Origin of the sequence: Bacillus sp. CECT 9360 (genome assembly GCF_918741275.1) — a bacterium.
Taxonomy (GTDB): domain Bacteria; phylum Bacillota; class Bacilli; order Bacillales; family DSM-1321; genus Peribacillus.
This window is the reverse complement of the sequence record NZ_CAKKNA010000021.1, coordinates 1-56,207: the sequence shown is the minus strand read 5'-3', so window position 1 is coordinate 56,207 and position 56,207 is coordinate 1. Positions and strand designations below refer to the sequence as shown.

General features: G+C 41.8%; 57 protein-coding genes and 3 tRNA genes. 2 read left to right on the top strand and 58 right to left on the bottom strand.

What is annotated here, in order from left to right; all coding sequences use genetic code 11:
- Nucleotides 1-36: 36 nt before the first annotated feature.
- From LQ216_RS19275 to metG, 47 genes are all read right to left on the bottom strand, one after another.
- A tRNA-Leu gene (locus tag LQ216_RS19275) sits at nucleotides 37-118 on the bottom strand.
- Between the two features lie 13 nt (nucleotides 119-131).
- Nucleotides 132-207, bottom strand: a tRNA-Lys gene (locus tag LQ216_RS19270).
- Between the two features lie 172 nt (nucleotides 208-379).
- Nucleotides 380-455 (bottom strand) — tRNA-Val (locus LQ216_RS19265).
- A 367-nt stretch (nucleotides 456-822) separates the two neighbouring features.
- The gene (gene lysS, locus LQ216_RS19260) at nucleotides 823-2,307 is read right to left on the bottom strand and encodes a lysine--tRNA ligase (protein ID WP_230131194.1); all 1,485 of its coding nucleotides are present in this window, start codon (nucleotides 2,305-2,307) and stop codon (nucleotides 823-825) included.
- Between the two features lie 203 nt (nucleotides 2,308-2,510).
- Complete coding sequence (gene dusB / locus LQ216_RS19255; RefSeq protein ID WP_230131192.1) at nucleotides 2,511-3,509, bottom strand: tRNA dihydrouridine synthase DusB; 999 nt, start codon at nucleotides 3,507-3,509, stop codon at nucleotides 2,511-2,513.
- Nucleotides 3,510-3,533: 24 nt separating this feature from the next.
- Nucleotides 3,534-3,746: a helix-turn-helix transcriptional regulator gene (locus LQ216_RS19250; protein WP_230131190.1), complete on the bottom strand. Its 213-nt coding sequence runs from the start codon at nucleotides 3,744-3,746 to the stop codon at nucleotides 3,534-3,536.
- On the bottom strand, nucleotides 3,698-4,225 hold the full coding sequence (gene folK, locus LQ216_RS19245) for a 2-amino-4-hydroxy-6-hydroxymethyldihydropteridine diphosphokinase (protein ID WP_230131188.1): 528 nt from the start codon (nucleotides 4,223-4,225) through the stop codon (nucleotides 3,698-3,700). The genes LQ216_RS19250 and folK overlap by 49 nt, the downstream gene beginning before the upstream one ends.
- A gap of 2 nt (nucleotides 4,226-4,227) precedes the next feature.
- The gene (gene folB / locus LQ216_RS19240; protein ID WP_230131187.1) at nucleotides 4,228-4,587 is read right to left on the bottom strand and encodes a dihydroneopterin aldolase; all 360 of its coding nucleotides are present in this window, start codon (nucleotides 4,585-4,587) and stop codon (nucleotides 4,228-4,230) included.
- Nucleotides 4,580-5,416, bottom strand: a complete 837-nt coding sequence (gene folP / locus LQ216_RS19235) for a dihydropteroate synthase (RefSeq protein ID WP_230131185.1) — start codon at nucleotides 5,414-5,416, stop codon at nucleotides 4,580-4,582. Before folP ends, folB begins: the two co-directional genes overlap by 8 nt.
- 15 nt (nucleotides 5,417-5,431) lie before the next feature.
- Nucleotides 5,432-6,292 (bottom strand): aminodeoxychorismate lyase, encoded by an 861-nt coding sequence (gene pabC, locus LQ216_RS19230; RefSeq protein ID WP_230131183.1) that lies wholly within the window; start codon nucleotides 6,290-6,292, stop codon nucleotides 5,432-5,434.
- Between the two features lie 40 nt (nucleotides 6,293-6,332).
- Complete coding sequence (gene pabA / locus LQ216_RS19225) at nucleotides 6,333-6,917, bottom strand: aminodeoxychorismate/anthranilate synthase component II (protein WP_230131181.1); 585 nt, start codon at nucleotides 6,915-6,917, stop codon at nucleotides 6,333-6,335.
- Nucleotides 6,914-8,305 (bottom strand): anthranilate synthase component I family protein, encoded by a 1,392-nt coding sequence (locus tag LQ216_RS19220; RefSeq protein ID WP_290369293.1) that lies wholly within the window; start codon nucleotides 8,303-8,305, stop codon nucleotides 6,914-6,916. The genes pabA and LQ216_RS19220 overlap by 4 nt, the downstream gene beginning before the upstream one ends.
- Before the next feature lie 162 nt (nucleotides 8,306-8,467).
- Entirely contained in the window at nucleotides 8,468-9,391 is a 924-nt protein-coding gene (gene cysK / locus LQ216_RS19215) for a cysteine synthase A (RefSeq protein ID WP_230131177.1), read from the bottom strand.
- A gap of 92 nt (nucleotides 9,392-9,483) precedes the next feature.
- On the bottom strand, nucleotides 9,484-10,362 hold the full coding sequence (gene hslO / locus LQ216_RS19210) for an Hsp33 family molecular chaperone HslO (RefSeq protein ID WP_230131175.1): 879 nt from the start codon (nucleotides 10,360-10,362) through the stop codon (nucleotides 9,484-9,486).
- Between the two features lie 25 nt (nucleotides 10,363-10,387).
- A complete protein-coding gene (locus tag LQ216_RS19205) occupies nucleotides 10,388-11,170 on the bottom strand; it encodes a type III pantothenate kinase (RefSeq protein WP_230131174.1) in 783 nt (260 codons plus the stop codon).
- Between the two features lie 158 nt (nucleotides 11,171-11,328).
- Nucleotides 11,329-13,401, bottom strand: coding sequence for an ATP-dependent zinc metalloprotease FtsH (gene ftsH, locus LQ216_RS19200; protein ID WP_230131172.1), 2,073 nt, complete (start codon nucleotides 13,399-13,401; stop codon nucleotides 11,329-11,331).
- Nucleotides 13,402-13,518: 117 nt separating this feature from the next.
- The gene (gene hpt / locus LQ216_RS19195) at nucleotides 13,519-14,061 is read right to left on the bottom strand and encodes a hypoxanthine phosphoribosyltransferase (protein WP_230131200.1); all 543 of its coding nucleotides are present in this window, start codon (nucleotides 14,059-14,061) and stop codon (nucleotides 13,519-13,521) included.
- A 31-nt stretch (nucleotides 14,062-14,092) separates the two neighbouring features.
- Nucleotides 14,093-15,487, bottom strand: a complete 1,395-nt coding sequence (tilS, locus tag LQ216_RS19190; protein WP_230131170.1) for a tRNA lysidine(34) synthetase TilS — start codon at nucleotides 15,485-15,487, stop codon at nucleotides 14,093-14,095.
- A 106-nt stretch (nucleotides 15,488-15,593) separates the two neighbouring features.
- Complete coding sequence (locus LQ216_RS19185; RefSeq protein ID WP_230131198.1) at nucleotides 15,594-16,586, bottom strand: protein kinase family protein; 993 nt, start codon at nucleotides 16,584-16,586, stop codon at nucleotides 15,594-15,596.
- A complete protein-coding gene (locus tag LQ216_RS19180; RefSeq protein WP_230131168.1) occupies nucleotides 16,555-17,292 on the bottom strand; it encodes a VWA domain-containing protein in 738 nt (245 codons plus the stop codon). Before LQ216_RS19180 ends, LQ216_RS19185 begins: the two co-directional genes overlap by 32 nt.
- A gap of 63 nt (nucleotides 17,293-17,355) precedes the next feature.
- A complete protein-coding gene (spoIIE, locus tag LQ216_RS19175) occupies nucleotides 17,356-19,827 on the bottom strand; it encodes a stage II sporulation protein E (RefSeq protein ID WP_230131166.1) in 2,472 nt (823 codons plus the stop codon).
- Nucleotides 19,828-20,907: 1,080 nt separating this feature from the next.
- Nucleotides 20,908-21,360 (bottom strand): S1 domain-containing RNA-binding protein, encoded by a 453-nt coding sequence (locus tag LQ216_RS19170; protein WP_230131164.1) that lies wholly within the window; start codon nucleotides 21,358-21,360, stop codon nucleotides 20,908-20,910.
- Between the two features lie 77 nt (nucleotides 21,361-21,437).
- A complete protein-coding gene (locus LQ216_RS19165) occupies nucleotides 21,438-21,824 on the bottom strand; it encodes a septum formation initiator family protein (RefSeq protein ID WP_230131162.1) in 387 nt (128 codons plus the stop codon).
- 11 nt (nucleotides 21,825-21,835) lie between these two features.
- The gene (yabQ, locus tag LQ216_RS19160) at nucleotides 21,836-22,468 is read right to left on the bottom strand and encodes a spore cortex biosynthesis protein YabQ (protein ID WP_230131160.1); all 633 of its coding nucleotides are present in this window, start codon (nucleotides 22,466-22,468) and stop codon (nucleotides 21,836-21,838) included.
- The gene (gene yabP, locus LQ216_RS19155; protein WP_230131158.1) at nucleotides 22,465-22,773 is read right to left on the bottom strand and encodes a sporulation protein YabP; all 309 of its coding nucleotides are present in this window, start codon (nucleotides 22,771-22,773) and stop codon (nucleotides 22,465-22,467) included. The genes yabQ and yabP overlap by 4 nt, the downstream gene beginning before the upstream one ends.
- Before the next feature lie 67 nt (nucleotides 22,774-22,840).
- Nucleotides 22,841-23,113, bottom strand: coding sequence for an RNA-binding S4 domain-containing protein (locus tag LQ216_RS19150; protein WP_230131196.1), 273 nt, complete (start codon nucleotides 23,111-23,113; stop codon nucleotides 22,841-22,843).
- 22 nt (nucleotides 23,114-23,135) lie between these two features.
- Nucleotides 23,136-24,611, bottom strand: a complete 1,476-nt coding sequence (mazG, locus tag LQ216_RS19145; protein ID WP_230131157.1) for a nucleoside triphosphate pyrophosphohydrolase — start codon at nucleotides 24,609-24,611, stop codon at nucleotides 23,136-23,138.
- Nucleotides 24,612-24,804: 193 nt separating this feature from the next.
- Nucleotides 24,805-26,391 (bottom strand): polysaccharide biosynthesis protein, encoded by a 1,587-nt coding sequence (locus LQ216_RS19140; protein ID WP_230131155.1) that lies wholly within the window; start codon nucleotides 26,389-26,391, stop codon nucleotides 24,805-24,807.
- A 125-nt stretch (nucleotides 26,392-26,516) separates the two neighbouring features.
- A complete protein-coding gene (spoVT, locus tag LQ216_RS19135) occupies nucleotides 26,517-27,053 on the bottom strand; it encodes a stage V sporulation protein T (protein WP_230131153.1) in 537 nt (178 codons plus the stop codon).
- Between the two features lie 182 nt (nucleotides 27,054-27,235).
- Nucleotides 27,236-30,772, bottom strand: coding sequence for a transcription-repair coupling factor (mfd, locus tag LQ216_RS19130; protein ID WP_230131151.1), 3,537 nt, complete (start codon nucleotides 30,770-30,772; stop codon nucleotides 27,236-27,238).
- Between the two features lie 215 nt (nucleotides 30,773-30,987).
- The gene (locus tag LQ216_RS19125; protein WP_230131149.1) at nucleotides 30,988-31,218 is read right to left on the bottom strand and encodes an anti-sigma-F factor Fin family protein; all 231 of its coding nucleotides are present in this window, start codon (nucleotides 31,216-31,218) and stop codon (nucleotides 30,988-30,990) included.
- 90 nt (nucleotides 31,219-31,308) lie between these two features.
- Nucleotides 31,309-31,869 (bottom strand): aminoacyl-tRNA hydrolase, encoded by a 561-nt coding sequence (gene pth, locus LQ216_RS19120; protein WP_230131147.1) that lies wholly within the window; start codon nucleotides 31,867-31,869, stop codon nucleotides 31,309-31,311.
- A 338-nt stretch (nucleotides 31,870-32,207) separates the two neighbouring features.
- The gene (locus tag LQ216_RS19115; RefSeq protein WP_230131145.1) at nucleotides 32,208-32,873 is read right to left on the bottom strand and encodes a 50S ribosomal protein L25/general stress protein Ctc; all 666 of its coding nucleotides are present in this window, start codon (nucleotides 32,871-32,873) and stop codon (nucleotides 32,208-32,210) included.
- A 200-nt stretch (nucleotides 32,874-33,073) separates the two neighbouring features.
- Nucleotides 33,074-34,027: a ribose-phosphate diphosphokinase gene (locus tag LQ216_RS19110; RefSeq protein WP_230131143.1), complete on the bottom strand. Its 954-nt coding sequence runs from the start codon at nucleotides 34,025-34,027 to the stop codon at nucleotides 33,074-33,076.
- 18 nt (nucleotides 34,028-34,045) lie between these two features.
- Nucleotides 34,046-35,419, bottom strand: coding sequence for a bifunctional UDP-N-acetylglucosamine diphosphorylase/glucosamine-1-phosphate N-acetyltransferase GlmU (gene glmU, locus LQ216_RS19105; RefSeq protein WP_230131142.1), 1,374 nt, complete (start codon nucleotides 35,417-35,419; stop codon nucleotides 34,046-34,048).
- A gap of 214 nt (nucleotides 35,420-35,633) precedes the next feature.
- Nucleotides 35,634-35,927, bottom strand: coding sequence for a septation regulator SpoVG (gene spoVG / locus LQ216_RS19100; RefSeq protein WP_230131140.1), 294 nt, complete (start codon nucleotides 35,925-35,927; stop codon nucleotides 35,634-35,636).
- A gap of 263 nt (nucleotides 35,928-36,190) precedes the next feature.
- The gene (locus tag LQ216_RS19095) at nucleotides 36,191-36,565 is read right to left on the bottom strand and encodes a RidA family protein (protein WP_230131138.1); all 375 of its coding nucleotides are present in this window, start codon (nucleotides 36,563-36,565) and stop codon (nucleotides 36,191-36,193) included.
- Nucleotides 36,566-36,593: 28 nt separating this feature from the next.
- Nucleotides 36,594-37,409: a pur operon repressor gene (gene purR / locus LQ216_RS19090; RefSeq protein ID WP_230131137.1), complete on the bottom strand. Its 816-nt coding sequence runs from the start codon at nucleotides 37,407-37,409 to the stop codon at nucleotides 36,594-36,596.
- Between the two features lie 62 nt (nucleotides 37,410-37,471).
- Nucleotides 37,472-38,341 carry a 4-(cytidine 5'-diphospho)-2-C-methyl-D-erythritol kinase gene (gene ispE, locus LQ216_RS19085; RefSeq protein WP_230131135.1) on the bottom strand — a complete coding sequence of 290 codons (870 nt, stop codon included), beginning with the start codon at nucleotides 38,339-38,341 and terminating at the stop codon, nucleotides 37,472-37,474.
- 237 nt (nucleotides 38,342-38,578) lie between these two features.
- Complete coding sequence (locus tag LQ216_RS19080; protein ID WP_117308352.1) at nucleotides 38,579-38,755, bottom strand: small, acid-soluble spore protein, alpha/beta type; 177 nt, start codon at nucleotides 38,753-38,755, stop codon at nucleotides 38,579-38,581.
- Between the two features lie 153 nt (nucleotides 38,756-38,908).
- Nucleotides 38,909-39,160 (bottom strand): biofilm formation stimulator Veg, encoded by a 252-nt coding sequence (gene veg / locus LQ216_RS19075; protein ID WP_230131134.1) that lies wholly within the window; start codon nucleotides 39,158-39,160, stop codon nucleotides 38,909-38,911.
- A gap of 248 nt (nucleotides 39,161-39,408) precedes the next feature.
- The gene (gene yabG / locus LQ216_RS19070; protein ID WP_230131132.1) at nucleotides 39,409-40,287 is read right to left on the bottom strand and encodes a sporulation peptidase YabG; all 879 of its coding nucleotides are present in this window, start codon (nucleotides 40,285-40,287) and stop codon (nucleotides 39,409-39,411) included.
- A 272-nt stretch (nucleotides 40,288-40,559) separates the two neighbouring features.
- On the bottom strand, nucleotides 40,560-41,447 hold the full coding sequence (rsmA, locus tag LQ216_RS19065; RefSeq protein WP_230131130.1) for a 16S rRNA (adenine(1518)-N(6)/adenine(1519)-N(6))-dimethyltransferase RsmA: 888 nt from the start codon (nucleotides 41,445-41,447) through the stop codon (nucleotides 40,560-40,562).
- On the bottom strand, nucleotides 41,440-42,003 hold the full coding sequence (gene rnmV, locus LQ216_RS19060) for a ribonuclease M5 (protein ID WP_230131128.1): 564 nt from the start codon (nucleotides 42,001-42,003) through the stop codon (nucleotides 41,440-41,442). Before rnmV ends, rsmA begins: the two co-directional genes overlap by 8 nt.
- Nucleotides 42,004-42,452: 449 nt before the next feature.
- Nucleotides 42,453-43,631, bottom strand: a complete 1,179-nt coding sequence (locus LQ216_RS19055; RefSeq protein WP_230131126.1) for a G5 and 3D domain-containing protein — start codon at nucleotides 43,629-43,631, stop codon at nucleotides 42,453-42,455.
- Between the two features lie 243 nt (nucleotides 43,632-43,874).
- Nucleotides 43,875-44,642: a TatD family hydrolase gene (locus tag LQ216_RS19050; protein ID WP_230131124.1), complete on the bottom strand. Its 768-nt coding sequence runs from the start codon at nucleotides 44,640-44,642 to the stop codon at nucleotides 43,875-43,877.
- A gap of 302 nt (nucleotides 44,643-44,944) precedes the next feature.
- Nucleotides 44,945-46,942, bottom strand: a complete 1,998-nt coding sequence (gene metG, locus LQ216_RS19045; RefSeq protein ID WP_230131122.1) for a methionine--tRNA ligase — start codon at nucleotides 46,940-46,942, stop codon at nucleotides 44,945-44,947.
- 689 nt (nucleotides 46,943-47,631) lie between these two features.
- Here metG and LQ216_RS19040 point away from each other — a divergent pair.
- On the top strand, nucleotides 47,632-47,916 hold the full coding sequence (locus LQ216_RS19040; protein WP_230131120.1) for an AbrB/MazE/SpoVT family DNA-binding domain-containing protein: 285 nt from the start codon (nucleotides 47,632-47,634) through the stop codon (nucleotides 47,914-47,916).
- Between the two features lie 89 nt (nucleotides 47,917-48,005).
- On the opposite strand, the gene rsmI is transcribed toward LQ216_RS19040, so the two are convergent.
- The 11 genes from rsmI to LQ216_RS18985 form a co-directional block, all read right to left on the bottom strand.
- Nucleotides 48,006-48,881 carry a 16S rRNA (cytidine(1402)-2'-O)-methyltransferase gene (gene rsmI / locus LQ216_RS19035; protein ID WP_230131118.1) on the bottom strand — a complete coding sequence of 292 codons (876 nt, stop codon included), beginning with the start codon at nucleotides 48,879-48,881 and terminating at the stop codon, nucleotides 48,006-48,008.
- Nucleotides 48,859-49,146 carry a GIY-YIG nuclease family protein gene (locus tag LQ216_RS19030; RefSeq protein ID WP_230131116.1) on the bottom strand — a complete coding sequence of 96 codons (288 nt, stop codon included), beginning with the start codon at nucleotides 49,144-49,146 and terminating at the stop codon, nucleotides 48,859-48,861. Before LQ216_RS19030 ends, rsmI begins: the two co-directional genes overlap by 23 nt.
- Nucleotides 49,133-49,876, bottom strand: coding sequence for a tRNA1(Val) (adenine(37)-N6)-methyltransferase (locus LQ216_RS19025; RefSeq protein WP_230131115.1), 744 nt, complete (start codon nucleotides 49,874-49,876; stop codon nucleotides 49,133-49,135). Before LQ216_RS19025 ends, LQ216_RS19030 begins: the two co-directional genes overlap by 14 nt.
- Before the next feature lie 132 nt (nucleotides 49,877-50,008).
- Nucleotides 50,009-50,365 carry a DNA replication initiation control protein YabA gene (gene yabA, locus LQ216_RS19020; protein ID WP_230131113.1) on the bottom strand — a complete coding sequence of 119 codons (357 nt, stop codon included), beginning with the start codon at nucleotides 50,363-50,365 and terminating at the stop codon, nucleotides 50,009-50,011.
- Nucleotides 50,366-50,379: 14 nt separating this feature from the next.
- Nucleotides 50,380-51,210 carry a stage 0 sporulation family protein gene (locus LQ216_RS19015; RefSeq protein ID WP_230131111.1) on the bottom strand — a complete coding sequence of 277 codons (831 nt, stop codon included), beginning with the start codon at nucleotides 51,208-51,210 and terminating at the stop codon, nucleotides 50,380-50,382.
- The gene (gene holB / locus LQ216_RS19010) at nucleotides 51,203-52,210 is read right to left on the bottom strand and encodes a DNA polymerase III subunit delta' (protein ID WP_230131109.1); all 1,008 of its coding nucleotides are present in this window, start codon (nucleotides 52,208-52,210) and stop codon (nucleotides 51,203-51,205) included. Before holB ends, LQ216_RS19015 begins: the two co-directional genes overlap by 8 nt.
- A 14-nt stretch (nucleotides 52,211-52,224) precedes the next feature.
- Nucleotides 52,225-52,665, bottom strand: coding sequence for a YaaR family protein (locus LQ216_RS19005; RefSeq protein WP_117308365.1), 441 nt, complete (start codon nucleotides 52,663-52,665; stop codon nucleotides 52,225-52,227).
- A gap of 23 nt (nucleotides 52,666-52,688) precedes the next feature.
- Nucleotides 52,689-53,018: a cyclic-di-AMP receptor gene (locus tag LQ216_RS19000; RefSeq protein ID WP_117308366.1), complete on the bottom strand. Its 330-nt coding sequence runs from the start codon at nucleotides 53,016-53,018 to the stop codon at nucleotides 52,689-52,691.
- A gap of 142 nt (nucleotides 53,019-53,160) precedes the next feature.
- Nucleotides 53,161-53,796: a dTMP kinase gene (gene tmk / locus LQ216_RS18995; protein WP_230131107.1), complete on the bottom strand. Its 636-nt coding sequence runs from the start codon at nucleotides 53,794-53,796 to the stop codon at nucleotides 53,161-53,163.
- Nucleotides 53,797-53,862: 66 nt separating this feature from the next.
- Nucleotides 53,863-55,311, bottom strand: coding sequence for an aminotransferase class I/II-fold pyridoxal phosphate-dependent enzyme (locus tag LQ216_RS18990; RefSeq protein WP_230131105.1), 1,449 nt, complete (start codon nucleotides 55,309-55,311; stop codon nucleotides 53,863-53,865).
- 223 nt (nucleotides 55,312-55,534) lie between these two features.
- Nucleotides 55,535-55,741 carry a sigma factor G inhibitor Gin gene (locus LQ216_RS18985; RefSeq protein WP_230131103.1) on the bottom strand — a complete coding sequence of 69 codons (207 nt, stop codon included), beginning with the start codon at nucleotides 55,739-55,741 and terminating at the stop codon, nucleotides 55,535-55,537.
- A gap of 139 nt (nucleotides 55,742-55,880) precedes the next feature.
- Here LQ216_RS18985 and LQ216_RS18980 point away from each other — a divergent pair, with 139 nt between their 5' ends.
- Entirely contained in the window at nucleotides 55,881-56,126 is a 246-nt protein-coding gene (locus LQ216_RS18980) for a hypothetical protein (RefSeq protein WP_230131101.1), read from the top strand.
- Nucleotides 56,127-56,207 lie beyond the last annotated feature (81 nt).

Below are 56,207 nucleotides of genomic sequence, written 5' to 3'. Positions count from 1 at the left end.
TTGTATTCTACCACTGAACTACTTCCGCATGAATAATGCGGGTGAAGGGACTTGAACCCCCACGCCTTGCGGCGCCAGATCCTAAGTCTGGTGCGTCTGCCAATTCCGCCACACCCGCATACAAATACAAATGGTGAGCCATGAAGGACTCGAACCTTCGACCCTCTGATTAAAAGTCAGATGCTCTACCAACTGAGCTAATGGCTCGATATAAGTAATTCTTTCTGCTGCTTCATCGTTAAAGATGTGCTCAATTTACCTCTTTTCAAGACGTAAACTTCGCAACTCGCAGCTTCGTCACTGATGTAACGCTCGTCTCTACCAACTGAGCTAATGGCTCGGTATATGAATAATTTTGCTGTCTTGCTCTCAAAAAAAGTGGTGGAGGATGACGGGATCGAACCGCCGACCCTCTGCTTGTAAGGCAGATGCTCTCCCAGCTGAGCTAATCCTCCATTATTAACATAGATATTGAAATGAGCACTTCCCAAGGATACATCCATAACAAATGTATTTGTCTTTCCTCAAAAGCGACTTTATTAATATATCATTTTGCCAAAGATAAATCAAGAGACTTTTAAAACCTTTTTAGTTAACGAATCTCCATCCCTACAAGTAGATACGAAGTACAACTCATGCTAAAAACAGATAAAAATATTCAATAAAATTATTCTGAAATAACAATAATCCGTTAAAAGTCATTACTTAAACGAGATTCGTTGAAAAATTCATGTTATCTGCTAAAAAGACCGACTCTCTAAAAACTTTGAATGTCCAGTGGTTGCTAACATTCGAGCCTTACGAAGAATCGGTCCTGTTTATTTAACGATGGCGCATTAGCGGAAATAACAATACGTCCCGGATGGATGGCGAATTGGTCAGTAGCATCACAAGACGATCTACACCAATGCCGAGTCCGCCTGTCGGAGGCATGCCGTATTCGAGGGCTTCAATGAAGTCTTCGTCCATTTCATGAGCTTCATCATTACCCTGTTCCTTTTCCCTTAACTGAGCTTCGAAACGCTCGCGTTGATCAATCGGATCATTAAGTTCCGTGAAGGCATTTGCATATTCACGGCCTACAATGAACAATTCGAAACGATCCGTAAAGCGAGGGTCTTCCTCATTTTTCTTGGCAAGAGGTGAAATTTCCACAGGATGGCCGTAAATAAAAGTAGGCTGTACCAGTTTTTCCTCTACAATTTGTTCAAAAAACTCATTAAGAATATGGCCGAACTCCATGTTTTCTTTTACTACAACACCATGTTCTTTTGCAAGGGCATGAGCTTCTTCTTTGCTCAATTGCTTCCAGAAATCGACCCCTGTGTATTCTTTAACCGCATCAGCCATATGGAGTCTCTTCCATTCTGGCTTTAAGTTCACTTCATGACCTCCATACTGGACGGTTGTTGTTCCGAGTACTTCCTGTGCAATATGCGCGAAAAGGTTTTCGGTGAGGCTCATAATATCGCGGTAGTCAGCATAAGCCTCATACAGTTCAATCATGGTGAATTCGGGATTATGCCTTGTTGACACCCCTTCATTACGGAAGACCCGGCCGATTTCATACACCTTTTCAAGACCTCCCACAATTAACCGCTTTAAGTGGAGTTCAATCGCGATCCTCATGAAGAGTTCCATATCAAGTGCATTATGGTGTGTAATAAAAGGACGCGCTGCTGCGCCTCCGGCGATCGAATGCATCAGTGGAGTTTCCACTTCAAGATATCCGTGATCATCTAAGTAACGGCGCATAGCCTGAATGATACGACTGCGCATGATGAAGTTTTTTTTGCTTTCTTCATTGGTTATTAAGTCGACATACCGTTTACGGTATCGTTCTTCGACATCCTTTAACCCATGGAATTTGTCGGGAAGCGGACGAAGTGCTTTTGATAAAAAAATATAGTCGTTCGCTTTAATGGAAAGTTCCCCGACTTTCGTTTTAAAGATCGTGCCGCTCACACCGACTAGATCGCCAAGGTCAGTCTGATCAAATATTTTATAAGTGTCTTCCCCTACGCCATCCTGACGCACGTAAATTTGAATCTGACCACTAATGTCCTGAATGTGGGCAAATCCCGCTTTTCCTTTGCCGCGTTTAGTCATAACACGTCCAGCCAAAGTAACCTCTATGTTTTGTTCATCTAACTCTTCTTTACTTAATTCCCCGTAAGCTTCTACAAGCTCCTGGGCAAGGTGGCTACGATCGAATCTGTGGCCGAATGGATCTTGTCCATTATCGAGCATGGCCTGCATTTTTTCGCGCCTTACTTTGAGCTGGTCATTCAATTCCTCATGACTCATGAAATCATCTCCGTTTTTTTTATCGGTGCTATATATTCCTTCAATTTGAGTGTTCACATTCCTTCTCTATTTTGGCACAAAGCATATGAATCGAACAGTTATTTATGCCGAAAACTTGGAATTGTCCATATAAAAACTGCCAGCAATACTGGCAGTTCAATTTAAGCGTATTATAGGTAAACAGCCAAAGAATGTCAACCGTTCTAGACTGCGAGAATGTTTTGTTCTCTTGCTTCCACTTCTTCAACCAGTCCATATAAAAGGTTCACAACATCTTCTCTTGTGTTGCACTCATTTATGCCTTTTCTTGCTTTTGCATTTCCGCGAATTCCTTTTAGGTACCATGCAGCATGCTTGCGCATCTCACGGACTGCCACATTTTCGTTCTTTAAGGCAATCAAGCGGTCCATATGCAGAACGCAGACATCGATTTTTTCGCGTGCAGTTGGCTCTTCAATGACCTCGCCCGTTTCAAGATATTTCACCGTGCGGTAGATCATCCACGGATTACCGAGTGCGGCACGGCCGATCATCACTCCGTCCACGCCTGTTTCTTTCAACATTCTTTCCGCATCCTGCGGCGTTTCCACATCACCATTACCAATGATCGGGATGTTAACGGAGTTCTTCACTTTACGAATGATATCCCAATTCGCTTTTCCTTCATACATTTGTACGCGGGTTCTGCCATGTAAAGAAACGGCTTTTCCACCTGCGCGTTCTACAGCCTGGGCATTTCTGACGGCATAAATATGGTCTTCATCCCAACCCATGCGCATTTTCACGGTAACTGGTTTATCAACTGCATCGACAACAGCGGATACCATTTCGTAAATTTTGTTCGGGTCTAGAAGCCATTTTGCACCTGCATCACACTTCGTGATTTTTGGAACCGGACATCCCATGTTGATATCGATGATGTCAGCGGTGGTGTTTTTATCAACGAATTGAGCCGCCTCTACCAAAGATCCCTTTTCTCCTCCGAATATTTGAAGGCTGAGCGGCTTTTCTCGCTCATCTATATAAAGCATATTCAACGTTTTTGCATTTTGCAAAACAATTCCTTTATCGCTGACCATTTCAGCACATACCAGACCAGCCCCAAATTCCTTCACCGTTAAACGGAACGCCGAGTTGCAGACCCCGGCCATCGGTGCAAGAACGACACGGTTCTTCATCTCTATATCGCCAATCTTAAACACGTGTAGTCCTCCTTTAATTCAATATCACTCATCTTCCGGCGGCCGCAGCTCATCAACTGTAACATCGAGCATTTCGGCTACCTCCAGCAAAAAGTTGTTTGTCGGCTTTCGGTTTCCTCTTTCGACTTCACCTAAAAGTGTGACGGAAACTCCGATTTCCTTTGCGAACCCTTCCTGTGTATATCCTTTCAGCTTTCGAAAAGCGCGAATGCGCCTGCCCCAGTTTTCCGCTTCCATAATCGAACTCCTTCTTTATCCTTAATCTTTTCAAGAACATCAATCAAAGGTGTTTCCATCTTCGGAAGCATGATGTCGGGGTTCAATTCCAGCAAAGGAATGATCACAAATGCTCGTTCTAGCATCCTAGGATGAGGAACAGAAAGATTCTCTGTTTCAATATTTTCTTGATTATAGAGCAAAATGTCAAGGTCTAATGTACGAGGACCCCAATGAATTTCCCTTTTTCTCCCAAGCGTTCGTTCAGTCTCTAAGCACTTTTCCAACAATTTCTCAGGCTCATAAAAGGTTTCAATCTTGAAAACAGCATTTAGAAAAAGGGGCTGATCGGTAAATCCAACTGGGTCTGTCTCATAGAGGGACGAAATATCAACTACCTTTATTCCTTCATCTCTATCTAAAAGCTCAATCGCTTTTTTGAAAAAATTAACACGGTCACCCATATTGGACCCGATGGAAATATATGCGCTGTTTTTCAAAATTACCGTCCCCTTTTAATTTCCACCGCGACTGATTTATAATGACCGGGAATTGGAGGGTCCGGTTTATAGACCTTTACCGTACAAAAATGAATTTCTTTATACTGTCTTAATATTTCCGAAGCGATGTGCTCAGCGATGGATTCTACAAGCTTAAATGTCTTACCTTCCACAATGCCTTTGCAAATTTCGTATAGCTCGCCGTAATTTATCGAGTCTTCAAGATTATCGCTTTCGCCCGCCCTGGATAAATCCAGTTCGATTTCCAAATCGACGGCAAACCGTTGCCCAAGCCGGTTTTCCTCAGGAAATACGCCGTGGTAGCCGTAAAACTCCATCTGATTTACAAAAATCTTATCCACTATATTCACCCTTTCCGACAAGAGCATCCATCATTTTAGCCATGCGGGATATCTCTTTAACATCGTGAATCCGGACGATTTGGCAGCCTTTTTGTATACCGTAGCAGACTGTAGCGCCTGTACCCTCCATCCGTTCTTCTGCCGGCAAATCGAGAACATGTCCGATCATTGATTTCCTGGACGTACCGAGCAAAACCGGATAGCCTAATGATACAAGTTTATCAAGGTTACGCATCATTTCCAAATTTAATGCAAAATCCTTAGCAAAACCGATCCCCGGATCAAGGATAATATTTTCATCCGTAACCCCAGCCTGTTTTACGAGTGTGATGCTTTCATATAAGTCATTAAAAATGTCACGAATAAAATGGGTATAGGATTGGTTGTCACGGTTATGCATCAGGATGATCGGAACCCCGTACTCACCCGCTACCGCTGACATGTTATCGTCGGCTTTAGCCCCCCATACATCGTTAATTATATGGGCGCCTGCTTCCAGCGCCAATCTCGCGACGTTCGCTTTATATGTATCGATCGAGATAGGGACATCTATTCTTTTCGACACGGCTTCAATAATCGGAAGCACCCGCTCCAATTCCTCTTCCTCTGCAACAAACGTATGATTCGGGCGGGTCGACTCGCCTCCGATATCAATAATGTCCGCTCCATCCTTGACCATCTGTTCTACCTGCTTGAGGGCAGCATCCATCCGGTTAAATTGGCCCCCGTCCGAAAAAGAATCAGGAGTCACATTTAAAATGCCCATGATTAACGTTTTATTTCCATAGTCCAATGTATGTGATCCGCATTGTATGGTTGAAGTGCCCATCTTTTTCTCCTTAAATTAGATTTCATTCATGCCAAAAAGCGAGGTCCGATATGTTTGATATTGACTAAATAACAGACGGGTCACTTTGCCGCCCGCTCCTTGATATACTCCGATATTTTCAACTTCCCTAAGACTGAAAATCTCTTGTATGGAATTCGTGCAAAAAACCTCATCCGCCGCGCTCATATCTTCTATTTTATATAATCCTTCGTGAAACTGTAAACCGGACCGCTTGGCAAGTTGAAGCAGAAATTGACGGGTAATCCCATTCAGTATTCCCGTCTGGATAGCCGGAGTATAAAGGACATTTTCTTTTACCCAAAACAGATTAGAAACAATTCCTTCAGCCAGATAGCCAGCTTCATTCAAAAAAATGCCTTCTGCATCATCATTTTCTTTTATCTCCCGTTTTGCGGCAATATTATTTAAATAGTGGTGGGATTTTAACCGTTCGGATGTTTCCGGTGTATTTCTGCGCGTTTTCAAAAGAATGCCCTTCTTTTCCTGCAGCCCTTCCGGAACCGTCATTTGCTGCATGAATATAAGAATGTTCGGCCTTTCATAGGGAGCCGTTTGAAGCCCGACCGGCTCAGCCCCTGCTGAAATGTTCAATCGGACGCGGGCATCTTTCAATTTATTCGCAAGCAGAAGCTTTTGCAAAATATTTTCTATTTCTTGTCGGGAACAAGTATGGAGAATGTTCAGTTCTTTTAATCCTTTATTTAGTCGGCTTATATGGTCATCCAGCAAAAAGGGGTGTCCGTCATAAATACGGAACGTTTCAAACACACCAAGACCATATAAAAACCCATGGTCAAAAGGCGAGATCACTGCTTCACTCTCTTTTACAATTTTCCCATTCACAAACATATACATATATTTTCCTCTTCAATCCTGATATATTTTGAAAACCAAACTACACTTGTTGCCGAGCCCTGTTCGCTTTCAGGAAATTCCGCAATAGCTGTTTGCCGCTTTCGGTCATGATTGATTCTGGATGAAACTGGACTCCTTCAATTGGCCATTCCTTGTGCCGGATTCCCATGATTTCTCCTTCTTCTGTCCAAGAAGAAATCACAAAACAATCCGGTATGGATTCACGCTCAAGGATGAGCGAATGGTAACGGGTGGCAAGGAACGGATTAGAGATGTTTTCATAGACCGTTTTTCCGTCATGGTATATCTGCGATGTTTTCCCGTGCATCAGCCTTTCAGCTCTCACAACCCGGCCGCCAAACACCTGGCCGATCGCTTGATGTCCAAGACACACCCCTAAAATAGGAATCTTCCCCGCAAATGCCTCAATCGCAGCGAGGCTAACGCCCGCTTCATTAGGGCTGCATGGACCCGGTGAGATCATTAAAAAATCCGGTACAAGCTGTTCGATCTCCTCGATTGTTATTTGGTCATTGCGCCTTACAACTAGCTTTTCCCCCATCTCCCCCAGATGTTGGACTAGATTATAGGTAAATGAATCATAATTATCGATCATGAGAATCATCGTGTTTCCGCCTTTTCTAGTTCTGCCTGTTCTTTAGCCTTGTGAAGTGCCATCGCTTTTTTCAATGACTCCTTATACTCAAATGCTGGGTTAGAATCTATGACAACCCCCGCTCCGGCCTGGATATGTGAGATTCCATCCTTCACGAGCATCGTTCTGATCACAATATTAAGCTCCATATCTCCTGAGTCGCCTATCCATCCGATTGACCCCGTATAAATGCCACGGCGGACCGGCTCCAGCTCTTCAATAATCTCCATCGTTCTGACTTTGGGTGCACCGGTAATCGTCCCTCCTGGAAACACGGCATCGATCACATCAAAAGCATCCTTACCATCGGCAAGCTTTCCCTGTACATTGGAAACGATATGCATGACATGGGAATACCTTTCGATAACCATGAACTCGTTCACTTCTACAGTTCCGTACTCACAGACCCTGCCTAGGTCATTTCGTTCTAAATCGACGAGCATTACATGTTCTGCGCGCTCTTTTTCATTCTCAATAAGCTCTCTGGCAAGCCGCTCATCATCCTCCGCATTTTTTCCTCTTGAGCGGGTTCCGGCAATCGGCCTGGTGCTCACTTCGTTATCTTTCTTCTTTACCAGAAGCTCTGGTGAACCGCTGACAATTTGAAAATTCGGATTCTGAATATAAGCCATATAAGGCGATGGATTTAAGAGTCTTAATTGTTCGTATACATCAAGCGGATGTGCATGAAGCGTACTAGATTGACGCACCGATAAATTCACTTGAAAAATATCGCCGTCGGCGATAAATTTCCTAATTTTCTCCACAGCCTCTTTGAATTGCTCTTCCGTCAAGGAAACGTCTTCTTTTTGCTGTTTCTCTGATCCTTTTAAAGTTAAGCTTTCAAACTCTGCCCTAGCAGATATCCATTGATCTTTCATCGTTTGCAGCTTTTCATCCGCCATTATTTCTTCATTAATGCCGCAGACACACATAAACCATAGCCGACGCTCTTTATGGTCATAGACAAGGATTTCGTCAAAAGCCAAAAAATAAACATCAGGGGTTCCTAAATCGTCTTCCGCAAGATTGGGCAGTTTCTCAATATAACGAATATAATCATAACTGACAAAGCCGATTACACCGCTTTGAAAATCAGGGTATTCCTCATTCTTTTCGATCTTCCTCTGCTTCACCCATTCCTTTAAAGAATGGAGTGGGTTTCCGGGAAGCTGCTCTGTCACCCCATCAGAGCTTTCAATTGTCAGCAAGTCATCTTTTCCGGACAATTCTGCTACTGGATTGATGCCTATTATCGTGAAACGTCCGTCTCTTCCACTTTCAAGCATAACGTGGTGAGAAAGATTCGCGGACAATAATTTATAAACGGGAAATACATCATTTTGATCAAATGGAATGTTGATTGCAAACACTTTCCGTTGCTTCTTCACATATTTCAACCCCTGTGTCTGAATATATTCATATTCAACGCTCATAGTTAGAGTTTACTAATTAACAGAGGAAAATCAAATCAAAAAAAGCAAAGTCCCCTAAAAGGACTCTGCTGATAGTTGGATCTTTTATTCGAAATTATATAGTGGCGTGCTTAGGTAGCGCTCCCCATTACTTGGAATGACTGCAAGGACTTTTTTGCCTTTACCTAGCTTTTTCGCCACTTCGACCGCTGCATAAATCGCGGCTCCGGAGGAAATCCCACCTAAAATTCCTTCTTCTTTTGCAGCTCGGCGGGCATATTCAAATGCCTGGTCTGTGCTGACTTGAATGACTTCATCGTATAATTCGGTATTCAGAATGTCCGGAATAAACCCTGCGCCGATCCCTTGTATTTTATGCGGACCTGGCTTGCCTCCTGATAAAATCGGTGAATCGGAAGGCTCTACCGCATAAATTTTCACATCCGGATACTGTTCGCGTAGAACTTCACCCGCACCCGTAATCGTACCGCCAGTACCAATACCAGAAATGAACGCGTCAAGCTGGCTTCCCATTTGCTCAACGATTTCCTTCCCGGTCGTCTCGCGGTGAACCTTTGGGTTTGCCGTGTTCTTAAATTGCTGAGGCATAAAATAGCCATTCTCTTTAGCAAGTTCCCCAGCCTTGGCAATGGCACCCTTCATCCCTTCAGGACCAGGAGTCAATACTAAGTCGGCTCCGTAAGCACGCAGCAGGTTACGACGCTCTAAACTCATCGTTTCAGGCATAACCAAGATTGCCGGATATCCCTTTGCAGCTGCAACCATCGCAAGACCGATGCCAGTGTTTCCGCTGGTAGGTTCAATGATTGTATCACCAGCCTTTAAATCTCCGCTTTCTTCAGCTGCTTCAATCATCGCAAGAGCAATGCGGTCTTTTACGCTGCTGCCAGGATTCATGTATTCCAATTTTAAATAAATATCTGCGCTGTTTTCATCGGCAATACGATTTAATTTCACAATTGGTGTTTGGCCGATTAACTCGACAACTGAATTTGCGATCTTCGCCATATTCTCCACTCCTAATACCAAGTATTTTTATTGGTTTTATCTAAAATGTACCGTTTTCATTCACCGATGTCAATATTTTTGAATGATTTCATCTACTTAGCTTCTTCTTGAAGTTCCTCTAATTCATCACTTGAAAAGTGATAGGTCTCATTACAAAAATGGCACTGCGCTTCTGCTTGTCCGTCCGTCTCGATAATATCGCGGATTTCATCTTTCCCTAAGCTGATAAGAGCATTTCCGATCCGTTCCCGAGAACATTGACATTTAAATTCGACCGGCATCGTCTCAAGAATTTTCACATTGCCTTCCCCTACTACTTGTTCAAGAATTTGCTCCGGTGTCAATCCATCTTGAATCATCTTTGAGATCGGCGAGATCTTGCTTAGCCGTTCTTCGATTTGAGAGATTGTCTTATCATCAGTGCCTGGTAGCAATTGAATGATAAATCCTCCAGCTGCGAGTATCGAATTATCGGGATTAACCAAGACACCGACTCCAACGGAAGAAGGCACCTGTTCCGACGTAGCAAAATAATAAGTAAAATCTTCTCCAAGCTCCCCTGAGACAATAGGAACCTGCCCGCTAAAATTTTCGCGAAGTCCTATATCTTTAACAACCGACAAGGTTCCTTCAGTACCTACCGCTCTCCGTACATCCAATTTTCCTTGTTCATTTAAGTCAAAATGAGTTTGTGGATTGGTAACATACCCCCGCACCTCGCCTTTAGCGTTGCTATCAACGAGAATGGCACCAATCGGCCCTCCGCCGTCCACTTTAATAGTGAGTTTGTCCTCTCCTTTAAGCATCGCTCCCATCAGCAGGCCGGCTGTCATCGATCGCCCTAGCGCCGCAGAAGCAGTCGGCCACGTATAATGGCGCCTCTGTGCTTCGCCAACTGTTTCAGTTGTCGAAACAGCATACGCGCGTACCTGTCCGTTATAACCTAAAGCCTTTACTAAATAATCCTTCATCCTATATGCCCCTTTCCTGGGTGTATTACCTGCTTTTAAGTTGGTCTATATTTCGTTTATAAATGAGCTGCAGCCCTTTCAAGGTTAAAAACGGATCAACAATGTCAATGCTGTTCGATTCATTGGCAATTAAGCTGGCAAGTCCTCCTGTAGCAATCACTTTCGGCACTTTTATGCTTTGTGCCTTCATTCTGCCGACGATTCCCTCTACCTGCCCTACATAACCGAATAAAATCCCTGCCTGCATTGCGGCCACTGTGTTTTTACCGATAATATCGTCAGGACGGGCAATCTCGATCCGTGGCAGCTTTGCCGCCTTGGAATATAGCGCCTCTGTTGAAATGCCGATTCCCGGTGCGATAGCCCCGCCCATATATTGTTTCTCTTCATTAATGTAACAATACGTTGTCGCCGTGCCAAAGTCGACGATGATAAGAGGACCGCCGTATTCATGAATTCCCGCAACGGCGTTAACGATTCTGTCCGCTCCTACTTCCCTGGGGTTTTCATATTTTATATTCAGTCCTGTTTTGATTCCAGGGCCGACAACAAGCGGTTTTATTTGAAAGTATTTTTGGCACATTCTTTCAAGGGCAAACATAATCGGGGGAACAACGGATGAAATGATAATCCCATCGAATTCATGAAAGGATAGCCCTTCTTGTTCCAATAATGACTTAATGATCATACCGTATTCATCTTCTGTCTTATGGCGGTTCGTTTCAATCCGCCAGTGATATTTTAAGTGGTCATTGTCATATACACCTATCACTGTATTTGTATTCCCTACATCCAAAACAAAAATCATCGATCATCACTCCGGCAATTTATTCTTCAACATCATACCACAGAAGTTTTTTTCTCTGCCATTAACTAAGCCTTCCACGAGGGAAATCCCCTCTGTACTCAGGTAGCTTCCCCAGAAAAAAAGGCATCTCCGCTTTCACGGAAATACCTATACAATCGTTACTCTTTATTTTTTCTATCGTCTTCATTCGGGAAGGACAGTGGTTTATCCTGCGGATGTCCTTCTACTATACCCGGTGTGTTTGTTTCTTCATCCCTTACTTCCATCGGATCAGGATTTCTTTCATCCAAAGGCTTAAGAAGGGCTTCTTTTTCTTCTTTCTTGGATTGAATGGTCACCTTCACATCATCATCGCCATCTATTTTACCGTTGAGAGCCGTATATTCACGCTCCGGCAATTTACCTTGTTCAAAGAGACTCTTTATTTGTTCTGCATCTAGAGTTTCAATCTCAAGTAAGGTTTTCGCGATAGTATCAAGCTGTTCCCTATGTTCAATGATGATTTTCTTGGCACGTTCATACGATTCCTTGATAATGCGCTGGATTTCTTGGTCGATTTCATATGCAATAGCATCTGAATAGTTTTGGTCATTGTTAAAATCACGGCCTAAAAATACCTGGCCCTGTGTTTGGCCGAATTGAAGCGGTCCAAGCTTATCGCTCATTCCATATTCGGTGACCATGCTTCTCGCGATGCCCGTAGCACGCTGGAAGTCATTGTGGGCTCCCGTACTCACTTCGCCGAAAACTACATCTTCAGCGACGCGCCCGCCTAGAAGTCCTGCGATTTTATCAAGAAGCTCAGGTTTTGTCATAAAGAAACGGTCTTCCTTAGGAAGCATAATTGCATAGCCGCCAGCCTGTCCGCGGGGAACAATCGTCACTTTATGGACAATTTCGGCATCATCTAAGACTAAACCGATAATGGTATGCCCTGCTTCATGGAAGGCAACGATATTCCGTTCCTTTTTGGAAATGACCCGGCTCTTCTTGGCTGGACCAGCAATGACACGATCCGAGGCCTCATCCAAATCGGACATATCAATTTTCTTTTTATCCTGGCGGGCAGCTACAAGCGCTGCTTCATTCAATAGGTTTTCAAGGTCTGCACCGGAAAAACCTGGTGTGCGCTGCGCAATTGCCTTTAAGTCAACACCGTCACTCAATGGCTTATTACGTGCGTGAACCTTAAGTACCGCTTCACGGCCTTTAACATCCGGGCGTCCAACCGTAATTTGACGGTCGAAACGGCCTGGTCGGAGCAATGCCGGGTCAAGAATATCAGCACGGTTTGTAGCGGCAATGATGATGACCCCTTCATTTCCACCGAAACCGTCCATCTCTACAAGCAATTGGTTAAGCGTTTGTTCACGCTCATCATGGCCCCCGCCTAACCCGGCACCACGCTGGCGTCCAACCGCATCAATTTCATCAATAAAGATTATACATGGAGCATTTTTCTTCGCGTTTTCAAACAAATCACGAACACGGGATGCACCGACCCCGACAAACATTTCAACAAAGTCAGAACCGCTAATTGAGAAGAAGGGAGTACCCGCTTCCCCGGCTACCGCTCTTGCCAGCAAGGTTTTACCTGTACCAGGAGGCCCTACAAGAAGGACACCTTTTGGTATGCGTGCACCAAGCTCGACGAATTTGCGCGGGTCTTTCAAGAATTCTACAACCTCAACCAATTCCTGTTTTTCCTCATCCGCGCCAGCGACGTCTTTAAAACGCACCTTTTTCTTTTCATCATTGTATAGCTTTGCCTTGCTCTTTCCAAAGTTCATGACACGGCCGCCGCCTCCGCCTTGAGCCTGATTAAGCAGGAAGAAGAAAAGAATAAAGATGATGACAAACGGAATGATGGCGGTAAAGAATGTTACCCAGCCATTCGTCTCTTTTGCCGGTAATACTTCTGCCCCAGAATTGCCCACCTTGTTATCAGCGATGGCCTGGTCGATCCTCTCCTGGGTTGCCTCGCTAAATGTTAAATAAGTCACGAAGAACTTATTTTCCTCATAATTCTCTAACTGCCCCCTGATCTCGTAAACGCCGCGTTCAGGCTGCTGAGTAAATGATTTAACCTCCCCATTTTCCAAATGTTCAAAGAATTGGTCCTGGGTTATATCCACAGTTGGCTCATTGTTATTATTAAAGATGCTTACAATACCAATGATCACCAAAAAGATAAGTAAATAAAATATGGTATTACGGAAGATCCGATTCATCCCTTGTCTCCTCTCACGATAAAACAAACTATAGTAAATCTTATCATAGAAAATAATTGTATTACAATAAATTAACACCCATGGAATAGATCAAATAAACATTAATCGGAAAGCGCCTTATTTTCCAGAGTAAATCTTGGGTTTCAATACACCGATGTAAGGAAGGTTTCGGTATCTCTCCGCGTAGTCAAGCCCGTAGCCTACCACAAATTCATCAGGCACAACGAACGCTGTATAATCGGGTTTAATATCCGCTTTCCTTCCCGTCGGCTTATCAAGCAGCGTTACAATCTTAATCGTCTTTGCTTTTCTATAACGGAATAATTCCACTAAATAACTGAGCGTTAAACCACTATCGATGATATCTTCAATAATTAAGATGTCCCGGCCTTCCACTGAAGTATCCAGATCTTTAATAATTTTTACCTCTCCGGAAGATACGGTAGAATTTCCATAGCTTGATACATCCATGAAATCCATTTCCAGGTGGGAATCAATCCTTTTTAATAAATCGGCCATAAATGGCATGGCGCCTTTTAAAACCCCAATCGCAAGCGGGAAACGGTCTTTGTATTCGTTTTCTAGCTGATCCGCGAGCTCTTTGATGGCTTTCTGGATTTCTTCCTCCGTTATTAATACCTTTTCAATGTCATTCTGCATGGTCATTGTTATTAATTTCCCCCTAGAAGAATTAAGCTTCCTTATATTCTAAATAAATTAAACACTGTTCATCAAGGTGCGCTAGCCATTCGTGTTTCGACTTTTTCAATCCGGGGAGCCATAGAATCTCTTCCCTTTGATTGACGACAACGGGCCAGGCCTTACGTTCTGACATTGGGATTTTTTCATTAATGAAAATATCCTTCAGCTTTTTTGAGCCGTCCAATCCTTTTACAGACATTCTGTCCCCATTCTTCCTGGTACGGATTTTCAACGGGAGATCCGTTTCGGCTGCTACGATGATCAAGGAATGATTCCCCCGAGACTCGGGGATTTCTCCATTTATATATTGCGCTTTAATTTTATATCCATTCGGAAGAATAATCTCACCGGGAATTTGAAGTGAAAACGTGTAACCCGGGCTAGATTTTTGTAAAAATCGAAAGACACCAGTGCCATAGGATTTTTCCACAATCAGCCCGTCCGGAAGATGGAATTCAACGGATGGTTGAGGATTAATAAACAAAGCTAAAATATGATCAATATGTAATGCTGAAAGCGATGAAGGCCTTTCTATATAAAGATATTCTAATATTAGTTGAATGGCTCTTCTTTGTAAAGGTTTTGGCATTGCCGTTAATGACTCCAGGTGTATGGACGCCCCGTCCTCTTGCTTCCGAATCCAGATCGTTTCCAAATGTTTAGCCGCGAGTTCCAGCAGATAAGCCTCATCCTCAAAAAGTTCCTCACTGAAGCGCTGATAGTGTTCATGAGTTTTCGGATTTTCCTTTTTCAAAAATGGCAATACCGTTAGACGAAATCGATTCCGAACATAGACACCCTTTTCATTGCTTGGGTCGATTCTCGGCGTTAACGCGTTTTGCTTTGCATATTCCATAATTTCATCCTTGCTCGCTGCAAGGAGTGGCCGTATGAGAAAACCGCCATGGAAATTCCTTTTTACTGGTATACCAGCTCTTGCCATTCCCGATGCTCCGCGTGTGGTCCTCATAAGCATCGTTTCGATTTGGTCATCTCCATGATGGCCTAAAACCAAATTGGATAATTGATATGTATCCATTACTTCTTTAAAGAAAGCGTAACGAAGTTTTCTTGCGGCATTTTGTGTACTTTCACCAGTACGTTTTATATATTCAGTAACATTTATCCTTTTCCCTTCAAAAGGTATCTTCCATTCCTTGCATACCTTTTCCACGAATAAATAATCCTGATAGGACTCATCTCCCCTGAACATGTGGTCGACATGGGCAGCTACAAGCTCCAATCCAAGTTCTTCACTTAACGAATGAAGAAAATGAAGCAGGACAAGCGAATCCGGTCCCCCGCTAACTCCTACAAGCAGTTTGGATTTCTCCGGGATTAAGTTATGTTTGTCAATATAGTCAAGGATTTTTTTACTGAACATAGTATCTTCCTTCTGTTCTTTGAGATGGCTAAGCTTACATGAATGCCTGTCCCTATATTACATTCCAGAATTAAAATGGTTTCATCATTAAATCTCCTTAACTATATCATAAGAGCTGTCCATAAATGTAGAGCATATACAGCATTGAAACAATCGTCACTAATAAGACCGTTTCAATCATGCCTCTTTTGCGCTTTTTCAAACTCTTTCTATGGTTACTTTGCGCCATTCTGGCCTGGCGTGTTGCAGCAAGATTGGCTGAAGGCGTTGATGTCGAGGCCTGTTTTTTAGTGGTTTGTCTGCTTAGGATCCCAATTAAATCATAACGCATCTCATCTGCTGAAGAATATTTACCTACAAGGGCTTTTTCGATTATTGCTTTATAAGGTGTTAGTTCTTTCTTTTGCCTAATCAAGTCTTTAAGCTGTGTATACCCTTCTCCATTTTTGGAAAAACGCGTCGGGTAAGACGAATTGATCATAATCATGGCAACGGCAAATAAATCATATTCGGGATCAGCCCTTCTTGAACCCATTCCCCAATATCCCCTATCAAAAAACTCAGTGAACTCCTTGACGGACCTTCCAATTAACGTTGTGCCTCCTACATCAATACAACGTATTTTATAGTCTGGGAGAGTCACAATTAAATTTTCAGGCTTTAAATCCCCAAACACCCAGCCTTGTTTATGTAAAATAGAAAGACTGGATAGCAGCTGGAGCATCAAAACGCCAATCCATGCCTGACCTTTATTTTGAATGAATGGGAGATAACTTTCGCCCTTTATATATTCCATTGCATAAAATGGCATCGTTTTACCATTTTTCACATAATCATCGGCTTCCATAAAAGAAGGTCCGAGGACGGATCCTTGGACCTTGGAAAAGGCTTTAAGAATATTCATCTCAGAAATGATGGATACGCCATTGTCACTAAGCTTTAACGCCACGTATTTCCGGTCGTTTTCAGCCAGATAGACAATTCCGTTTGCGCCGCTGCCTAATTCTTTAATGACTTTATAATCTTTTTTATTCCATTTCCCCGTAATGACGGTGCCGGGAAGAACGTTACATTGATTCCTCAAAGTATTGTTCATCATCATGTGATAACAATCCCCTTAATGAGCGTTTTTTATTGAAGTAATCGAGAGCTTCACTAATAGCAGGTCCTGTTGGAGTGATGCCGCCAGTCGTGAGTTTTGGGAAGATTTTGGTTAGCACTTCCATTTTCGGAGTCCAATCCAGCAGTTTTTCGACATCCTTCTTTTTCCCGGGAAATACAAATACAGAAAACTGATTGTCCCCCATCCTGGCATTCATGCTTAAGGACAGATCCAAAAGTGCATCCTTTACGGTAGGAAGCTTATGCTTCATGCTCGCGCTTGTATCGACAAGCACCAGCACTTCCAATTGACTCGTTTCACCGAGTTCATCCACGACCTCCATTACTTCTCCACGTTTTTCCGGCGGAAGGTCTTCCATTTTTACAGAGTTTCCTAATATCTGTTGCAGTTCTTTATTAACAACGCCCTGAATTGTCTGAGTCATAGCTTTCTTCGTCACCATCTGCACGGTCTGAGACAGCGCTTGAGAATAAACAATTTGACTTACCCCGCCCCCCGAAAGAGCGATAGATTCAATTTCCTTCATGCCGCTTTCATCAATTACGTCATTTTCCATGACTCCGATCACGTTAACTGTTATGCCCTGTTCTCGGGCGAGTGCCGCTACTGCAGCCGGGTTCTCTCCCTGGTTTGAACAGCCATCGGTAATAAGCAAAATTTGACGCAGAGTTCCTGGTTTCATAACAATCTCCCCTTACATTTTAGTGTTACCATCCTTAACCAAAAGGAGAGATTTTATACGGGATTATGCTCTTTTTCGGAAGGCATTGACTGGTATCGATGCCCATTTTGGCGTGTTATGCTCTATTTTAGCAATGACAATCGTCATATCATCATCAATCATCCCCCGTGACCGGATAACCTCTTCTAAAAAGATATCTGCTATTTCCTGAGGATCATCGGTCTGCAATTCCTTTATCTTGCGTTTTATCCAAAAATCAAAATTCTCAACATGTTTCGGAGCGTCGAAAATGCCATCGCTCATCATAATCAGCAGATCGCCGGCTTTTAACTCTTCCGATACGACATCTACATCAAATTCCTGGATAATTCCTATAGGCAGATTACTGGATTCAATTTTTATTACCTTATCGCCCCTTTTAATGAAGCTCGGAGTCGAACATATTTTAAGAAACTTCGCTTTTGCATCCTGTAAGTCGATCATCGCTAAATCAAGGGTAGAAAAAATTTCATCCGTCGTCCGCAGAGACAGTACAGAGTTCACCGATTTAATTGCAATTTTTTCTTCTATTCCTGATAATAAGAATTTTTGCAGCAGCTTCAGCGTTTCCGTGCTTTCGAAATGGGCCCTTTCTCCATTCCCCATTCCATCGCTGATGGCTAACGCATACTTGCCGCAGCCGATTTCCATCATGGTGAAGCTATCTCCTGATACGAGTCCTCCCCCTTTGGCCGCATGAGCCACCCCTGTTTCTACGGTATACTTTTTGGCGGACCTGAATACGGCATGACATTGTCCACTTGGATAGGCAGCACATTCTTCTGAATGTACCACGATTGTTTCTCCAACTATATCTGAAAGCATCGGCGCTATAAGTTTTTCTGCCTCTCCTCTACCATGACAATACGGGATGCTCATCTCAATATCGATATTTCCCTGTTCGAGGCAATAAATTTCTACATGTCCAATATGTAAGCCGAAATCTTGGATCGTCTCTAAAATTTGTTCCTCCTGGAGGTGGTGGTTCTGTCTCTCCCGCTGAATCTCCTTTGCGAAATCGTCCATGACGGCCGACACGCCCCGGAGTTGGTCCGCGACTAATTTCCTGCTTTCCTTCACTTGCTTTTTCAAATTTTGGTTGGCCTGATAATACATTAATTCTTGTGAAATGGCGGCAATCACTTGCGGACTACGGATGCAGTATTTCCCCCACTCTCTGGCCGTATTCGGCGGAAGCTGGCCATCGTTTTCATAGAGCTGGTGCATAATTTCCTGCATGCCTCCGTAGGTTGTTTCAAAATTATTGGACCAGCACTGTTCTTTCTTAAAGCACATTTGACAGGTCTTTTCCGTAACATTACTCAGGAAATAGTCTAGTTCTTTTTCATCCTCTTCCACTTTGCCCCGTTCATCTATTTGTGAAAAGCTATTCGATAATGCTTCGAACACACTTGAAAATTGGGTAACCCTTTGCGCAGTTACATCCCTCATTCTCCTCATATATTGTTGCTGTTCGTTGAGATGCTCCGATGTTCCTGGAATATGTCTGGCAACACTACCAATGATAGAAGAAGGTGTTAACAGAAAAAGCATGATTGAACATAGAGATTCATACATGGTAAGCATGATATTGTTCGATCCTTCTCCGTATAAGCCGATTAAAAGAGTAGCAATCAAAAGGCCAAACGAAACCCCAATCTTTTTGCCTTCTTTTAAAAGCCCGCCAAGCAGTCCTGAAAACGCAAGCAGGCTCATCTGATAGAGGCTTGTGACACTAGCGAGGCTGAAAATCAAGCCCGTGACGACACCAACCGTGGAACCGATCGCTGCTCCACCAGCCAGCCCGAATAACAGGACTAGGTACCTGGATAATATATGTTCTAGGGATAGGTCATAGATAGTCCAGCCAATCGTTCCGGTCATAACCGACGCAAGCAAAATGATGACACTTATAACTTCTTCCGTTTTTAATGCCTGCGTTTTTTTTCTAACTGACAAAAGCGGGAGGCATTGAATGAAGATCAGCGTTAAAATCATCGCAAGTCCGGCCTCCACTCCTATCATCATCCCATCATATATTTGAATGCTGCTTGCCCTGATATATTGCTCTGCTAAATTGACAAGGACAAGTGAAACAAATACATAGATGGACATCGTTTTAAATTGTCCCTCCAGCCCCGGTTTTTTCACTTTATATATAAGCATCAAGAGAAAGGCGGATAAAAAGACCGTAATAGCGTTTAAATAATGTACGGTAACGGCTCCCGCTATTAGTCCAACCAACGCGACAGGCGCCTTGTCACGGCGCATCATGTATACGGCCGCAAAAAATGGAAGGCCAAATGGAGCAAGTTGAGAAAGAATTAGAGCTCGTCCCAGTAAGAAACCGATGATCAACAGTACAAATCCCTTTCTCAAAAAAACATCTTCTGCCTTCGTTTGAAGATGATTGAACCAATTGATCGCATCTGTTTTGGCATTCTGTAACTGAACATCGGCCATAGGCTCTATTACATTTCGTTCAATCTTTTCCATCGGAAACACTCCCATTTATTTCAATTAGTTGTGTTTCATTATAAAGAGCCATTGTTTATAATTTTGTCACAATCTTGTAAATGCAACTATGAAAAGTTCGACTAATTTCTTTCCGATTACGCATAACTGAACAGATTTCTAAGAAAATAAGCTGAATCATTGTGTAAACGAGTATCGTTTGGATAAGAAAAGGAGATTTTTTATCTTTTTTTTGTGGATAAAAGGTGGAATACATAAATTAAACTTTCTAGACGACAAAAAAATAAAAGTACGGTTGACAATTCATTCTGCCTGGTCACATAAGATTTGTTGTGCGGCGGCTAAAGCGTAAGGTTTACCCGCAAGGTCTTTGGTTCCATCCGCCGCGATCTATGTCATTTTCTATTAAAAAGCCATGCGACAATGCCGATCAGTATCGCGAGAACCATTAATCCAAAACCTAAAACAATAAAGGGCAGCACATAAAAAATCCCAAAAAACAAAGTTCCTGCGGTGAGTACGCAAACGCCTATTACATAAATGATAATCGGTCCAAGCTGCGAGGAAGTAAATCCACGCCTGTGAGCAAGAAAAAGCCACAACAAAAAGAGCAAGAATAAAGCAGTCACATAGTAAATCAGAAACACCTCCTTTTTTAAAAGGCAGCTTTCTTCATATATATTGACATCTCATCCTTTGCATACCTAAAGAAAAGCGCAAGCGCCCTGTAAAAGGAACATCGACTAAGATCTGCCACATCGTTATGTCTTACGTCGATGCCAGCCCCTTTTAAAAAGGAAGAACGACTAAGACCGTCACGTCCTATGACGAACGCTGACGTCACCACGTCCTGTGGAAGTCCGGAGAGGGGTGACTTATGACCTCGAGGGGCTGGGCGCTGGAGCTAGACATCAAAGCGTAAGCGCCCTAGATTAAGGAGCGTCGGCGCAAATCACGTCCTTATGTCGTAGCTGGACAGCTTTCAAAGTTAAAAAAGTTATGCTTGAGCATAAAAGAAGGCAGACTCCCGGGAGTCTGCCTTTATCTATCATATAAATTTTTCAAATGAAAAAATGGCTATACCTTTATTTCAGCAGCAGGTTATCCGCGTCTTCCTCCTCTGCCTCCCCGTTTTGTTTCGGTACTGCGCTTGAGAGAGGTTAAACGTTCTTCACTATCTTTTAAGAAACGCGCCATCTTTTGATCGAAGTTTTCCTTCGGCTGGAAATTCCCCTTCGAGCGGGAATCTTTAGAACGGCTGTCGTTCCCTCTTCCCTGGCGTGGGCGCCCGGAATAAGATTGTTGTTGTCCTTCCGGTTTGTCTACAGCTTTCTTGATAGACAAGCCAATTTTGCCGTCTTTCTCAACATTAATGACTTTTACTTCTACCTCGTCGCCGACTTTAAGATGATCGTTAATATCTTTTACATAATTGTCAGCCACTTCACTGATATGAACAAGCCCAGTTGAACCTTCCGGCAATTCAACGAACGCTCCAAAATTTGTAATGCCTGTTACTTTCCCTTGTAACTTGCTGCCTACTTCGATTGACATAAAAAAAATGTTCCTCCTTAGAAATTTAAAAATCACTTACATTATATTATAACGAAAGGAAAAAAACAGTGTCAATATTAGTCACTGTCTTCCTTTTTTTTAGGCAGGTTAAAAATAATTTCCCCTTTATCAGACAAAAAGTAATCCCGTCTGGCCAATTTCGCTATATATTCATCATCGTTCAATTTGGTGATTTCTTCTTTTAAAAGCACTTCGTTCTTTTCAAGCTTTGCTAGCTTGGTTTGCAATTGCTCTTTCTTATATTCTTTTTCCTTCAAAGTAGCCGCTTGCGTTAGGAGAGTGGAAACAGCCAGGGTAAAAAGGACAGCAGCACAAATCGCGTAGAAAGTCAGCCGGCGTCTTAAGCCGCGCTTCTTTTTTTCAACAGATTGTACTTTTATTTCTTGTTGAAAGACATAAGAGGATTCGATTTGTGTCACTTTCTTTTTCCTGAGGCTGCCCATTTTACCACTCCTTAATCAGATTTGTTTCTCCATTTCGCTGCTATGCTCTTAATAACATTCTTGAATTTATGAAGAAATCCTGTAAGCTTCTTAAAAAATTTATCGACATTTTTCGTTATAAATTGTGGGAAATAGCTCCAAATTCTTTTTACTATCCAACCAAATGGGCGTATCGCCATTCCTAATATTGATTGTATCATCTTTACAAGGAACTCGAACAGTGCATAAATACCTTTTCCAAGACTAACCAATAGAAAAAAAATACTAGCTATTACCCATTTTATCGGATGAAAAATGAGAGTTTGAAATGATTTTGCAATAAAATTTGAAGTCGCAACGATAAAATGAATCATCAATTCCAAAAATTTGTTGAACAAACCCTTGAGTAGCGCCTGATAGGCGGAAAAACCGCATAAAAGAGCGAGCAATAAATAAAACCGTAATTCTCCTTCATTCACCAAAAATAACACATAGAAAATCAGCAAGCCTTGAACGACCCAAAATAGGAAATCATTCGCGAAGACGATCCAGCTTTTTCTCTTTGACCTCTTTAAAAAGCGATTGTACGTATCAAGGGCAGCTCCAAAGTAACTGCCCATCCCAATCATCGCTATCAGAGTATAAAACTGTACAGATAACGTCATTTGAATAACTTGCCAAAGAACCCTTTAGCCTTATCTCCCGAATGATCATCCAAGTAAATCAAATCAAAAATTTTGCCTTTAATCGAAACGATTCCTTTGTCTACGTCCAGGTTTTTCATTTGCAGGTTTTGTCCACGGATTGATAAAAAGCCCATTACCGTCTCTAAAAGGAATTCTTCATTATCAAAGCTCTCCACTTGCTTAACACCGGTTATTTCCAATAAACGGCGTCCTCTCATCACCACATCATGTTCCTGAACTGTAGCCTTTGTACTGTTTTGTGCCGGGTCAAAATATTGGCTCATCTTCATCCCTCACATTAACACAATTTTGTACAAGTATATGTGTCCGCCCGTAAATTAGAACAAGCCATTACAGACGATTCCCCTCAGCCATGTTTTCTTCCTTGAGAACGGTGTACATGTCAGCCGCTTCTTCTTTTTTGGTTGTATCCTGGATTCGATTGATGACAACCGTCACTTTTTTCTGGCCGAACTGAACAGACAATTCATCGCCGACTTTCACCAATGAGCTTGCTTTCGCCTGTTGGCTGTTAATGAATACTCTACCTTTATCCGCTACTTCCTTTGCAAGGGTGCGGCGCTTAATTAAGCGGGAAACCTTTAAAAACTTATCAAGTCGCATGGACATATTTCTTCCTCCCTAATCAATATCCCTTGGCTTTTGCTTGTTCCCAAAAACGATCCAATTCCTCCAGTGTATAATCACTAAAAGGTTTACCGCTTTGTTTAACAAGAGATTCAATGTATGTAAATCGGTTATAAAATTTTCGATTTGTCGCATTCATCGCTTCCTCTGCCTGTATTCCATAGAATCTGGATACATTCACAAGCGCAAAGAAAAGATCGCCAAGCTCATTTTTGATATCGTCTGTATTATGTTGCTTATTAAACTCGATTTCGAGTTCTGATATCTCTTCTTTAACCTTGTCCCAGGCACCGGAAACATCTTTCCAATCGAAACCGACATTAGCCGCACGTTTTTGCAGTTCAAATCCACGAATCAGGCTTGGTAAAGCTCTGCCTACACCATCAAGCAATGATTTTTCCGTATTTCCTTCCTCAGCCCTCTCTTCCGCTTTGATTCTTTGCCAATTTTCCAATACGTCCTCCGTACCTTCTACCTGTACATTGCCAAATACATGCGGATGGCGTCGGACCATTTTTGCCGATATTCCCTCAATTACATCATCGACTGTAAACATTCCTTCGTCTTCTGCTATTTGGGAATGAAGCATAACCTGCAATAAAACATCGCCCAGTTCACCAATCATCCCATCATCATCTTCGTCATCTATTGCATCAATCAATTCATAAGCTTCCTCTATTAAATAAGGCTTTAAACTTTTATGCGTTTGTTTCTTATCCCACGGGCAGCCGTTTGGGCTTCTCAATACAGCAATAATCTCTCTTAATTTAGAAAATTCTTTGTACCGATAAACCTCATTTTCAACCGGTGGGACATACACGCTTGTTAAGTTGCTCAATTCTTCCATCTGTCGATCCAATTCGTATAGGATCACTTTTTTTATTACCTCTTCCTTGCTGCCCGCCGCTTTGACAATATATACTTCATGATCATCAGGTAGTTTCTCCATCAAAGTCAGCTTTACATCCGAGGCAACAAAAGAATCATAAACTTGGCCGATAATCATATGTTGATTTGTATGCAAATCATCCTTTGACAGTGCTGTTCCATCCAATAATTGAAACCCGTCGATCGGATCAATTTTTAACGCCTTGAACAACGGATCAAGAAAGCTTTGTCCACCATCTATCTTTATCGAAATATCCCGCTCCGGTCCATTCTCCAATAATAACTGTACCGTTTTCTCCGCAACCATCGGGTGTCCCGGAACCGCGTAAATGACAGGCTCTCGTTCCGCTCTACTGAGCAAGGTTTCTGAAATCTCTTCATACACCTTCTCAAACATTTCATGCTTTTGATAAATATGATCAAAGCTCTCGAAGATGACTCCTTCAGCGCTTAATTCATTTATAACCGGATGCTCCATTGTGCGTACAAGACAGAGAGAAGCCTGTTTCAGCTTCTTATAAACTCCCAATGGAAGCTGATCCAAATCACCGGCTCCAAGGCCGAGGATCGTAATTTCACTTTTCACCGTAACAATCACTCCTTTCTTGTTCAGTTTTAGAAAAGCGTAAGCGCCCTGCAGGTAAAGAATAACGACTAAGACCGCCAATCGTTATGTCTTCGTCATTCTGACCCACATCCTGTGGGCCACCGATTGGCGAGACTTAAAGGCGGAGATTAGGCGTCGTTGCCCTGATGCAGATAAGAAAGTCTATACATTCCTATCTATAAAGAAATTTAACCAATTTGGTTCCTACCGGGAGCATTTCTAATTCACGGCGAGTAAACATTCCTTTGCGAAGGATGACCGCTACAAATATACATCCTCCTAATAACACTCCGCCCAAAGCTTGAAAAGCTGCCAGTATTCTGTTTGAAACCTCATCCTCAAAGACATGATTGAAGCCCCACACTAATACGCCCATTAAAATAGTGGCTTGAAGGAGTATCAGCAGCTGCTGTCTATCAAATAATGACTGTTTCAAATGTTTTTTTAATACAGCAAAAAAAAGGAGGGACATTACAAAAAATGAGATGACCGTAGCGTAGGATGCCCCCATAATAAGGGAATGGGGAACGAGCACTAGATTTAATAGCCATTTTACCACGATGCCAGTGACAACGATTAGTATCGTTTCAAGATTATGTCCTAGGCTTTGCAATATCGAAGCTTCGGCCATGATCACGGACGTAAAGATAATTGAAACAGATAATACCGCCAATTCGGCACTTCCTTGATTGTCTGTAAAAAGCATATAATTTGCAGGCTCTATAATGCAAAAAAGGCCGACACCCGCGGCTGCCCCTATCGTCAAGCTGATTAAAAGCGCCATTTTAATGATAGGAATCATTTCGCTTCTTCTCTTTTGCTGCACAAAGCCTGAAAGCAATGGGACAAGTGACAAAGCAATGGAATTGGAAACAACAGTTCCAAGCTGAATAAGCGGCTGCCCGCGATCGTACACACCTTTCCATTCCTTGGCCGCGATTTCCCCTAAGCCGCCTTTTCTTAAAAGCATGTACAAATTCATCGAATCAACTAGCTGTATAAAAACCAGAATTAAACTTGCGATACAAAAGGAAAGACCTTGCCATAACAAAATCTTGGTAATCGCGGGAAAAGTCTTTGCTCGCACCCTGGACTGCTGCACTTTTTTCCAGTCTTTTCGTAGCCATACAAATGATACAAGTACAAGCACGGCTGTCACTCCGCCGGCTATTGAACCAAATGCCGCACCTGCACCAACGACATACAATGAATATCCTTGCTGAATCAACACAAATGAAAACACGAGAATGGTACTTATTCTCACGACCTGCTCAAAAATTTGGGAAGCAGCTGTTGGAAGCATATTATGAAATCCTTGATAATAGCCCCTTACTACCGAGATAAAAGGCATGAGCAAAAAGGAAAAGGCTATAATCCGGATAAGATCGGCAAGTTCCGGATCCCTCATTTGCCCTGCAATAAAGACTGCTCCAAAATATAAGCCCCCAAAAAGCAATAAGCCAACCAGACTCAGGATAACAAAGGAAGTAAACATGATTTCTTTAATCGTTAATCTCGAAGAATGTCTTTCGGCAATTAACTTTGAAATGATCATCGGAAAACCAAAGGTAGAAAAAGCAACAGCAATACCATAAAAAGGGTATACCTGTTGATATATATAAAAACCGATATCACCAGTGATATTCTGATAAGGAATTCTGTAGGCCGCACTGAGGACTTTGATGAATATAGCTGCAAATGTTAAGAGTAAAGCTCCCTCAAACAGCTTTTTTGATAGATGTTCAGGCTTCTCAGCCATTAACTTTCCCCTTCCTGACTCTTATGTTGTGTTTGTATTATAACATAACACGAGAGGCAGCCTGGCGCTGCCTCTCATTATTAATCGTATGTAAGCCAGGCCCCCACGAGGCCCGTCTTTTTTCTTTATGATTCCATTTGTCTTGCCAAAAATCCTGCTGCCGTTTCAACTGCTTTTTGCTCAACCTCGCCGACCGTTGCTTCTTTAGAATAAATGACGACCGCTCCAATTGGGTCTCCGTTCGCAATGATCGGTCCGATTGTATAGGATTGAACATCCTCTTCGTTTCCATCGACAAAGGCAATGCTCCCTTTTTGGGTTTCGAGCAAAGAATGACGATCTTCCATCGATTTTTCCACTAACTCACTAATACTTTTATTGAGGTAATCTTTTTTGGAACCTCCTGCCATCGTGATATAGGTATCACGATCACAAATTAACACGGGACTGCCAAGGCTATCATATAAAGCTTCTGCATACTCTTTTGCGAAATCACCTAATTCACTGATAGGAGAATATTTTTTCAGGATTACTTCTCCATCCCTGTCAACAAAAATCTCTAATGGATCTCCTTCTCGGATACGAAGGGTTCTGCGGATTTCTTTAGGAATAACCACTCTACCTAAATCATCAATTCGGCGAACAATACCAGTTGCTTTCATCTTGTGTTGCCTCACTTTCATCTCATTGATTTTTTGGGTGACGATTTCACCATTACCATGCTTGCACTTAGTATTTTTTCATATGGAAAGTTCTATACATTTTGATTGGATTTTTCTTTCTTTTGGTGTTCTTCCCATCAAAGGCAGACAAAAGCAAATAAGACCCAATATGATCAAAACGTTTATGCTGTTGTTTGATTCTCAAGTTTTACGTGCTGTAGACCTTTTACAAGCTCATTCAGTACATGAAGCCACTTTTCTGCTTCTGTGTCTTTTGTGTGCAATACAAGCTTCATTCTTCCAGCTTCCATACCAAAACCGACCATACGCCCATACTTTGAACCTAATTGAACAATCTTCTGTCCATCAATCGCGCTGCTTTCTTTTTCCGAGATAAGAATCGAGATATCCTGTTTTGCCTGTTTAACGCTTTCAATTCCTGCCTGAATAGCAAAGATTTTCGTCTCTGCAATCATTAATAAATAGGTAACTTCATCCGGATATTCTCCAAAACGGTCAAGCATTTCTGCCTGTAATTCCTCGAGTTCTTCAAGAGACGCAACTCCCCTGAACCTTTTGTATATCTCAATTTTTTGATGCCCGTCGGAAATATAAGAGTCTGGGATGTAGGCATCTACATCCAGGTCGATTTCAAGTTGTGTGCCTTTATCTATAGGTTTATCGTTCTTCCGGACTTCCACTGCTTCTTTCAGCATTTGTGAGTATAGGTCAAAGCCCACAGAATCGATAAATCCATGTTGCTGTGCTCCCAACAAATTTCCCGCCCCACGAATCGTCAAGTCGCGCATCGCGATTTTGAATCCTGAACCTAACTCGGTGAATTCCTTTATCGACTGAAGCCTTTTTTCAGCCACTTCCGTAAGGACTTTGTCCTTCCGGTAAGTAAAGTAGGCATAGGCAACACGATTGGAACGGCCCACCCGTCCACGAAGTTGATAAAGCTGGGAAAGCCCCATTCTATCCGCTTCATGCACGATTAGTGTATTCACATTTGGAATATCTACACCGGTTTCGATAATCGTAGTGCTGACTAAGACATCGTATTCCCCATCCAGAAAACCAAACATAACAGATTCCAGCTCTTGCTCGGTCATTTGCCCATGGGCAAAGGCCACACGCGCATCCGGCACTAACATGGAAATTTCTTCTGCTTTTCTTGCTATATCTTCTACCCTGTTATATAGAAAGTAAACCTGTCCGTCTCGCGCTAGTTCTCTTTCAATTGCTTCTCTTACCAGTCCGCCGTTATATTCCATAACATATGTTTGCACCGGAAAGCGATTCTCCGGAGGGGTTTCGATCACAGATAAATCTCTTACTCCAAGCATCGACATATGGAGTGTTCGCGGAATCGGCGTTGCCGTTAAAGTTAAAACATCCACATTTGTTTTCAGCTTTTTTATTTTTTCCTTATGGGTCACTCCAAACCGCTGTTCTTCATCTATAATCAGCAAGCCGAGATCGCGATATTGAATGTCCTTGGACAAAAGCCTGTGAGTCCCTACAACAATATCCACCGTGCCAGCCTTTAGTCCCTTAGTCGTTTCCGTCTGTTGCTTTTTAGAGCGAAAACGGCTCAAAAGCCCAATGGTTATCGGGAAGTCCTGGAATCTCTCCCTTAACGTTTCATAATGCTGTTGCGCCAAAATGGTTGTCGGGACCAAAAAGGCGACTTGCTTGCCATCCATAATTGCCTTAAAGGCCGCCCTAATGGCCACTTCCGTCTTACCGTAGCCCACATCACCACAAAGAAGGCGATCCATCGGTCGCTCGCGTTCCATGTCTTTTTTTATTTCATTGATGGAGCGTAATTGATCTTCTGTTTCATTATAAGCAAAAGCCACTTCAAATTCTCTTTGCATATCGACGTCTGGAGAAAAGGCATAACCTTTTGCTGCTTCACGCTCCGCATATAATTTGATCAGATCGTCGGCAATATCTTCGACAGATGATTGGACCTTGCTTTTAACCCGTTTCCACTCACTGCCGCCCATTTTATATAGCTTCGGTTCTTTCCCCTCAGATCCTACATATTTTTGAACGAGATCGATTTGGTCAACAGGGACGTACAATTTATCGTCACCCTGATAACGAATTTGAAGATAATCTTTATGGACATTATTAATGCTAAGCGTCTCAATTCCAAGGTACTTGCCAATCCCATGATTGACATGAACCACATAGTCCCCGACCTTAAGCTCCGAATAGCTTTTTATTCTCTCTGCATTGGAGAGTTTTTGCCTTCGGATCGACTTTTTCGTCCTCTTATTAAATAATTCCTGTTCTGTAATCACCGCGAGTTTTTGCATGGGCAACTCGAAACCATTATTTAAATTCCCTTTAAGGATTTGGATTTTACCTGGAAGGATCCCGCTGCTTTCTTCATCAAGCGCTGCCGCTTCTATTTCATAGTCATCTAACACCCTGTTCAGCTTTTTCACTCTTTCTTCATCAGGACCGAGGATAACAACGGCAAATTTGCCTTTTTTCCAACGCTCGACCTCAGATTTGAACACATGCATCTGTCCATGAAAGTTCTGCATCTGCTTGGATGTCAAATTCAAGATATTCTGCGGATTGGTATGCGGTACATGCCGTAAAAACAAGGATAAATATACAAACGGTCGGCTGGATCCCACAATTAGTTCCGGCAGCTTATTGGATAATTGGATATCGTGAATAATCCGTCCCTCACTCAGAAGATCGGTATGCCACTCTGCTTCTTCTGTTTCGAGTGATTCGCTCATCTCTTGAATCCGGCTGATTTCATCTAGTATGACAACCCCGTTTGCCGGCAGGTAATCTATTAAACTAGCCGGTTTTTCATAAGCAAGTCCTAAGTATTTAGATATTTGATCGGGCACGGACCCGTTCTGGAGCTGCTCCAATTCGTAACCGATCGTTTGAACCATTAGCTCCTTTGCTTTTTCATCCTTTAATTTCTTTAAACTTTTAGCAAGCCCTTTTTCAAGGTTATGAATAATGCTTTCAACATGTCTTGGTTCCAGCAAGGCTTCTGTCATCGGACCAATAAGAACGGTTGAAAGCTTTTTGACGGAACGCTGATCTTCAATGGAAAAGGTTCTGATTGAATCTATTTCTGTGTCAAATAACTCGATTCGAACCGGATTGTTTTCTGTTATTGGATATACATCAATAATGCCGCCTCTTACGCTAAATTCACCCGGGGTCGAAACCATTTCTGTTCTTTGATACCCCATTGATATAAACGTATTCAGGGTCTCTTCCAAATCAAGGTCATCACCAACTTTAAAGAAGGATTGGTGGTTTTTCCAAACATCCTTTGGCGGCAGCAGTTTACGAAGCCCTGAAATCGGTACAATAACAATCCCCTTTACTCCACTGGACCAGTAATTCAAAGCCTCGATGCGCTGAGCCCGGAGTTCTGGACTCGCTACGCTCAGCTCTGCGGCAATAAGCTCGTTAGCTGGATATATATATAATTCCTCTTCAGGCAACAAGCCGGATAAGTCCTCATGAAACTTTTGAGCCTGTAAAAGATTGTGTGTAACTAATAAGATAGGCCTATTTGTTTCTTCATATACCGATGCAATGAGCATCGACCTCGAGGAACCGGATAGTCCGGCCACCAGTTGTTCTCTCAGTCCTTCATCAATGCCTGTGATCACTGACTGCACATCATCTTGTCTTGAAAACAAGCTTTTCAATCCATCCATGTCTGTACCTCCTCTCACTTAACAGGTCACGTAATCTTTCACGCCTTAACGTCGTGACCTTTTCATTACCATTAAACTCAAATAAAGAAAACTCGCCGACTGGCGAGCCTTTTAGGCGAAAACAAAGGCGTAGTTAGTTGCACTTATGCAGATAGTTATACTATTCCATCTGCCAAACGGAAAAAACGCTTTGGTTTTACCAAAGCTTCCTTCGTTTAATGGATTATATAATCATTTTGGTGTAAATCGGGATTTCTTTGCAATGATTCGTGGCAGTCTTCACATATCGCTTTCACATGGATGTCTCCAGCAGAATCATACACAATCATGTCTTGCCGATCTTCATTATTAAGGTGATTAAATCCTAATTGCTCTGTATTCAGTGTTTGTTTCTGGAGCGTTCCAATCTTTGTACCACAATGCCTGCAATGATAATGGAGAGCCATTCCTTAACCCCCTATTCGCGCTTAATATTTTTAGTATAAACCGAAATAGGGGAGTCTTATTCATGGGAATATTCACTTATCATTTAAGCTTTATTGATTATGTTCATTCATTACTTGTAAAAATGGTTTCTTTGTCCAATCTTCGCAAGCTTCCGCACATTTTTCAATGACTTTACTCATCGTTTCCCAGTCTTCCTTCATAAAGCGGCCCAGCACATAATCAATCACCGGAATTCTTCCGATAGGACGACCGATGCCAATACGTATCCGGTTAAATTCCTGGGTGCCAAGATGGGCGATTGTAGATTTAATTCCATTATGTCCGCCGGCACTGCCTTTTTGACGCAGACGGATTCTTCCAACTGGCAAATCTAAATCATCATATAAAACAACGATATCTTCTAGCTCCGCTTTGAAAAAGTTCATAACGGCTGCGATTGATTCACCCGAGAGATTCATATACGTCAACGGTTTAAGCAGCAGTATTTTTTCACCGTTCACTGAGCCAATTCCGTAGATTCCTTTATGCTTTGCTTGATCTAGGGGTATAGCCCATTTTTTTGATAACTCATCAATTACATCAAAGCCGATGTTATGCCTCGTATGTTCATATTGTTTTCCCGGGTTTCCTAAACCAACAAAAATCTTCATTGTCCACACTCCGTCTTTCCAAAAATCCTACTCTTTTTTCCATTTCAAAACAAGCGGCTCAAGACCCATATAAGAAAAGCGAAAGCTTACGTCGAGGTTGGGTGCTGGCCGACTAAGACACCACGTCCTTATGTCATCGTCGGCGCAAGTCACGTCTTGTACGCCTTAGCTAGACATAGTCAAAATTAAAAAACTTATACTTTCTTTTTCTTTAAAGAAAACTCGCCGGTTGGCGAGCCTCAGAAGGCAGAAATTAGGTGCAGTTGCACCTATTCAGTGTTAGACTTCCTTAACAGCGAAAAGGCGTAACCCGATTAGGTTACGCCTATTGTACCATATTATTTCGTTTCTTCGTCTGATTCTGATTTGGGAGAAGCGGGTGTTTCACGTCCCTCTTCGTTTTCAGGGACTCCTCCATCCTGCTGCTCGCCGGTATTGATTTCTTCTTCTTGTCTTGGAGCAAGGACAGAAGCAATTACTTCCTCGTCTTCATGATTGATGCTTATCTTATAATTCTTTTTAATTTCACCAATCGTGATCACTTGCCCTACTTGCAATTCAGTAATATCTACCTCAATTGCTTCAGGAATTTCTTGCGGTTTAGCCGTTACAGAAAGCTCATGGAGAGATTGTTGCATAACTCCGCCATCTTTGACGCCCGCTGAATCGCCGACAAGGTTTATTCTTACTTGTGCATTCATTTCAGTTGATAAATCGACGATTAAAAAGTCTGCATGAAAAATTTCATTTTTTAATGGGTCTTTTTGATAATCAGTAAGCATGACATTATAGGCTTTTCCATTCACATCCAACGAGATGATCCCATTCCGGCCAACTTTTTTCATCGTCTTTAGAAAGTCTGCACTGTTTACAGAGATGGCAGTACTATCGTTCTTATTTCCATAAATGACAGCAGGAAATTCTCCATTTCCTCTTAGCTCTGTTAAAAAAGACCCGCGCTTATTAGTATTCGAACGTTCTTTTGCTGCAAGTGCACTACTCATGGTATTTCCCCTTTCAAATTCGAAATTCGACATATTTCTACATCTCTAATTATTAATTATACCCTAATTAAAGAGAAACAAAACACCTTCTTGGAAAACTTTGATAATAAAACTACTAATTTCCTCTAATTAAAAAAGGCTTGCTGGTTCAGAGCAAGCCCGATTGTTTTCCATTAGATAAGTTATATCATAGCCTTCTATTAATCGAATAATGTGCTGACAGATTGCTCTTCGTGAACGCGGATAATTGCTTCCCCGATTAATGGCGCAACTGACAGCTCAACAATTTTTTCAATTTTCTTTTCTTCAGACAGAGCAATTGTATTTGTAACAACAAGCTCTTTAATTTTTGAATTTTGAATCCGTTCAATAGCTGGGCCGGAAAGAACTGGATGCGTACAGCATGCATAGACTTCCAAAGCTCCGTTTTCAACCAAGGCATTTGCGGCCAGAGTAATCGTACCGGCCGTATCGATAATATCATCGATAAGAATGGCCGTTTTCCCTTCAATGTTACCCACGATATTCATAACCTCCGCTACATTTGGGCGCGGACGGCGTTTATCTATGATTGCAATTGGCGCTTTCAGGCGGTCGGCCATTTTACGTGCTCGGGTTACACCGCCATGATCCGGCGAAACAATAACAATATCGCTTAATCTTTTTGCCTTAAAATAATCAGCAAGAATCGGAACCCCCATCATGTGGTCGATTAAGATATCGAAAAATCCTTGAATTTGTGGGGCGTGAAGGTCCAGCGTAATAACGCGGGTTGCACCAGCTGTTTCCAATAGGTTCGCTACCAGCTTAGCAGTGATTGGCTCACGTGCACGCGCTTTACGGTCCTGGCGGGCATAACCGTAATAGGGCATAACAATGTTAATGGTTTTTGCGGATGCACGTTTAAGGGCATCAATCATAATTAATAATTCCATGATATGTTCATTTACAGGCGCGCTTGTAGATTGAATAACAAACACATCACAGCCACGGATGCTTTCTTCAATATTAATCTGGATTTCCCCATCGCTAAAACGGGTTACTGAACACTTTCCAAGCTCTACCCCGATTGATTTCGCTATTTCTTCTGCTAGAGCAAGATTGGAATTTAAAGAAAAGACCTTTAAATTAGGATCTAAATACTGATTCGACATGCTGAACCTCCACCTGGATTATTTATTGAAATTTAAATGTTGAACATAGTTTTCTTTATTCACTTGACGGGCGCGAGCTATCGACAAAGCCTCACCCGGAACGTCCTCAGTAATCGTAGAGCCGGCAGCCACATAGGCGTTCTTCCCTACTGTAACGGGGGCGATTAAATTGGAATTGCATCCGATGAATACGCCATCTTCAATCTTAGTTAAATGCTTATTCACTCCGTCATAATTGACGGTAATTGAGCCGCAGCCAATATTCACATCATTTCCAACTTCTGCGTCTCCAATGTAACTTAAATGAGAGGCTTTGCTTCCTTTACCGAAGATCGTCTTCTTAATCTCGACAAAGTTTCCAATTTTCACTTCATCAAGCAATTCGGATTTTGGACGTATGTGCGCAAATGGCCCAATGCTTACATCAGATCCGATTTTGCTCTCATGAGCGACAGATTGTCTAATCACTGTCCGGTTGCCAATCTCACAATCTTTAATTTCCGAATTAGGTCCAATGATGCAATCCTCACCAATTTGGCTGTTCGCTTTAATCATCGTTCCTGGATAAATAACCGTATCTTGCCCAATCATCACATCAGCTTCTATATACGTGTTATTAGGATCGATGATCGACACGCCATTTTTCATATGATATTCATTTAAGCGTCTTTTTAAAATTTGTTCAGCCTGCGAAAGAGCGACGCGGTCGTTTACCCCAAGTGTTTCTTCAAAGTCATCCGTTTGAAACGCAGTAACAGTTTCACCTTGTGATTTCAATATCTCAATCACATCAGGCAGATAATACTCTCCCTGAACGTTTTCATTCGATACCTTCTTTAAAGCTTGAAATAGTGCTTTATTGTCAAAACAATATGTTCCTGTATTGATTTCTTCTATTTGTCTTTCAGCGTCTGAAGCATCTTTATGCTCAACAATTTTCTCAACCAGGCCTTCGTTACTGCGGATTACCCTGCCATAGCCAGCCGGATTTTCGGTTGTGGCAGTCAAGACACTTGCTTTCGCGTTCATTTCTTCATGTTGCTTGATAAGCGCGGCCATTGTCTCGGCTTTGATAAGGGGAGTGTCTCCGCAAATGACCAATGTGGTCCCTTCCTTGTCTGCCAATAAACCTTCCGCTTGCATAACTGCATGTGCTGTGCCTAATTGCTGTTCTTGCAAAGCATATCGACTTGCATCTCCAAGCTGTTCTTTAACTAGTTCAGCACCATGCCCGATGATTGTTACAGTTTGTTCTATAGTAAGTTCATTGACTTGGTCAATCACATGTTGTACCATTGGTTTTCCGCAAACAGGGTGCAGAACCTTGTAAAGCTTTGATTTCATTCTGGTACCTTGTCCTGCCGCTAAAATTACTGCATAGCGATTACTCATTAATAGGCCTCCATTTTCACCTTTTTATCCATTAAAAATACTATAGTAAAAGTCGAATGTTTTCAAGGTTACAACACTAAGTACAATTTTTTGTCAAAAAAAAAAGGATTATATATGTGGATTAGAGGTTTATATCGAGGTATGCCGGGTAAAAGATATATAAAAAGAGCCTTACTTAGGAAGTAGGCTCCTGATGCTATAAAACCTTTTTGTATTAAGAAGCTCCTGCTTCCTCTAATTCTACTACTTCTAATTCTCCCAAGCGGTGGTATTCTGCCAAAACTGCATCCTGGATTTTCCCGCGTGTTGAAGAATTAATCGGATGAGCAATATCACGGAACTCCCCATCCGGAGTGCGTTTGCTCGGCATAGCTACGAATAAGCCGTTATTCCCGTCAATGACACGGATATCATGAACAACGAATTCATTATCCAATGTGATAGATGCAATCGCTCTCATTCGACCATCAGTAGTTACGCGGCGTAATCTTACGTCAGTCACTTCCATTCTGTTCACCACCTTTCGAACATTATAAAAACTGTAAACTACTTATTCAACAAAGAGATGAGATTCTCCTTCTATTAATTGTAAAATTTTTTGAAAAATTACAACAATCCTTTATAGACAGTATTTTCCTAGCCTCTAATCATGAAGAATAGGATTTTTTTGAATAAATATTTCTTCATTGATAAAAAAACTCGCCGATTGGCGAGTTTTTTTAGATGAAAACACAGTAAGATGCACTTAGGCAGCCAAAAAAGCGCTCTTTTTTATTTAACGAGCGCAACCACTTCGATCTCAACCAGAGCATCTTTTGGGAGCCGTGCTACTTCTACACAAGATCTGGCTGGTTTATGTGTTGAAAAATATTCTCCATATACTTCATTTACTTCAGTGAAATCATCCATATTTTTAATAAAAACCGTTGCTTTGACAACTGTCTCTAGCGTGGCTCCCGCCTCTTTCAAGACAGCTTTCAGGTTTGCGAATACCTGATGTGTCTGCTCTTTAACATTTCCAGTCAGCATTACTCCATCAGCCGTAAGCGGAATTTGTCCCGAGCTGTAAAGCAGATTATTCACCACAATCCCCTGCGAGTAAGGCCCAATAGCAGCCGGTGCCTCGTTTGTATGTACGTATTTCATGAAATAAGCCTCCTTTTATATTTTCTGATCAGTCGAAATAATTCCCGTGGCTGACCTTAATCTTCTTATCCTTTTCACCTACATCAGATAGTTTAATCAATGATAAATAATGTTCGACCAGCCGTTCTTCGGTATTTTCAGATTCAACTAAAACGGCAATTCCCGCTACAGCAGCTTTGAATTCCTCCAGAAGACTGACCATTCCATTGACAGTACCGCCCGCTTTCATAAAATCATCGACAATTAGTACATTTGAACCTTCGGCAAGGCTTCGCTTGGACAGAACCATCGTCTGAATCCTTTTTGATGAACCGGACACGTAATTGATTGAAACAGTGGAACCTTCCGTAACTTTATTATCTCTTCTCACAATTACCACAGGAACGTTCAAATGATTGGCGACCGCGTAAGCAAGCGGGATTCCCTTTGTTGCCATCGTCATAATGACATCCACTTTTTTGGATGCATAAGCAGCTGCAATGATTCTGCCTACCTTATTTACGATCTGAGGTTTTCCCAGGATATCCGTCATATACAGATAGCCTCCCGGGAGAAGCCGCTCTGGACTTGTAATAATTCCGCACATCTCGTCAACAAAGCTTAGCGCTTCTTCTTTATTAATGCTAACTACGTATCTAACACCGCCTGCAGCACCCGGAACGGTCTGAAGTGTTCCGATCCCTCTTGATTCGAACGTTTTTTTTATGATCGTTAAATCTTCACTGATGGAAGATTTAGCTGAGCTATACCTTTCCGCGAATAAGGTTAGCGACACGAGCTGACCCGGATGTTCCAATAAATAATTTGTCATATCTACAAGCCTCTCGCTGCGGCGAAATTTCATGGCTACACCTCCTTTTGTTGAAACCCGAATGATTAAAGCTAATATATCATTATTGTACGTGATTATTCAAGTTCATTTAGATCTCCAAGCATCCTCACAGCATAAACTTGATGACAAAACCCGCGTAATCCGTTATAAATCCGCTGCATTCTTGAATCATGCTCCACTAAGCCGAAAACTGTCGGACCGCTTCCGCTCATCAATACTGCATCCGCACCAAACGTCTTCATTTGCTCTTTGATATTGGCAACTTCCGGATAGGCTGAAAGGGTTACTTGCTCAAGAACATTGCCAAGGTTCCCGCAAAGCTGGGCATAATCATTATTGTTAATGGCTGATATCATTTCTTCCACATTGGGATGAGCTGCCTCTTGCAGGTTGAGCCTTTTATAAACATCGGCAGTTGACACACCGATCGTTGGCTTGGCAAGAATAACCCAGCATTTTGGGGGAGTTGGCAAATGCGTAATTTTCTCCCCTCTGCCCTTTGCTAAGGCCGTACCGCCGTATACGCAAAATGACACATCCGATCCGATTTCCGCACCGATTTCCGCCAGTTCATCCAATGACAAACCAAGGCTCCAAAGCCGGTTCAACCCCCTTAAAGTAGCAGCCGCATCACTGCTGCCACCTGCTAGTCCGGCTGCAACGGGAATGTTTTTTTCAATCGCGATTGAAACCCCTTTATTTATTTGATAGCGCTCCTTTAATAAAGCTGCTGCTTGATAAGCCAAATTTCGATTATCATCCGGAACAAAGCGATTATGGGATATAATTTGAATGGTTCCGTTTCCTGTCTCACTGAGTTCAATTCGATCTGCCAAATCCACTGTAGTCATGACCATTTCTACTTCGTGGTATCCATCAGGCCTCTTAAAAAGCACATCAAGCGCTAAATTTATTTTAGCCGGTGCTTTTTCCATGAGTTTCAATATGTCCACCTACTTTAACGTTCTTAAAAGTTCTTGTACTATTTTACCATATATGAATATATTCTAAAGGTTTTTCCCTTTTAATTTAAATGAGCCAAGGATTGAAAAAGGACCAGACTCTTCTTATACGCCATAGACAGTGGCGCAAAGACAAGAATCTGGCCCAAATATAAGCATTGTGATCAGCATGAGCAGTAATTGACTATATCGATAACCAGTTCACCTGAGCTAAAAGCGTTAGCTTTTGTTCATCATTTGGGTTTGCGCTTTTTCAATCGCAAGCCTCACCATGTTTCCAGCATCACGCGCCCGTATGCCTCCCCAGCCTTCTTTTTGGACTACATCGTAAAAACCGAGCTCTTTTGCCAGTTCTTCTTTAAATTCATCTGACATAATACCTCTTCTTCTGCCCAAATAGAACAACCCCTTTCACATGCTGACACAATATTAGTTTGTCTACTTTCGATGTTTTCATTTGCCCCTTTTTTACCCTTTTTTGTCTCGAAATAAAGACGTATTCTTGGCAAATTAAAAAGCAGCAAACATAGTTTACTGCTTTGCAGAGACTTACACCTCTTGCTGCTGATTCAAAAATGTTAATTCTACAGTTTCCGTTAATACATCCGCATAGCTGTATGAAACTCTTTCAAACGCGTTCTCATCTTGGTCGAGCTCAATAACAAATACAGACGGATAAGTTTCCGATAACGTCCCAAAACGTTCAATGGTTTTTCTTCTTCCGCCGTTCGCTTTTAAAAGCAATCGATTTCCTAGGTTGGAGTCCAGTGCTTTTTTTATATCAGCTAAAGTTTTTGGCATTTCGATCCACCTCACTGAGTGTAGTATATCACAATCTTCCACCTGAAGTCAAATAAAAATATTAAATTATATCAGCACTTAAATTTGTTTGTCAATGGTTTTTAACGTAAATTTTGCCGATTTACAAAATTTTATTCCTAAACTGACTCGCATATAGTATAAAGCTTAAGTCAAAAAATATGTACAGAAAGTAAAATTTGCTTATTCCTATAAATGAGAACAGGCTGCATGATCTATCCATGCAGCTCTCAATCCTCTTTTGACATACGATAAGGCAATCCCGTTCGGAGGACTCCTTTTGTATCAATCCCGCCCAGACCCTTTTCACCAGTTAACGTATTTCTCAGAATATCCCAAACATGAATATAATCCCTAAATGAGGTGAAGCTTACTTTCGCCACAATATAAACAGGATCAAGTGCATGTATATTCACTCTCTCGGGAGAACTCGCAAAATTTGCGCCAGCCTGGATAAGTGATTCAAAATGTGATTGGCAAGCTCCCGCAAAAATGATTAATTGGTCCAGGCTTGGAACTTTTTTTCTCGCTTCCTGAACGGTTTCTGCAAATTGTCTTGAATGTCGATATGCATTTAAATCCTTTATTGCCCCTTTTGATTTTGAATACGAATCATGTCCGGTAATCACCAAAATATCCGGTCGGTAATGCTCAAGAAACTTGCCAATTTGTTCAGGCATCTCTTTTTCATTGCAATATATTCCCTTCACCGGGATCCCGATTTTTTCATATAGACTAAGGCATTTTTTCAGATAAGAAGGGTCTCCATCAATATGAAGCACTCTGCCGGGAATTTGAAAGTAATCCCCGGAATACCGATAACCATCACTGGACAGGTATTCGCTTTTTTGTTGCAATAATTCTTTATCCTGGGCAAAAAGGCGATATGATTGTTCAAGAAGCGCTTCGTTTGTTTTTTGGCGGATACTTCTTTCTTCTCCATTAATCGGAACTAAATCTTCAAATGGAGCATCGGCAATTAAACGGATGTCCTCCCCGTAAAGTATCGCTTCCTGTTTACCCTGAATGACCCTGATATCTATAATACGAAATAAAACATCACATTCGTACGATTTCCGTCCGACTATATCATTGACTTGTAATTTCATGAACTCACCTCTGGACAAGATACCCAATTAACAGCCCTGTCAGAATAATTAACTCATGATAGGCTATGCATCCATTAATAAAATGGTGATGAGTCTAAAGAAAACTTGTCGATTGACGAGCCGTAAGGCGGAGATTAAACTTAGTTGCTCTTATGCAGAAAGGAAAGCAGAGGCATCTACAAGTATGGAACATGGATTAACACCTGCCACATCGTGTCCAAACCTTGAGACCCTTTACAACAGCTAAAAATCTCGCCTATGCTAAACTAAAACTATTTTTCCGCCTTGAAGTGATGCAATAAGGCATTGCTAAGCTTGCCGAATTCACCAATTGAAAGCGTCTCCCCTCTTCTGGTAGGGTCGATACCTGTTTGTTCAAGGGCTTCCAGAATACGCTCCTTTTTTTCTTTTCCATCCGGAAGCTGGCTTGTTAAGTTATTGAGAATCGTTTTACGCCGCTGGGCGAAACTGGACCTTGTCACAACGAAAAAGAAATCTTCATCCATCACTTCCACGGGTGGCTTTTCGCGCCTGATCAGCCTGATTACAGCAGAATCGACATTTGGCTGCGGGACGAATACCGACTTAGGCACAATCATTACTGTTTCTGCTTCTGTATAGTATTGAATGGCAATCGACAACGACCCGTATTCTTTTGTACCAGGGTTAGCGGCGATTCGGTCCGCCACTTCTTTTTGCAGCATGACAACGATCCCGCGTATAGGTAAGTTGTCTGTGAGCAGCTTTAATATAATCGGTGTTGTCACATAGTATGGAAGATTTGCGACCACCATCAGATCCTCAACACCTTGGAACTCTTCATTAATCACTTGGGCAACATCTGCTTTTAAAATATCCTGGTGAATGATTTGAATATTATCGTATGGGGAAAGGGTCTCCTTTAAAATCGGAAGCAGTCTCTGGTCAATTTCAAAAGCCACTACTTTTTTGCTTCTCTTTGCCAGTTGTTCCGTTAACGCCCCGATTCCCGGTCCGATTTCAATTGCGCCACTGCACTCGCTCAGTTCTGCATGATCCACGATTCTGTTTAAGATATTGGTATCAATGAGGAAGTTTTGACCTAACCTTTTCTTAAAGGAAAAACCATACTTTTCCAGTATTCCTTTTGTTCTGACGGGGGTTGCAATGTCCTTATGCATGTCCTTCCTCCTGTTTAATCTGCTTCAATGCTTGATTAAAAGTCTCTTTTGAAATTTGAAACATCATCAGTCGTTTATGCAGCTGCTTGCCATTGGTAAAACCAATTTTCAAGATCAGGCCGAGTTTTTCCCTTTTCTCTTTTGCGCCCGATCCGCCAATGAGGCCGGCTTCGAAAAGGTCCTGTTGGGTAATTTCTTCTTTTGCTTCCTCATCCATGATCTGGGCTTCTTTTAATGCAGCCCGGATTGCCTCAGGTGAGGCATGTTCCACTCCAATTCCTCTCCCGGATTTTGGAAGAGCCTCTTGTTTGGAGATAAAAGCATGCTTACAGCCATTCACCTGCTCGGCAATGGTATTCCTTATCTTTTGTCCCGGATAATCAGGATCAGTAAAAATAATCACTCCACGTGTTTTCTGGGCAAGCCTAACTTGTTCGATCACGGCTTCATTAATGGCTGATCCGTTTGTTTCAATAGTATCAGCATCAACGGCTCTTTTTATCGCGACTGTATCATCCTTGCCTTCAACCACAATAATTTCTTTTAATTTCTTCATTATTTCCTCCTGCAGCACGAAACATTTCCGTACATTACACCGTTATATAAGTATATTGGCGCTTCCGCTTAGGCCCACACGATGTGGGTCATGAAGGCGTCGCCACACGATGTGGCGAATTTAGCCTTCGATCCTCTTGATAAAAGAATCAATTTCTAAATTTTAAATTGTCTAGCTACAGCGCCCAGCCGCTCGGACTTGCACAGGATGTGCTGACCTCGACCTAAGACATAAGGACGTGGCAGGTTGTAGCCGAGAATCCGCTATCGCCAAACCACTGTAGTGGCGGAGAACTGCCTCCTGCGCGGTTCGTCTTATGCCTGTCGCACTTGCCCAGGATGGGCTGGCGTCGATGTTCGCCACATGGACGTGGCGGCTCTTAGTCGACGTTCATTTCTTATTATAACGTAAAAAAGCAGAAGGTATAAAACCCTCTGCCGTAGGATTACTTAGTTTAAGACGCGAATTTTAACCCTTTTGACTCCCCAGCGGTATGCATCAGACTTGGAAGGGATAAATACGTCGATTTTGTTGCCTTTGATTGCGCCTCCCGTGTCACCGGCTATGGCATAGCCATATCCTTCAACATAAACCTTGGAGCCAAGCGGGATCACTCTTGGATCCACAGCAATCACTTTTGCTCCCGGATTCTTTTTTAGATTGATGCCTGTCGCCGTTGTCCCGGAACAGCCGTTACAGCTGGCCGTGTAAGCTGTTGATGATACATAGAATTCCCTGCCGCCTTGTTCTCCCCGGGAAACTTGGGCTACAAAGCTCTTTGTACCAACTGCTACTACTTTATCTGTTTGCTTTTTAATAAGATTTTCTGAAATTAAGCTTCTTTTAATTTCTTTACCGTTCTCTTTTATGATTTCGTATTGTCTGGAAATTAGTCCGGTTTTGCCCTCATTGAGCACTGTTTCTCTTCCTTTTATCAAACTGGCGTCTTTTTTTGTAATGACTCCGAAGTCCACTGGTTCTTCCACTACATCGGTGACTTTTTCTACTCGTATGACATTTACAAGGTTGTCTGTTTCAACTTTTTCCCCTAAACCTGGTTCAACCCGGTCTAATGTATTAAGCTTTACATCTTGTTTCTTTAAAAAGTCAGCGACCGTAGTCGAAGTTGACCAAACCTGCTTTTCGACCCCGCCTACTGCTAGCTTTAGCGGAAAGGCCTTTTCGATTGCAACTACCATCTCGCTTCGAAGTTTCGTATCCAGGGAAGGGTTTACCTTATCATTCCCGGTTACTTTAAGCTTTTGTTCTTTCAACAGTTCTTCAACAGTGTCAGCTCTTGAAAAGACTTTTTTCTTTTTGCCGTCCTCAAGTATGCCAACTTCGTGAGATGGATCCCAAACCACCTCCATGTTTTCCTTCACTTTGTTATTTCCCGAGGGGTATAAGTAATCTTGAGCCTTAACGTTAATCTCTAATTCTTTGAAAATATCATCGATGGTAGCCGCATGCGTTCTCACTACCTTTTTTTCCCCATCTAAAGTAAGTGCTACTGTTTGTTTTGTTCCAAAATAGAACAACAATCCAAGTGTAGCAACAGCTAGTGCAGCACTACTGATTACAATGACCAGCTTCTTTTTCCCAAAAGATTTGGGGATCAGGTTTTTCATAGGTATTGATAAAATGAAAAACTCCTCCTTCCTCTCGGTGATAGATTATATAGACATTGTTACAGAACTGTCAATCAATTCACATTTACCCCGGAAAACATCTCTTATTATGCATACAATCTCTTAAATTGAAAAGGGTGACATATCGACATTATTATTCAAAGAAATAACTGATTTTTGTAGAACCTTTGAGAAATTAGTTTCTTTTCGACAAAGTTACTGGCATATCGACAGCGATTACTGTCAAATGATGCCGAATAATTTTTTGGCATTTCTTTCCGTCACTTCTGCTACTTCTTCTAAAGTTACATTTTTAATCTCCGCAATCTGTTCGGCTACTAATTTTACAAAGGATGGTTCGTTTCTTTTTCCCCGATGTGGATGTGGTGCAAGATAGGGACAGTCTGTTTCGATTAATAGGTGATCAAGTGGTATTTCCAGAGCGACTTCCTTAGGCTTTTTGGCATTTTTAAATGTAACGGGACCTCCAAGAGATATGTAAAAATTCATTTCTACACATTCTAATGCCGTTTCTACGCTTCCACTAAAGCAATGCATGATTCCGCCAACTTCCGCAGCGTTCTCTTCTTTCAAAATCTCTACTATATCGGCAGTAGCCTCTCGATTATGAATAATGATAGGCAGCTTTACTTTTTTTGCAAGCCTGATTTGTTTTCGAAAAACCTCCTTTTGAATTTCTTTTGGGGACTTATCCCAATGATAGTCCAAGCCCATTTCTCCAATGGCAACGACTTTTGGATGCCGGGAGAGCTCTTCAATCCACTGCAGATCTTCATCGTTCATATCGATAGCATCAACAGGATGCCAGCCGACACTCGCATACATAAACTCATATTGCTCCACAAGCTCCATCGCACGTAAGATCGTGGGGCGATCAAAGCCCACGACCACCACATTTGAAACTCCCGTGGTTTTAGCTCTCTCGATGACTTCTTCTAAATCTTCCTGAAATTGTTCTGCATTCAAATGTACATGTGTATCAAATAACATGATTTTCGCCCTTTCTAGCAATAATGTATTATCCAATAGAAGTTTTCATGTTTCACATTTAGGTAACAAATATATTACAGAGAATATAATCCCTTAATTTCCAGTGAAATGGGTTCCTTTATTCTACAGATGAAATAGAATTTTGAAAAATAATTTGCCTGTATGCTCCTTTCAACTAATAACATCCTCTATGTAACATTATCTGGCAATAGAATTATCTTATTCAGCAAGCAAAAAAATAACACAAAAACGTTCCATGTGGAACATTTTTATGTTATTGAGGAAAAACTTTATTTCTCTTTTTATTTTACTCGTGAACCATTTGGCAGTGATGCGTCAACAGTAGCTACCGACAATTCCCCTTCTGAGCTCCCCGCCAGAATCATGCCTTGCGATAACTCCCCGCGAAGTTTTACAGGTTTTAAGTTCGTTACACAAATCACTTTTTTTCCTACTAACTCTTCTGGCTTATAGTACTGCGCGATTCCAGAGACTACTTGTCTTTTTTCATAACCCAAGTCCAATTGAAGCTTAAGAAGCTTGTCAGCTTTTTTCACCGGTTCTACTTCAAGAACCTGAGCCACCCGCAATTCAACCTTCATGAAATCATCAATTGTAATTTCCTCGACCTCTTGAACTTCTTCGATCTTTCCTTTTTCTTTCAATTCTTCTTCTTTCGGTTTTCCGCCCTGCATTTGTTCTTTAATGTATTGAATTTCTTCAGCCATCTCTAAACGAGGGAAAATCGGACTTCCTTTTACTACTTTCGTTCCACTGGCGATTTGGCCGAACTTTTCCAGACTGTCCCACGATTTCAACGTTTCCTCAGTAATGTTCAGCTGTTCAAAGATCTTTCCTGGGGTTTTTGTCAGGAAAGGCTGCAAGAGAATGGCAATCCTTCTTAAGGATTCAGTTAAATGGTACATCACGCTTCCAAGTTTTTCGCGATTGGCTTCATCTTTGGCAAGTGTCCATGGCTGAGTTTCATCGATATATTTATTCGTTCTGCTAATAAGCTGCCACACAGTCGTCAAGGCAACTGAAAACTCCATATTTTCCATCGCTTCTTCATATTTGGTCACTGTTTCTTGATTCTTTTCAAACAGTGGTTTTTCAAACTCGCCTTCCGACCCTTTATAATCAGGGATTGTTCCGTCATAATATTTATCAACCATCGCCACAGTACGGTTCAGCAGGTTTCCAAGATCATTTGCCAGATCAAAATTAATGCGTTCCACGAAGCCTTCCGGGGTGAAAACTCCATCTGATCCGAATGGAACTTCCCGAAGAAGGTAATAACGAAGCTCGTCAAGACCATATCTGTCGATCAGTGTAAGCGGATTAACTACATTGCCTTTTGATTTCGACATTTTCCCGTCTTTCATTAGCAGCCAACCATGGGCAAACACTTTTTTCGGTAGCGGTAAATCTAAAGCCATTAGCATAATTGGCCAATAGATTGTATGAAAACGAACAATTTCTTTACTCATAAGATGAACATCGGCCGGCCAATAGTTTAAATACTTGGAATCATCATCCGTGCCGTAACCCAACGCTGTAATATAGTTGGATAGGGCATCAATCCATACATAAATAACATGCTTGGGATCACCAGGAACTTTAATGCCCCAATCAAACGTAGTCCTTGAAACGGCAAGATCCTCCAAGCCCGGTTTAATAAAATTATTGATCATTTCATTTTTGCGGGTCTCCGGCTGAATGAATCCTGGATTCTCTTTATAATACTGAAGCAGGCGGTCGGCATACTTGCTCATCCTGAAGAAATAGGAATCCTCCTTCACAAGCTCTACCGGATGACCGCTATCCGGACTTTTACCGCCGACAATTTTTCCATTTTCGATGACAGTGTCAACCAATTGGGTTTCCGTATAATAGGTTTCGTCCGAAACGGAATACCAGCCTTCATATTGATCCAGATAGATATCTCCTTGATCTAACAATTGTTTAAATAATTTTTCGACAACTATTGTATGGCGCTTCTCCGTTGTCCGGATAAAGTCATCAACAGAAATGTCCATTTTACTCCAAAGTTTCTTAATTCCCGAAACAATGTTATCAACATATTCCTGCGGAGTAATCCCCGCCTCTTCAGCCTTTCGCTGAATCTTTTGACCGTGCTCATCCGTTCCTGTCAGATACATGACATCGAAGCCTCTCAGCCGTTTATACCGAGCCATGGCATCACCGGCTACCGTTGTATAAGCATGTCCAATATGTAAATTTCCACTCGGATAATAAATCGGAGTCGTAATATAAAATGTTTTTAATTTACCTTTCATTAGGTTCCCTCCCAGTTTTTTCCCGCAATTTATTTAAATGTGAATGTGCAATCAAAAGTTAAAAAACTCACGCCCTAGGCGAGAGCTAAACAGAAAACAGCTAGTAAAAAGTCACAAAATTATTAGCCAGTTTTATAGGTATGCCGATCGGGTCTATTATGTCATCATTACCTCTTCTATCAACAAAATATACCTAAAATTTTAAAAATGTGCAACCAGAATAAGCCTTTAAGAACGAAAATGAAAAATGTCATAAAGTTGTAAGACTAATTGTTTGTAAATAAATCCCATGCATCTTATAATATAATCACGGTATCGCTATCAAGAGCAACGATCAATATTCATCTGCTCCTCTTGACTTATAATCCCTTCTCATTCCGCATTACGATAGTTAGTTTTTCAGATCGTGTCGATTTATGTCGAATCAAAAAAATTATCTTATTATAGTATAATTTTTATTGCAATAAATATAATCTTCTTTTTGCTTATTTATTCTACCATTTACAGTCAACGGCTGCTGCAAACCTTGATTTAATACTATAAAAGTTAATTTGAAGAAACTAGGAAATATTTATTTATTGACGCATTTGGGAATGGCTGGTATTATTGTTTTTAGGAGAAATTTGTCGAATAATGACGAAAAAAGATAAAAAGATATGGGTGCTAGATTTGAGAGGAGAAATTAAAAAATGAAATCTACTGGTATTGTTCGTAAGGTTGATGAATTAGGACGTGTGGTCATTCCAATTGAATTACGCCGCACATTGGGTATTGCTGAAAAGGATGCTCTCGAAATTTATGTTGACGATGAGCGCATCATTTTGAAAAAATACAAGCCAAACATGATTTGCCAGGTAACTGGCGAAGTATCTGATAATAACTTTTCATTTGCTGGCGGAAAACTAGTCCTTAGCCGTGAAGGAGCAGAGCAGCTTCTTAAAGAAATTCAAGATAATTTCCAACCTGCTAAATAATATGGAAGGCTTCCTTTTTTGGAAGCCTTTTTTAATTGATTGAATGGGAAAGAATAGCCCTTTTTCATGACTAGTACCGACATGACCACCTATCTTACATGAAAAGCCTGATAAACCTCTCTTTTTTGGATGCCTCGATCTTTTGCGACTTGTTTAATCGCTTCTTTTGAACTGAGGTCTTGCTCAACTATATAATGATCAACATGGGTAGCAAGTTCCATATCATCCCACCAGTTTTCTTCTTGGATTTCTTCACGTATTTCCGATCCTTCTATAATAAGGCAAAACTCGCCTCTAATTTCGGTTTCAGATGCCCAACTAATCACTTCGGTTATGGTTCCGCGAATAAATTCCTCAAACTTCTTAGTTAGCTCTCTGCACAAGACGATTTGCCGGTCTCCTACAATCTCTAGCATCGCTTTTAACGTTTCTTTTAATCGATGTGGAGATTCATATAGGATCCATGTCGAATTGATTCGTTTAAGTGTTTCAAGCTCCCGCTTCTTTTCTTTTGTATTTCGTGAAAGAAAACCGTAAAAATAAAAAGGTTGTGGAGAAAGTCCTGACGAAATAAGTGCCGTTAATGCCGCATTGGCACCCGGCAAAGGGATGACTGCAATCTTTTCCGCTAATGCTTCCTTAACGAGCTCAAAGCCTGGGTCAGAAATCGTCGGCATACCCGCATCACTGACTAAAGCAACCGTCTGTCCGGATAAAAGGCGATCCACAATCAGTTTTCCGCTCGACTGCTTATTATGCTCATGATAGCTGATCACTTGGGTTTCGATTTCAAAATAATTGCAAAGCTTTTTCGTATTCCGCGTATCTTCCGCGGCAATCACATCAGCCTCTTTTAAAATCCTTATTGCCCGAAAGCTCATATCCTCAAGATTCCCGATCGGTGTAGGAACTAAATACAAGGCCGGCTTCTCGCCTTCGTTTTCAAAGCTTTTCTGCTGCCACATCTGATGTATCCGCCTCCTTTTCAATGAAATTTTCTTTTTCTTTTTTTCCCAATTGTTTAAATCTATATTCCGCCTGCATCGCCTCTGTCTTTGTTCTAAATCCATCTTGATAAACAAGCTCGACGGGTCCTCTCCCCCGTGTATACTTGGCGCCTTTGCCCTCGTTATGCTGCTTTATCCGTTTTTCCAAATTATTTGTATAACCTGCGTACAGGCTTTCGTCCTTGCATCTTAGTACATAAAAAAAATGCTCATTCTTCTCCATATAAAATCCTTCTGATTTCCGGGTTATATTCATGTTTATCGTTGTAGACAACAAGCGGCGGCAGGATCTTTAAGTCAGGGCTGCCATCTTTAATGCCCTCTACCAGAATGGCATTCGCTTCTTTTCCCTCTTTTGGATAAACAAATTGCAGACGTTTCGGCTCCAATCGGTATTCTCTCATCAAACTTAAAATATCCATCAATCGCCCGGGTCTATGTACAAAAGCAGCCTTTCCGCCCTGACGCAATAATTGGCTGCTCACGCGAACGACATCTTCAAGCGTACAAAGAATTTCGTGTCTCGCAATCGCATAATGTTCATTTTGATTAATTTCCTCATCTGAAGGTGTCGAAAAATAGGGAGGATTGCATGTCACGACATCAAATTTGCTATACCCAATTTCGGTTGGGAGATCCTTTATATCGCCGTGAACCATGTTAATCTGTTCAGAAAGCTGATTAAATTCCACACTGCGCTTGGCCATCTCAAAAAGCCTTTCCTGGATTTCAACCCCGGTGATCTTCCCTTTCGTCCGGGTACTCAATAATAATGGGATGACTCCATTCCCCGCACATAAATCGATGAGATGGCCTTTTTGAATGGGTACTCGTACAAATTTTGAAAGCAATACCGCATCCAATGAAAACGAAAATACCGACGGACTTTGGATAATGCGGAGCCTTTCCGCCAGCAAATAATCCAGGCGTTCATCTCCCTTTAGTTCAAGCACGCTAATCCTCCTCTAGCAATAACCCTTTAAAAAAGGGCTGACTCATAAGTGAAGATGTCTGACTCCTTATCATAATATATAAATTCTATATCATGTATAGGAGTCAGAACCCTTCCGAGTCATCCCCTGAATTTATTTTTTATTTAAAAATGATAGACAGAACAGGCAATCGCCTTCTTTTCTAAGACTCCCAAAATGAAGATTGCAAATATGGAAACCTTCCTGATACAGGCGGGCCAAATTATCATAGCCTTCCCCGATATCATTGGAGGGTTGCCGGTTCTTTGATTTCTTTGAACTTGTTTTTGAGTAGCCTTTGTTCTCAACATGGTTCAACCTTTTTCGCAGATGCTCATTTTCAAGCTTTAGCGAATGATTTTCTTCCAGGATCTCCTCCAAAGACTGCTTTAATTCTCCAAGTTGGGTAGTGAAATTGCCAATTTGGGTTTCCATGCTAGTAACCGAATCAAAAATTTCTTTCTTGTCCACGCTCTCCCACCACCTTAATAATCTGTGGCTTGAATAGAAACGGCTCCCTCTTTTAGAATTTCATCTAAAGTATACTCTAATACTCTTTCTTGATCGGTTAATTCCACCTGAAGTACTCGTTCTAGAATATTAAGCCCTACTACCTTGCCTTTTCCGTTAGGGGTATCTATCATTTCTCCTAAGTCAGGAAGCATTTCCTTCGCGCTTTCGTACTCATCATTTTCATATTTTAAACAGCACATTAATCGGCCGCATAATCCCGATATTTTCGTAGGGTTCAGCGATAAATTCTGATCTTTTGCCATTTTAATCGATACGGGCTCAAAATCACCAAGGAATGTCGAGCAGCATAGCATTCTGCCGCAAGGCCCAATTCCTCCGAGCATTTTCGCCTCATCGCGGACACCGATCTGGCGCAATTCGATCCGGGTACGGAAAATGGCAGCAAGATCCTTAACTAAATCACGAAAATCCACGCGCCCGTCCGCTGTAAAATAAAAAACGACTTTATTTCTGTCAAACGTATATTCCACATCAACCAGCTTCATATCTAGCTGATGTTCTTCGACCTTTTTATCGCAAGTTTCATATGCCTCAGCTGCAGCAGTTTTATTTTCTTCGACAATCATTCTATCTTTGGCATCCGCGATCCGAAGCACTTTCTTCAAGGGCAGTACAACATCGTTTTGATCTACCTGTTTCCGGCTCGTTACAGCCTTGCCGAACTCTACTCCGCGAACCGTTTCGACGATGACGAACTCATCTTTTGAAATCACAAGATCGCCAGGGTCAAAGTAATATATTTTTCCCGCTTTTTTAAAACGGACGCCTACAACATCATACAAAAGATGATCCCTCCTGCAAATTCAGCACGAGCTGTTCCATCAACAACTGTGGATTTGTATTGGACATCAGCTTCCTCTTCGCTTCCAAAATATGGCCCATCTTGTCTGCCAGGCGCCTCTGGGAAATCTGGAGAGCGTGAGATTCAAATTCTCCCTGTTTATTTTGAAATATGACCTGATTCCGCTTGTCCAACTGAATGTATAGTAAATCTTTATAAATTAGAAATAATAAGTCTAGACCTCTGTCCAGCTGATCTTTTTCCTTAAAGTGCAAAAACCATTCCTCTTGAAGATAAATAAGGGCCTTCATTGGATTTGCTTTTAGCACTTCATACAATTTTAACACTATTTTTTGAGCTTGTGCAAACCATTCCTCAGTACTTATCAGCAATCCTTCTTCAAAATTATGCGTAAGCCGGGAAATGACAGCGGCTGTTTGGCCATCAACACCATGTTCTATTAACTTTTTCTTTATATTTTCGGGACTCAGCGGTCTAAACGGTAATATTTGGCATCTTGATAGGATCGTGGGCAGCATGCGTTGAATTTGTTCGGTTATTAATATCGCAATCGTATCTGACTGCGGTTCTTCTAAAAATTTCAGCAAACTGTTTGCAGCTTGGACTGACATTTTATCTGCATGAACGATTGAATAGATTTTTCGATTGGATTCTACACTCTTTTTTGAGAATTCTTCTTGGAGGCTTTTGATTTGTTCTTTTTTTATCGATAGTCCTTCAGGTTCCACAATATGGACGTCAGGGTGGTTTCCGCTCGTAATTCGCTTACAATTACTGCATTCTTCACAAGGCTGATAACCGTCTAAAGGGTGCACGCATAACAAGCTTTTGGCATATGCAAGACTTGTTTCTTTCTTGCCTGTCCCTTTTTCCCCTTCAAAAATATACGCATGGGCCACCCTTTCTTTTGTAATGCTGTTTTTTAGCATCGTCATGACTTCAGGCTGTGTTTCGTTTAATTCTTTCCATGTTTTCGTCAACACAATCAACTGCCTTACGTATATAAATTAATAAGAAGTCCTTTAATTTCACCGATCTTTCCTAAAATATCAATGGAGTTACTTTCCTTTTCCATGATTTCTTCTGTCAGTTCTACAAGTTTTTCGTCAATGATTTCCACGATTTTCAGCGGTCTGCTTTGTCCGTACTCACTCCAGCTATGTGATTGCTTCAGGTCCATTCCAAAATCCACGGCTTCGCGGATAAAGCGTTTAACCAGTGATTTATATTTGGCTAAGTCCTTAAAGGTCCGGGATTTGCTAAGTCTTTCTCCCGCACCCTGGATATCGCCTAATAATCTGGTTAACGTATCAATCTGCATTTTCTGGTCCTGTTTTTGCACCAGCTGCTGGAATTTTCCGCCTCCCACCTGAATCTGTTTTGCATCCTGCTTTATTTGGTCCATTTTCAAATGAAGATCATGGTTAATTTTCATGACGTACCACCATACTTTCAATCTTAAAATTGTAAAAAGTTTTCGACTGGCAATACAAAGACGGTGGCTCCGCCAACTTCAATTTCGACCGGATAAGGGACATACGAATCAGCATTCCCTCCCATTGGAGATACCGGCGCCACCAACTGAGAGCGTGACCGGCAGTTTTCCTTAATGATCTCTAAGCATTTATCGACCCGGATATCATCCGTTCCGATCATGAAGGTGGTATTTCCTGATTTTAAAAAACCACCGGTTGTCGCAAGCTTTGTCGCCCTGAAATTGTGGTCCACCAGCTGGGTTAGAAGCCGTTGGCTATCCTTATCCTGAACTACAGCAATAATCATCTTCATCTTGATTATCCTCCGTTTCGCACAGATTATTTAAAATTGTGTTCATTCTTTTTCATTATTATAACAATTATATACCCTTAAACTACAAAATAGGCATTTTGTCATAATTAACCGGAGGGATTGAGACGACAGGTGGTTAATCTTAAGATTTCTCTAACTTTATCAAAAGCCTCGATTTAGCATCCTCCAAGACCTCTTCCAGCTCTCGGGAGGCATCGATGACAATGAATCTTTCCTTCCATTTATCAATAACCTTCAAATAGCCTTCTCTCACTTTTTCATGAAAGTTTAATTCCTCTAAATCAAGGCGGTTCACTTCCCGGTTGTCACTCTTTTTAATCCTTTTTAATCCTTGGATAGGATCAATATCGAAATAGACAGTAATATCCGGCATGACTCCACCAATGGCAAATTGGTTTATAGCGTAGACTTCATCCATCCCTAATCCCCGGGCATAGCCTTGATAAGCCAGTGAACTATCGATAAAACGGTCACACAGAACGATTTTCCCTCTTTCTAGCGCTGGGTTAATGATTTCAACCATATGTTGCCTTCTTGCCGCTGCATACAATAGCGCTTCCGTTCGTCCATCCATTTTCGTGTTTTCTTTATTTAAAATGACTTCTCTAATCTGTTCCGAAATAGAGATACCACCTGGTTCTCTCGTGAGCAATATATTATATCCTAGACCTTTGAGGGACTCTCCAAGCATTTGCAAAATCGTCGTTTTGCCTGCCCCTTCAGGCCCTTCCATTGTGATAAACAATCCGCGACTCATGTCTTAAACCTCCACGTTCTATCTATGCGGATAAGTATACACCATTCAGTTCGCCGCAGGTAGGGGTTATTCAAATACCCACATGCTCCCCGCCCCGAGCCCGTTCCCGCCATGAAACCGTGTTCCCTTGGCGCTTAACTCCTCAAGCTGGTTTATTTTCTTATCATCCATTAGCTCTCCTGCCATAATTAGTGGGACTCCGGGTGGGTAAGGGATAATCATCTCTGCTGCTATCCTGCCGCTGCTTTCCTTTAGCGCTACAAACTGCTTTGGCTTATCTACCATATCTTTATAACTTAGTTGAAGCTCCGCCATCGCGTTTTCTTTCTCATATACATCCTCCACTTTGTCTAGCGAAAATGGAGAGGGGGGTCCTAGTTCGGCTGTTGCTTCACTTACCTTTTGTACCGTTTCAGAAAAAGGATATTCCATTTCGGCCTTTAGCAGCGGAAATACGAGCAATACATTTCGTGTGTCCGCAAGCTCGGTAAATACATCCTTCTTTTCCAGCGCCTTCTGTAATTGAAAACCGGTTGCGCCCTCCTTCGATCTGATTGTTATCTTTAGTGGGTCCCCCCCGCCCCGTTGAGCTGCTTGTAAAACCTTTATACCCGGCAAACGGTCAAGCTGTTGGCGAAATTCCTTCATTTTTTCACCGAGTGCCTTTTTGTCTTTATCGGTAAAGGAAGCAAGATATGAACGGGCCAGATCGAGCGAAGCCATAATCGGATAAGAAGGACTGCTTGACTGCAGCATTTGCAAATAAAAGTGGATTTTATCAGAATCTATCAAATCACTGTTGACATGTAGATACGAGCCCATCGTCATTGCCGGTAATGTCTTATGGGCTGACTGCACCACCATATCGGCTCCTGAAGCAAGTGAAGAAGTCAAAAAAGGACTGCCCAAAATAAAATGGGCACCATGGGCTTCGTCAACAAGGACAGGAATTCCTTTCTCGTGGGCCTTTTCCGTGATCGCTGAAATATCATTTCCTAATCCATAATAATTCGGATAAGTCAGGATAATGGCTTTTGTGTCAGGATACTTCGACAATGCTTCTGCAATCAAAGAACTGTCTATACCGCCAGCCACTTCCCACTCACCGTCTAAGACAGGTGAAAGGAATACCGGCTTTACATTGGCCAGCATTAAACCGTGCAGTATCGATTTATGGCAATTACGCTGCACTAAAACGGTATCACCCTCCCGGCAAGCTGCCAAAATCATCGCCAGGTTTCCAACCGTTGAGCCATTGACTAGAAAATAACTCTCTTGCGCCTTATATAGCTCAGCAAGCAGCTTTTGTGCCTCAAATATCGCTCCCTGAGGCGCATGCAAATCATCAAGACCATTCAGTTCTGTTACATCAAAAGATAGAATAGATTGATATTCATGGCGTCCTTTTTCTGTAAAAACAAGGCCCCCTTTATGCCCTGGTACGTGATAGGAGATTGATTTTTTGGATTTGTGCTGTAAAAGTGCATCAAACAACGGTGTTTTTGATTGATTCATATTGATCTTCCTCTAATAAATTAATTACCTTCATTTTACCAAACCCAAAGCGTCTAAACTCAAATTTCCGAGAAAATGTTGTTATTTTTGATGATTAACAAAGAAAACTCGCTGAGAGCGAGCTTATGCAAGTGAATAAGAGGCAGCAATAAAAAAAGCTATGCTTTAGATAAAACCTGGAAGGGTCTTTATCTTTAGAAAGCAGAGCTCCTCTTTCACACACTTATGAGTATATTTCAGGGTTATTCACTTTTTTAAGCTGTTTTAAATAATACTTATATTGCGGATTATTTGTATCCGTATGAATGATGTCTCTTTCACATTCCTCACAGATAAATGCCGTATAAAGATGTATCCCCGCCAACTTAATTTCTTCACACACTACACATGTTTCTCCAACAAACTTTTTGGCCGCTGTTGAATTCAACATCTCCACCTCCATACCTGCATTCTCTCCAAAAGACCCATGTTGTATACAGTTTTCCGAATAGTTTAAGAGAATGGTTATCGCCTATAACAATGTATGTTGAATGGAGGCTTTCAGTGTATGTCTGCTGCGAAGTTTTTTGTTGCTCATCAATATTCAAGAAAAGTATTTTGTGATTGCAAACGAAACTCAGGGGGATTCAAGCGAAACTATCGTCCATTTAAGCGAAAGTCCTGGTGATTTGAACGAAACTTCCGGGCATTTACACGAAAACATCGTCCATTCAAACGAAACGCATTTTCACACGAAAAAAGACCAGCCAAATCGGCTGGTCTCTCACTTGCTTGGCGACGTCCTACTCTCACAGGACTTGCACAGGATGTGCTGACTTCTGCGTTGCCACATGGATGTGGCGGGTTTAGCAGAAGGTCCTTGACTCACCCCAACTACCATCGGCGCTCGAGCTTAA

Bases quoted from the DNA above. Each gene is read 5' to 3' on its own strand.
- spoVG (WP_230131140.1), bottom strand. From the start codon at position 35,927: ATGGAAGTGACTGACGTAAGATTACGCCGCGTAACTACTGATGGTCGA.
- spoVT (WP_230131153.1), bottom strand. From the start codon at position 27,053: ATGAAAGCAACTGGTATTGTTCGCCGAATTGATGATTTAGGTAGAGTG.
- mfd (WP_230131151.1), bottom strand. From the start codon at position 30,772: ATGGATGGATTGAAAAGCTTGTTTTCAAGACAAGATGATGTGCAGTCA.
- LQ216_RS19115 (WP_230131145.1), bottom strand. From the start codon at position 32,873: ATGAGTAGTGCACTTGCAGCAAAAGAACGTTCGAATACTAATAAGCGC.
- LQ216_RS19165 (WP_230131162.1), bottom strand. From the start codon at position 21,824: ATGGGCAGCCTCAGGAAAAAGAAAGTGACACAAATCGAATCCTCTTAT.
- LQ216_RS19180 (WP_230131168.1), bottom strand. From the start codon at position 17,292: ATGAAACCAGGAACTCTGCGTCAAATTTTGCTTATTACCGATGGCTGT.
- pth (WP_230131147.1), bottom strand. From the start codon at position 31,869: ATGAAGATTTTTGTTGGTTTAGGAAACCCGGGAAAACAATATGAACAT.
- hpt (WP_230131200.1), bottom strand. From the start codon at position 14,061: ATGCAGAATGACATTGAAAAGGTATTAATAACGGAGGAAGAAATCCAG.
- purR (WP_230131137.1), bottom strand. From the start codon at position 37,409: ATGAAATTTCGCCGCAGCGAGAGGCTTGTAGATATGACAAATTATTTA.
- LQ216_RS18990 (WP_230131105.1), bottom strand. From the start codon at position 55,311: ATGAATCAATCAAAAACACCGTTGTTTGATGCACTTTTACAGCACAAA.
- folP (WP_230131185.1), bottom strand. From the start codon at position 5,416: ATGGGCACTTCAACCATACAATGCGGATCACATACATTGGACTATGGA.
- glmU (WP_230131142.1), bottom strand. From the start codon at position 35,419: ATGAGTAATCGCTATGCAGTAATTTTAGCGGCAGGACAAGGTACCAGA.
- yabQ (WP_230131160.1), bottom strand. From the start codon at position 22,468: ATGACGTTATCTGTACAGTTTTATACTCTGATAGCGATGATTGGGATG.
- lysS (WP_230131194.1), bottom strand. From the start codon at position 2,307: ATGAGTCATGAGGAATTGAATGACCAGCTCAAAGTAAGGCGCGAAAAA.
- LQ216_RS19040 (WP_230131120.1), top strand. From the start codon at position 47,632: ATGAAATCTACTGGTATTGTTCGTAAGGTTGATGAATTAGGACGTGTG.
- LQ216_RS19250 (WP_230131190.1), bottom strand. From the start codon at position 3,746: ATGGAAGCGGAAAACTGGGGCAGGCGCATTCGCGCTTTTCGAAAGCTG.
- LQ216_RS19055 (WP_230131126.1), bottom strand. From the start codon at position 43,631: ATGAAAAACCTGATCCCCAAATCTTTTGGGAAAAAGAAGCTGGTCATT.
- metG (WP_230131122.1), bottom strand. From the start codon at position 46,942: ATGAAAGGTAAATTAAAAACATTTTATATTACGACTCCGATTTATTAT.
- hslO (WP_230131175.1), bottom strand. From the start codon at position 10,362: ATGAAGGATTATTTAGTAAAGGCTTTAGGTTATAACGGACAGGTACGC.
- tilS (WP_230131170.1), bottom strand. From the start codon at position 15,487: ATGTTCAGTAAAAAAATCCTTGACTATATTGACAAACATAACTTAATC.
- LQ216_RS19000 (WP_117308366.1), bottom strand. From the start codon at position 53,018: ATGAAGATGATTATTGCTGTAGTTCAGGATAAGGATAGCCAACGGCTT.
- LQ216_RS19125 (WP_230131149.1), bottom strand. From the start codon at position 31,218: ATGGCTCTCCATTATCATTGCAGGCATTGTGGTACAAAGATTGGAACG.
- LQ216_RS19005 (WP_117308365.1), bottom strand. From the start codon at position 52,665: ATGAAAATTAACCATGATCTTCATTTGAAAATGGACCAAATAAAGCAG.
- ftsH (WP_230131172.1), bottom strand. From the start codon at position 13,401: ATGAATCGGATCTTCCGTAATACCATATTTTATTTACTTATCTTTTTG.
- rnmV (WP_230131128.1), bottom strand. From the start codon at position 42,003: ATGAAGAAATTAAAAGAAATTATTGTGGTTGAAGGCAAGGATGATACA.
- pabA (WP_230131181.1), bottom strand. From the start codon at position 6,917: ATGATTCTCATGATCGATAATTATGATTCATTTACCTATAATCTAGTC.
- LQ216_RS19140 (WP_230131155.1), bottom strand. From the start codon at position 26,391: ATGGCTGAGAAGCCTGAACATCTATCAAAAAAGCTGTTTGAGGGAGCT.
- yabP (WP_230131158.1), bottom strand. From the start codon at position 22,773: ATGAGCCAATATTTTGACCCGGCACAAAACAGTACAAAGGCTACAGTT.
- LQ216_RS19030 (WP_230131116.1), bottom strand. From the start codon at position 49,146: ATGGAGAAGAATGAGCATTTTTTTTATGTACTAAGATGCAAGGACGAA.
- veg (WP_230131134.1), bottom strand. From the start codon at position 39,160: ATGCCAAAAACTTTAGCTGATATAAAAAAAGCACTGGACTCCAACCTA.
- LQ216_RS19050 (WP_230131124.1), bottom strand. From the start codon at position 44,642: ATGTTATTTGATACACATGTACATTTGAATGCAGAACAATTTCAGGAA.
- LQ216_RS19170 (WP_230131164.1), bottom strand. From the start codon at position 21,360: ATGTCAATCGAAGTAGGCAGCAAGTTACAAGGGAAAGTAACAGGCATT.
- LQ216_RS19205 (WP_230131174.1), bottom strand. From the start codon at position 11,170: ATGATTTTTGTTTTGGATGTAGGGAATACAAATACAGTGATAGGTGTA.
- yabG (WP_230131132.1), bottom strand. From the start codon at position 40,287: ATGAAATTACAAGTCAATGATATAGTCGGACGGAAATCGTACGAATGT.
- LQ216_RS19185 (WP_230131198.1), bottom strand. From the start codon at position 16,586: ATGATGAACAATACTTTGAGGAATCAATGTAACGTTCTTCCCGGCACC.
- cysK (WP_230131177.1), bottom strand. From the start codon at position 9,391: ATGGCGAAGATCGCAAATTCAGTTGTCGAGTTAATCGGCCAAACACCA.
- LQ216_RS18985 (WP_230131103.1), bottom strand. From the start codon at position 55,741: ATGTTGAATTCAACAGCGGCCAAAAAGTTTGTTGGAGAAACATGTGTA.
- spoIIE (WP_230131166.1), bottom strand. From the start codon at position 19,827: ATGGAAAAGATTGAACGAAATGTAATAGAGCCTATGGCCGATGTTCAG.
- LQ216_RS19150 (WP_230131196.1), bottom strand. From the start codon at position 23,113: ATGCGACTTGATAAGTTTTTAAAGGTTTCCCGCTTAATTAAGCGCCGC.
- rsmA (WP_230131130.1), bottom strand. From the start codon at position 41,447: ATGCATAAGGACATTGCAACCCCCGTCAGAACAAAAGGAATACTGGAA.
- tmk (WP_230131107.1), bottom strand. From the start codon at position 53,796: ATGAGTCGCGGATTGTTTATCACAATGGAAGGGCCTGAAGGGGCAGGC.
- LQ216_RS19110 (WP_230131143.1), bottom strand. From the start codon at position 34,027: ATGTCGAATCAGTATTTAGATCCTAATTTAAAGGTCTTTTCTTTAAAT.
- rsmI (WP_230131118.1), bottom strand. From the start codon at position 48,881: ATGTGGCAGCAGAAAAGCTTTGAAAACGAAGGCGAGAAGCCGGCCTTG.
- pabC (WP_230131183.1), bottom strand. From the start codon at position 6,292: ATGTATATGTTTGTGAATGGGAAAATTGTAAAAGAGAGTGAAGCAGTG.
- LQ216_RS19095 (WP_230131138.1), bottom strand. From the start codon at position 36,565: ATGAAATACGTACATACAAACGAGGCACCGGCTGCTATTGGGCCTTAC.